General features: G+C 52.9%; 41 protein-coding genes (2 of these 41 cut by a window edge). 20 read left to right on the forward strand and 21 right to left on the reverse strand.

Annotation, left to right across the window (positions count from 1 at the left end; all coding sequences use genetic code 11):
* Window positions 1–653, forward strand: partial view of a PHP domain-containing protein gene (locus QLH52_RS04650; protein WP_319960720.1) — the 3' portion only. Its footprint begins 178 nt before the window's first position; 653 of the gene's 831 nt are visible here — the last part of the coding sequence; its start codon lies off the left edge, out of view; it ends in the stop codon at window positions 651–653.
* Here the strand turns inward: QLH52_RS04650 and QLH52_RS04655 are convergent.
* The 8 genes from QLH52_RS04655 to leuA all read right to left on the reverse strand — a co-directional run bounded on the left by QLH52_RS04655 (window position 650) and on the right by leuA (window position 16269).
* Window positions 650–3490 carry an EAL domain-containing protein gene (locus QLH52_RS04655; protein WP_319960721.1) on the reverse strand — a complete coding sequence of 947 codons (2841 nt, stop codon included), beginning with the start codon at window positions 3488–3490 and terminating at the stop codon, window positions 650–652. The genes QLH52_RS04650 and QLH52_RS04655 overlap by 4 nt on opposite strands.
* Window position 3491: 1 nt before the next feature.
* A complete protein-coding gene (locus QLH52_RS04660) occupies window positions 3492–5636 on the reverse strand; it encodes a two-component system response regulator (RefSeq protein ID WP_319960722.1) in 2145 nt (714 codons plus the stop codon).
* Window positions 5636–8380: a response regulator gene (locus tag QLH52_RS04665; RefSeq protein WP_319960723.1), complete on the reverse strand. Its 2745-nt coding sequence runs from the start codon at window positions 8378–8380 to the stop codon at window positions 5636–5638. The genes QLH52_RS04660 and QLH52_RS04665 overlap by 1 nt, the downstream gene beginning before the upstream one ends.
* Window positions 8381–8412: 32 nt before the next feature.
* Window positions 8413–9042: a YfiR family protein gene (locus tag QLH52_RS04670; protein ID WP_319960724.1), complete on the reverse strand. Its 630-nt coding sequence runs from the start codon at window positions 9040–9042 to the stop codon at window positions 8413–8415.
* A 42-nt stretch (window positions 9043–9084) separates the two neighbouring features.
* Window positions 9085–11154 carry a TonB-dependent receptor plug domain-containing protein gene (locus tag QLH52_RS04675; protein ID WP_319960725.1) on the reverse strand — a complete coding sequence of 690 codons (2070 nt, stop codon included), beginning with the start codon at window positions 11152–11154 and terminating at the stop codon, window positions 9085–9087.
* 15 nt (window positions 11155–11169) lie between these two features.
* Complete coding sequence (locus QLH52_RS04680) at window positions 11170–13137, reverse strand: TonB-dependent receptor plug domain-containing protein (protein ID WP_205450348.1); 1968 nt, start codon at window positions 13135–13137, stop codon at window positions 11170–11172.
* Window positions 13138–13592: 455 nt separating this feature from the next.
* Window positions 13593–13853: a DUF2024 family protein gene (locus QLH52_RS04685; protein ID WP_205450347.1), complete on the reverse strand. Its 261-nt coding sequence runs from the start codon at window positions 13851–13853 to the stop codon at window positions 13593–13595.
* 694 nt (window positions 13854–14547) lie between these two features.
* Window positions 14548–16269: a 2-isopropylmalate synthase gene (leuA, locus tag QLH52_RS04690; RefSeq protein ID WP_319960726.1), complete on the reverse strand. Its 1722-nt coding sequence runs from the start codon at window positions 16267–16269 to the stop codon at window positions 14548–14550.
* Window positions 16270–16429: 160 nt separating this feature from the next.
* Here leuA and QLH52_RS04695 point away from each other — a divergent pair, with 160 nt between their 5' ends.
* Complete coding sequence (locus QLH52_RS04695; RefSeq protein ID WP_319960727.1) at window positions 16430–16903, forward strand: Lrp/AsnC family transcriptional regulator; 474 nt, start codon at window positions 16430–16432, stop codon at window positions 16901–16903.
* A gap of 344 nt (window positions 16904–17247) precedes the next feature.
* Window positions 17248–17679 (forward strand): IS200/IS605 family transposase, encoded by a 432-nt coding sequence (tnpA, locus tag QLH52_RS04700; RefSeq protein ID WP_319960728.1) that lies wholly within the window; start codon window positions 17248–17250, stop codon window positions 17677–17679.
* Window positions 17680–17729: 50 nt separating this feature from the next.
* Here the strand turns inward: tnpA and vapC are convergent, their stop codons facing one another.
* The 4 genes from vapC to uvrA all read right to left on the reverse strand — a co-directional run bounded on the left by vapC (window position 17730) and on the right by uvrA (window position 22124).
* A complete protein-coding gene (gene vapC / locus QLH52_RS04705; RefSeq protein ID WP_319960729.1) occupies window positions 17730–18191 on the reverse strand; it encodes a type II toxin-antitoxin system tRNA(fMet)-specific endonuclease VapC in 462 nt (153 codons plus the stop codon).
* Window positions 18192–18257: 66 nt separating this feature from the next.
* Window positions 18258–18422, reverse strand: a complete 165-nt coding sequence (locus QLH52_RS04710) for an antitoxin (protein WP_319960730.1) — start codon at window positions 18420–18422, stop codon at window positions 18258–18260.
* A gap of 225 nt (window positions 18423–18647) precedes the next feature.
* Window positions 18648–19241 carry a Uma2 family endonuclease gene (locus QLH52_RS04715; protein ID WP_319960731.1) on the reverse strand — a complete coding sequence of 198 codons (594 nt, stop codon included), beginning with the start codon at window positions 19239–19241 and terminating at the stop codon, window positions 18648–18650.
* A gap of 66 nt (window positions 19242–19307) precedes the next feature.
* Window positions 19308–22124 (reverse strand): excinuclease ABC subunit UvrA, encoded by a 2817-nt coding sequence (uvrA, locus tag QLH52_RS04720; protein ID WP_319960732.1) that lies wholly within the window; start codon window positions 22122–22124, stop codon window positions 19308–19310.
* A gap of 162 nt (window positions 22125–22286) precedes the next feature.
* Between uvrA and QLH52_RS04725 the strand changes: the two genes are divergently transcribed.
* The 8 genes from QLH52_RS04725 to QLH52_RS04760 all read left to right on the forward strand — a co-directional run bounded on the left by QLH52_RS04725 (window position 22287) and on the right by QLH52_RS04760 (window position 33306).
* Complete coding sequence (locus QLH52_RS04725) at window positions 22287–23672, forward strand: MFS transporter (RefSeq protein ID WP_240348300.1); 1386 nt, start codon at window positions 22287–22289, stop codon at window positions 23670–23672.
* Between the two features lie 36 nt (window positions 23673–23708).
* Complete coding sequence (locus QLH52_RS04730; RefSeq protein ID WP_033158801.1) at window positions 23709–24170, forward strand: single-stranded DNA-binding protein; 462 nt, start codon at window positions 23709–23711, stop codon at window positions 24168–24170.
* 591 nt (window positions 24171–24761) lie between these two features.
* The gene (locus QLH52_RS04735; protein ID WP_319960844.1) at window positions 24762–28562 is read left to right on the forward strand and encodes a response regulator; all 3801 of its coding nucleotides are present in this window, start codon (window positions 24762–24764) and stop codon (window positions 28560–28562) included.
* A 7-nt stretch (window positions 28563–28569) separates the two neighbouring features.
* The gene (locus QLH52_RS04740; protein ID WP_319960733.1) at window positions 28570–29565 is read left to right on the forward strand and encodes a response regulator; all 996 of its coding nucleotides are present in this window, start codon (window positions 28570–28572) and stop codon (window positions 29563–29565) included.
* A 171-nt stretch (window positions 29566–29736) separates the two neighbouring features.
* Complete coding sequence (locus QLH52_RS04745) at window positions 29737–30900, forward strand: MlaE family ABC transporter permease (RefSeq protein ID WP_319960734.1); 1164 nt, start codon at window positions 29737–29739, stop codon at window positions 30898–30900.
* A gap of 2 nt (window positions 30901–30902) precedes the next feature.
* Window positions 30903–31694, forward strand: coding sequence for an ABC transporter ATP-binding protein (locus tag QLH52_RS04750; RefSeq protein ID WP_033158798.1), 792 nt, complete (start codon window positions 30903–30905; stop codon window positions 31692–31694).
* Window positions 31691–32683 carry an MlaD family protein gene (locus QLH52_RS04755; protein ID WP_101053303.1) on the forward strand — a complete coding sequence of 331 codons (993 nt, stop codon included), beginning with the start codon at window positions 31691–31693 and terminating at the stop codon, window positions 32681–32683. The genes QLH52_RS04750 and QLH52_RS04755 overlap by 4 nt, the downstream gene beginning before the upstream one ends.
* Window positions 32684–32715: 32 nt before the next feature.
* Complete coding sequence (locus QLH52_RS04760) at window positions 32716–33306, forward strand: PqiC family protein (RefSeq protein ID WP_319960735.1); 591 nt, start codon at window positions 32716–32718, stop codon at window positions 33304–33306.
* A gap of 63 nt (window positions 33307–33369) precedes the next feature.
* Here QLH52_RS04760 and QLH52_RS04765 read toward each other — a convergent pair whose 3' ends face one another.
* The 5 genes from QLH52_RS04765 to QLH52_RS04785 all read right to left on the reverse strand — a co-directional run bounded on the left by QLH52_RS04765 (window position 33370) and on the right by QLH52_RS04785 (window position 43986).
* On the reverse strand, window positions 33370–35556 hold the full coding sequence (locus tag QLH52_RS04765; protein WP_319960736.1) for an adenylate/guanylate cyclase domain-containing protein: 2187 nt from the start codon (window positions 35554–35556) through the stop codon (window positions 33370–33372).
* 122 nt (window positions 35557–35678) lie between these two features.
* Window positions 35679–36170: a hypothetical protein gene (locus QLH52_RS04770; RefSeq protein WP_319960737.1), complete on the reverse strand. Its 492-nt coding sequence runs from the start codon at window positions 36168–36170 to the stop codon at window positions 35679–35681.
* Between the two features lie 44 nt (window positions 36171–36214).
* Complete coding sequence (locus QLH52_RS04775; RefSeq protein ID WP_319960738.1) at window positions 36215–39625, reverse strand: TonB-dependent receptor domain-containing protein; 3411 nt, start codon at window positions 39623–39625, stop codon at window positions 36215–36217.
* Window positions 39626–39777: 152 nt separating this feature from the next.
* The gene (locus QLH52_RS04780; protein ID WP_319960739.1) at window positions 39778–40443 is read right to left on the reverse strand and encodes a Crp/Fnr family transcriptional regulator; all 666 of its coding nucleotides are present in this window, start codon (window positions 40441–40443) and stop codon (window positions 39778–39780) included.
* 225 nt (window positions 40444–40668) lie between these two features.
* Complete coding sequence (locus QLH52_RS04785; protein WP_319960740.1) at window positions 40669–43986, reverse strand: bifunctional diguanylate cyclase/phosphodiesterase; 3318 nt, start codon at window positions 43984–43986, stop codon at window positions 40669–40671.
* Between the two features lie 620 nt (window positions 43987–44606).
* Here QLH52_RS04785 and QLH52_RS04790 point away from each other — a divergent pair.
* The 6 genes from QLH52_RS04790 (at window position 44607) to QLH52_RS04815 (ending at window position 49421) form a co-directional block, all read left to right on the forward strand.
* The gene (locus QLH52_RS04790) at window positions 44607–44789 is read left to right on the forward strand and encodes a hypothetical protein (RefSeq protein WP_033158792.1); all 183 of its coding nucleotides are present in this window, start codon (window positions 44607–44609) and stop codon (window positions 44787–44789) included.
* A gap of 42 nt (window positions 44790–44831) precedes the next feature.
* A complete protein-coding gene (locus QLH52_RS04795; RefSeq protein ID WP_033158791.1) occupies window positions 44832–45125 on the forward strand; it encodes a hypothetical protein in 294 nt (97 codons plus the stop codon).
* A 7-nt stretch (window positions 45126–45132) separates the two neighbouring features.
* On the forward strand, window positions 45133–45567 hold the full coding sequence (locus QLH52_RS04800) for a hypothetical protein (RefSeq protein WP_033158790.1): 435 nt from the start codon (window positions 45133–45135) through the stop codon (window positions 45565–45567).
* A 45-nt stretch (window positions 45568–45612) separates the two neighbouring features.
* Window positions 45613–46860: an HlyD family secretion protein gene (locus QLH52_RS04805; RefSeq protein ID WP_319960741.1), complete on the forward strand. Its 1248-nt coding sequence runs from the start codon at window positions 45613–45615 to the stop codon at window positions 46858–46860.
* Window positions 46861–46862: 2 nt separating this feature from the next.
* Window positions 46863–48992 carry a peptidase domain-containing ABC transporter gene (locus tag QLH52_RS04810; protein ID WP_225892856.1) on the forward strand — a complete coding sequence of 710 codons (2130 nt, stop codon included), beginning with the start codon at window positions 46863–46865 and terminating at the stop codon, window positions 48990–48992.
* A gap of 84 nt (window positions 48993–49076) precedes the next feature.
* A complete protein-coding gene (locus QLH52_RS04815) occupies window positions 49077–49421 on the forward strand; it encodes an FUN14 domain-containing protein (protein ID WP_033158788.1) in 345 nt (114 codons plus the stop codon).
* Window positions 49422–49583: 162 nt separating this feature from the next.
* Here QLH52_RS04815 and QLH52_RS04820 read toward each other — a convergent pair whose 3' ends face one another.
* From QLH52_RS04820 to QLH52_RS04835, 4 genes are all read right to left on the reverse strand, one after another.
* Complete coding sequence (locus QLH52_RS04820) at window positions 49584–50249, reverse strand: phage tail protein (RefSeq protein WP_205454198.1); 666 nt, start codon at window positions 50247–50249, stop codon at window positions 49584–49586.
* 27 nt (window positions 50250–50276) lie between these two features.
* Complete coding sequence (locus tag QLH52_RS04825) at window positions 50277–51209, reverse strand: PEP-CTERM sorting domain-containing protein (RefSeq protein WP_319960742.1); 933 nt, start codon at window positions 51207–51209, stop codon at window positions 50277–50279.
* Between the two features lie 636 nt (window positions 51210–51845).
* Window positions 51846–52673 (reverse strand): MOSC domain-containing protein, encoded by an 828-nt coding sequence (locus tag QLH52_RS04830; protein ID WP_101053325.1) that lies wholly within the window; start codon window positions 52671–52673, stop codon window positions 51846–51848.
* A 12-nt stretch (window positions 52674–52685) separates the two neighbouring features.
* The gene (locus tag QLH52_RS04835) at window positions 52686–53075 is read right to left on the reverse strand and encodes a PilZ domain-containing protein (protein WP_101053327.1); all 390 of its coding nucleotides are present in this window, start codon (window positions 53073–53075) and stop codon (window positions 52686–52688) included.
* Between the two features lie 138 nt (window positions 53076–53213).
* On the opposite strand from QLH52_RS04835, the gene QLH52_RS04840 reads away from it, so the two are divergent.
* The 3 genes from QLH52_RS04840 to QLH52_RS04850 all read left to right on the forward strand — a co-directional run.
* Window positions 53214–54437, forward strand: a complete 1224-nt coding sequence (locus QLH52_RS04840; RefSeq protein WP_319960743.1) for an ABC transporter substrate-binding protein — start codon at window positions 53214–53216, stop codon at window positions 54435–54437.
* A gap of 33 nt (window positions 54438–54470) precedes the next feature.
* On the forward strand, window positions 54471–56567 hold the full coding sequence (uvrB, locus tag QLH52_RS04845; RefSeq protein ID WP_319960744.1) for an excinuclease ABC subunit UvrB: 2097 nt from the start codon (window positions 54471–54473) through the stop codon (window positions 56565–56567).
* Window positions 56568–56700: 133 nt separating this feature from the next.
* A protein-coding gene (locus QLH52_RS04850; RefSeq protein WP_101053331.1) for a putative bifunctional diguanylate cyclase/phosphodiesterase crosses the window boundary here: on the forward strand, window positions 56701–57671 show its 5' portion. Its footprint extends 649 nt past the window's final position; only the first 971 of its 1620 coding nucleotides appear in the window; its start codon is at window positions 56701–56703; the stop codon falls past the right edge of the window.

A 57671-nucleotide genomic window follows, 5' to 3' on the forward strand; every position in this document is an offset into this window, starting at 1 on the left:
TGATTCCCGGCATCGAACTGTCGGCCAGTTTTGAAAGCCATTGTCTACACATCGTCGGTTTAAATATCGATCCACAGCATCCGGGTTTACTCGACGGTATTGCCAAGCAACAATTAATTCGCGACCAACGCGCGCAAAAAATTGCCGAAAAACTGGCGAAGAAGGGCATAGCCGATGCCTATCCCACGTTAAGACAAATCGCCGGTAACGGCGAAATCACCCGCCTGCATTTTGCCGATTTTCTGGTTAATCAAGGTGTGGTCGAAACCCAGCAGGACGCATTTGATCGTTATTTGAGCAAGGGCAAGCCGGCTTATGTACCAACGGTTTGGGCCGGTCTGGCCGATTGTGTCGGCTGGATTCGGGCCGCCGGCGGTGTGGCGGTGTTGGCGCATCCCTTGCGTTACAAACTCAGTACCAAATGGATTAACAAAGCATTGGTGGCATTCAAGGCGGCAGGCGGGCAGGGCATCGAAGTGGTGACGGGTCGGGCCAGCGTCGATGATATCCGCTTAAGTTATTTGCATGCCAGCAAACATCAATTGCATGCATCGATGGGCTCGGATTTTCATGCGCCGGGCAACCCATGGCTAGAGCTCGGGCGTTTGGCGGCCTTGCCGGACGGCGCGTCACCGGTTTGGCAGTTATTTTAACCAGGCGTAAACAACTGGGCGAATTCGTCGGCGGGCAAGGGTTGATTCCAATAAAACCCCTGCGCTTTGCGGCAACCGAGTTGATGCAGTTGCTCGGCTTGCTCCTTGGTTTCCACGCCTTCGGCCAAGGTCAGCAGGCCCAGCGTATCGCCCAATTGCAGGATGGCTTTGACGATAGCGGTGTCTTCGGCTTTGCCTGAGGTTAAATCCCGGATAAACGATTGGTCGATTTTTAGTTTGTTCACCGCAAAGCGCTTCAAATAACTCAGTGAGGAATAACCGGTGCCGAAATCGTCGATGGCAAAGCTGACGCCCAAGGCGCGCAACTGGGCAATCGTATTGATGACGGCATTGGTATCGAACATCAGGACCGATTCGGTTAACTCCAGCTCTAAATAATGCGGTTCCAGGCCGGATTCCGCCAATGCGCTTTGCACCGACTCCAATAAGTTGCCGCGTTTGAACTGTAGGGCCGAGATGTTGACGGTAACCAGCAGTTTCATACCGGCGTCATGCCAAAGCTTGTTTTGCTTGCAGGCTTCACGTAACACCCAGTCGCCTATCGGTACGATCATGCCGTTGTCCTCAGCGATAGGAATGAACTTGGCCGGCGGGATCATCGGGCTGTTTTCCGGTTGCCAGCGCAGCAAGGCTTCCGCGCCGATCACCGTGTTGTTGTGTATGGAATATTGCGGCTGATAATGCAAGCGAAGTTCTTTGCGCTTCAAAGCCATGCGCAGGCCGTTCTCGATATTCATCCGCTCGATAGACGCCAGGTTCATATCGTTGGAAAAGAAGCGGAAGGTATTGCGGCCTTCGTTTTTAGCCGAATACATTGCCGTGTCGGCTTTGTTGAGTAAACCGTGAAAATTCAGGCCGTCATTGGGATACAAACTGACGCCTATGCTGAAGGAGGTGCAAAGGGTAACACCTTCGATCACAAAGGGTTGTGTCAGTTGATCGAGAATTTTCAGCACAATTTGCGTGATCGCGTCGATGTCGGGAATGTCGGTGAGGATAATGATGAATTCATCGCCGCCTTGCCGGCAAACCGTATCCACCTCGCGCACGCATTGCACCAGACGCTCCGCGATGCCTTGCAGTAAGCGGTCGCCGACGTCGTGCCCCATTGTGTCGTTAATATTTTTAAAATGATCCAGGTCCAGAAACAGTAAGCCGACCAGCGTGTTGTTACGCACGGCATGGGCCATGGCCTGGTTAAAGCGGTCGCGCAACAAGGTGCGATTGGGCAAATTGGTGAGCGGATCGTGACGTGCCAGATATTCGATTTGGGCTTCGGCGGCCTTGCGCTCGGTAATGTCCGAAAAAATGCCGATGTAATGGCTGATGGCGCCATGGGTGTTATACATCGCGGAAATACCTAGCCACGCGGGATAAGATTCGCCGTTCTTGCGGGTATCCCAAATTTCGCCTTGCCAGTAGCCGTTTTCGCGCAAGGCCTGCCAGATACGTTGATAGTGGTTGAGGTCAAGATGACGCGCATCGAGAATGGAGGGCGTTTGCTGAAGCACTTCTTCGGCTCTGTAACCGGTAATCGTCGTATAGGCCTGATTGCTGGACACGATGCGGGTATCCGGATCGCACAGGAAAATGGCCTCGCCGCTGTTTTCGAACACTTTGGCCAGCAAATTCAGGCGTTCGGCTGCCGTTTTACTGTCGGTGATGTCGGTGTGGGTGCCCAGCATGCGCACTGGCTGATGATTGGCATCACGTTCGGCGATACTGCCTATCGATAATATCCATTTCCAGCTATCGTCCGCGCAACGCTGCCGATATTCCAGGCGATATTCTGCCAGTTCCCCGGCGATGTACTGCCGGTAGGCGTCGGAAACGCGCTGCCGGTCATCGGGATGCAAGCGCATGATCCAGCTGTCGATATTGGCGTCGAAATCGGCTGGGTTGTAGCCGAGCATGCTGGCATATTCGGCGTTGATGATCATGGCCCCGGTTTGCGGATTGATGTCATAAAAACCTTGTTTGGCTGCCTGCATGGACAGCCGCAAGCGTTCCTCGCTATCGGCAAGGGCTTGCTGCGTGCTGCGCATTTCGGTGATGTCGTGCGCCAGACCGTTCACCGCAACCACTCGGCCATGGTCGTCGAACATGGGCGACTCATTGAGGCTGAGTACACGCAGACTGCCATCCTTGCTGCGTACTTCCACTTCGTAGTTCGGTGGTTTGATGCCCGCCAGGCATTGTTCGGTGTAGGTTCTGGCAAGCCGATTGATCGGGTTGTTGGTCGTTATATCGAAGCAGTCGCAATGTAGTTCGTCGGGTTTGTAGCCGAGGATATGCTCCACCGAAGGACCTAGATAAGTAAAAATACGTTCGGTATTGTGAGAATACAGGAAGTATTCGTTACCGATGCTTTCCACCAAATCCCGAAAGCGTTGCTCGCTTTGCTTGAGTAGCGTTTGTTGCTCTATAAGACGTTGTGTAGTGCGGTGCGAGCGCAGCACATAGCTGATGCGATGCGGCAACAGCGGCCATTGGATGGGTTTGCCGATAAAGTCGGTAGCCCCCAGCCGAAAGGCGTCTTCCACCGCTTGCGTATCCTCGATAGCCGTCATCATGACAATCGGCACCGATTTGTCGCTGGCGGCACGCATGCCTTGTAAACAACTGAAACCATCCATCTCCGGCATCATCACGTCCAGCAGCACCAAATCCGGCTCGGCGGCGATAAATTGTTCCAATCCGGTCCGGCCGTTGTCGGTTTCGATCAGTTCGTAGCCGTCGGCTTGCAAGATTTGCCTGACCAGCAGACGGATCATCGGATCGTCGTCGACTAACAGGATGCGCGGCTTGGCGGACATGTCAGACTTTGTCGGCTAACAAGCGTTGCGCATTGAATGCACGGACAAATGCGGCAAATTCATTGGCGGGCATGGGCTTGTTGTACAAAAAGCCTTGCACTACCTCGCAACCACTGTCGAGCAGGAAGTTGGCTTGATCTTCATTCTCCACGCCCTCCGCGACCACTTCCAGCGACAGCGCGTCGGCCAAAGCCAATATTGCCGCGGTAATCGCCATGTCGTCTTCATTGTGCGGAAGATCGCGGACAAAGCAATGATCGACTTTCAATTCCGAGATAGGCAGTTTTTTTAAATAAGACAAGGATGAATAACCTGTGCCGAAATCGTCGATACTGATTTTGACGCCCAGGGCTTGTAATTCCCGCAAGGTCACTAAAGCGTCGTCGATATGGTCGAGTAAGATGGTTTCGGTCAGTTCCAGCTTGAGGTAGCGAGGTTCCAGGCCGATGCCGGTCAATACGTCGCGGACGTGATTGCCAAAGCCGTATTGTCGGAATTGAGTTGCCGATACGTTCACCGCCATGATCAGTCCTTGGCTCAGTCCCGATTGTTGCCAATCCAAAGTTTGCCGGCTGGCATTTTCCAGCACCCAATCGCTGATTTGGGCAATCAAGCCGGAATCTTCGGCAATAGGAATAAATTGCGACGGGCCGATCAAACCCAGTTCCGGGTGCTGCCAGCGAATCAAGGCCTCGCAGCCGACGACTTGCTGGCGGCGGATATTAATTTTGGCTTGATAGTAAAGCTGCAATTCATGGCGTTCTATGGCGCGGCGCAGGCTGTTTTCCATCGCCAGTTTATGAAACGCGGCAACATTCAGCGATTTACTGAAAAACTGATAATTGTTATGGCCGTGTTCGCTAGCATGGTTCATCGCAAACTCGCCGTTTTTGATGAAGCTGTCTTCATCCTGGCCGTCCCCCGGATAGACGGCGATGCCGATATTGATCCCCAGAAACAGTTCGGTGTTCTCCACCGGAAAAGCGTGCTGCATCGCCTGAAAAATCCGCTTAGCCACTTTGACGCTATCGCGCGTGTCCTCGATACGATTCAGCAACACGGTAAATTCGTTACCGCCCAGCCGGGAGACCGTCATGTCCGCCAAATCGTAATCGGCGTTGATGGAAATGTAGTCGCAATCCCGCACTTCGGCCAGCAAGCGTTCGGCGAACAATTTCAACACCTGGTCGCCGATTTTGGGGCCCAGGGTTTCGTTGATGCGTTTGAAACGATCAATACTGATAAATAAAGTGGAAATGACCGTACCGTAGCGCGTGCAATAGGCCATTGCTTGCGCCAGAACTTCCTTGAACAGCGTCCGGTTGGGCAGGCCGGTTAGCGGGTCGTAGTAAGATAAAAGCCTCACCCGTTCTTCTATGTGCCGGCGTTCGGTAATATCTTGCAGCGTACCGTGAATATGGCTTACCTGCCCATCGGCGATCACGGGTTTGCCTTGAATATGAATCACTTGGTTGGCGCCATCGCGACGAGTAATCGATAATTCCAGGCGAAAACTGCGTCGGTTTTTGACGCAAAGATCAATGGCTTGTTGCAGTTTGCCGACTTCCGATGGCTGCATGGATTTGTATAAGTCGCGGCATTTATGTTCGAACGATGAGCGATTCGTGCCGAGGATATTAAAGACTTCTTCCGACCATTGCATGTTGTCGTCGGCAATAGACCAGTACCAACTGCCCAGTTGCGCTATTTTTTGCGCTTGGCGCAGTGCCGCTTCGCTTCGGGCCAGTTCTTCTAACGTGGCGACCGAGCGCAGCAAGTAACGTAAGCGGTGCGGTAAGGTCGGCCAATTGAGCGGTTTGGAGATAAAGTCGGTCGCGCCCAATTGAAAGGCGCGATTGACCGATTCCAGGTCGTCCATGCCGGTCAGCATCACGACGGGCAGCAGGCTGTTGCCGGGCATGTTTTTGATGGCTTGCAGGCAGTCGAAGCCGTTGAGGTCCGGCAACATGACATCCAGCAATACCAGATTGGGCCGTTCGCTGGCTGCCAATGCCAAGCCTTGCTTGCCGCTAGCCGCGCAAATGACATCAAACGCTTCTCTTTGCAGAATTTCTTGCAACATCAGACGCACCATATCGTCGTCGTCTATCGCTAAAATCAGGCTGCGGGCAGGTAATCGTTGCATTATGAGGGTTTGAGTTGCGAAAGCCGCTGGAGAATTTCTTTATATTCTGTTTGCAGGCTTTCGGCAACCCGGCTATCGAATTGCAAAGTGTTGTGCCGCGCTGCATGTTCAAGCGCACGGGCCAGTTCCGACAAGTTTAGTGCGCCGATGTTGGCTGCGGCCGATTTTAGACTATGCGCGGCATGCCGCACTGTTTCCGTATTCCGTTCCAACAGGCCGGAGCGGAGTGTCGCGATATGTTGCTCGGCATTTGTCCTAAACAAGGCCAAGACGTCGTCGACCAGCGCGCTGCCGCCAATTTCCCGCAAGGTATTCAGCGCGGCCGGGTCTAGAGTAGCGGCAATCGATTTGATCTCGGGAGCGGCTGTATTGAGGGCGGTTGTGGGCAGCGGGGCTGCCAACGCCTGGATTTTGTCTTGCAAGGTTTTTTGTAAAAACGGTTTACTGAGGTAATCATCCATGCCGGCCTGCAAACAGCGTTCGCGATCACCTTCCATGGCGTTGGCGGTGAGGGCGATAATGGGGATTCGAGGCAAATTGCGGCTGCTTTCCCGATTGCGGATGTATTGGGTTGCCGTGTAACCGTCCATGACCGGCATCATGCAATCCATCAGGATGAGATCGACCGGCTCACGGTCGATAATATCGAGCACTTCCCGGCCGTTATTCGCCAGCGACAGGGTGTAGCCCAACTGGCGCAACATGGCGCTGCAAACTTTCTGGTTGACCGGATTGTCTTCGGCCAACAGGATTCGAATGGCGCCGGCAGCAGAAGCCGGCGTACTGAACGATTGCGGTTTTTGCGACATCAGCCCGAGCAGCGCATCGTGCAGGGTGCGTCTGTGCAGGGGCTTGTGAAGGTACAGATCGCAGGCGCTGCCGCGAATTTTGGCTAATACGTCCTCATCGTTGCTGGACGTAATAATGACGATGCGGATATTGGCAAATCGCCGGTCTATACGAATCCGTTGGGTTAATTCGACGCCGTTCATGCCCAGCATTTTCATGTCCAGCACGGCAATATCGAAGAACAGGCCCAAGTGTGCCGACTGATCGAGAATTTCCAAGGCGTGAGCGCCATTTTTGGCGACGCGGGTAAACATGCCAAAAACAGTCAAATGATTTTCCAGGATTTTTGCATTGGTGGCGTTATCTTCCACCAATAAGACCTGCTTGCCTTGCAGATCGTTGCCCGGCAAGCTTGCAGGCAGGGCTTGGCTAGCTTGGCGGAGCGGGATATGCAGGGTAAATACCGAGCCGCTGTTCGCACGGCTTTGCACTTGGATATTGCCGCCCATCAATTCGCTTAGTTCCTTGCTGATGGCCAATCCCAGACCGGTGCCGCCGTATTTGCGGGTGGTGGAGCCGTCGGCTTGACTAAAAGATTTGAATAGCCTGGCTTGAGTGTCCGGGCCGATGCCGATGCCGGTGTCGCTAATACAAAACTCCAGGCACATGCCATCAGCGGATGGGCAGAGATCCGATTCGGCCACATTCACTTGCATTTTCACCGAGCCGGCTTCGGTAAATTTGATGGCGTTGGATAACAAGTTGGTGAGTATTTGCCGTAAGCGATAAGGATCGCCTCTGACGTCGCGTGGCACCCGTTTATCGACGGTGCACACCAGTTCGATGTTTTTGCTGCTGGCGCGTTCGAAGAACAAGGCAGCGAGTTGGTCGGTAAGATTGATCAAATTAAAATCGATTTCTTCCAATTCCAGCTTGCCCGCTTCGATTTTGGAAAAGTCCAGAATATCGTTAATCACGGTCAACAGTGAATCGGCGGAGCTGAACACGGTTTCGGCGTATTGGCGTTGCGTGGTGTCGAGGTCGGTGCCCAACAGCAATTCGGTCATGCCCAGCACCCCGTTCATGGGGGTGCGGATTTCGTGGCTCATGGTTGCCAGGAATTGCGACTTGGCGATATTGGCGGCTTGGGCATCGACGACGGCCTGCCGCAGGTCGGCGGTGCGCAGATCGACTTGTTTTTCCAGGTTGCCGCGCTGATTTTCCAGTTCGGCATCGCGTTGTTGTACCCGCTCTATCATCTGGTTGAAGCTTCTTACCAGTTGGCCGATTTCATCTTCGCCTTCACCTTGGGCGCGCACCATGTAGTTGTTGTCCCTGGATACCTGTTTGGCCAGTGAAGACAAACGGATCAGCGGTGCGGCGATCGATTCCGCCAAGCGCCGGCCGAAAAAAACCGCCAGAATAAACGACACCACCATCACCAAAAAAATTTGGCCCAGACTGATAATCACCATACGCCACATGGGCTTTAAGTCGAGCTGCAAGCGTAAGGTGCCGATCACGTCGCCGTTATCGTCGGGTAAGGGGTTTAAAATGACATGGCTCAATATCCGCAAACCCTGGTTGCGTTGTTGTTGTTCCGCATCGCTCAAGGTGGCGGGGAAACTGTCCGGTGCAGCCTTGGCCGGGTAATGGGCGAAAATTTCGCCGTCATTTTTGTAGAGTTGCGCGGAGATGACTTCAGATTTGCCGCGTAAGGTGGCTAGAATCTCGGTGCCGGTTTTGGTGTCGCCAAACAGCAGCGCAGCGTTAGCGTTAAAACCGATCATTTTGCCGAGCGAACGCACCTCCATTGACAGTTCGCGCCGCTCTTGCCAGATATGCGTCATGCTGGTAATTAATAAGGTAAACAGCAGAGCCAATGCCAAAGTGATGGCTTGCAAGCGTTGCAGCTTGTAGGTCATCGGCAGATTGGCCAGTTTGTCGCGAATCATGGGTGGCGTCGAGATGTCATCTGCATGTGGGCTTATTTACCGGCCAAAATGTTTTTAGCCAGTTTCAGCAGCTGGGCGCTGATGCGCGTGTTACCGGCGTTGGCGGTTTCCAAGTTAATTTCGAAGCTGAGCCGGTTGCCGTCCTGGATCAAACCTATGGTGCCGCCCTGGTTGATAAACCCGGCTTTGTCGCTGACGCTGACTACCGGCGAGCCTTTTAATTCGCGGGCGTAATCGCCCGGATTATCGGCGGTATCGATAAAGATCAGATGGCAGGATTTTATATCTTTGGGTGATATATTGCGGGCGATATCCAAGGGCTTGCCGTTCACCGTTTTGCCTTCCAACATCAATAAATGGTCGCCGAAATCGGTATGACTGCTCAGGCACAAGGTATAACGATTCGGTGTGGTTGCCGACTCCGGCCATTCGATAAACTTAAAGAAATTGTATAAAAATGCCACTTTTACCGCTGCTTCGCTGGCCGCTTCGGCGTGGCATAGATGGCCGCTAAACAGCAAAGGCAGCAACAGCATTTTGCTGAGTAGCGCGATAGGCGCGAATCTTGGTTTTTCCGCAGGGCGCCGGCACGACGCATCGCAGCCGTAATTTCGGCACGATCCGCACAATCTTGCATAACGATGGCGCAAGATTCGCTTCATATTCGACACCTGTTTTTTGCTGTATGCATAGTGTCGGGCCGCTTAAAAGTCCCAGCGCAAGGTGCCGTATACCTCGCGTTGCACGGCTGTGGCGGTGGAAAACATATCCGAGCCGTATTCGAAATGACTGCTATTCAGCAAATTTCGGCCCACCAGCGCCAGTTCCACGCCCGCGCCCAAATCCCATCCCAAACGTGCATCCAGGTCCTGATAGGCTCTGGATTGCGCGCCGTTAAGGCCGGTTGCATCCGAATAACGCCAGTTCAGATCCAGCTTGAGTTGCGGGGAGAATTGGTACATAGACCAGAGCATGGCTTTATGGGCCGGGTAGCTGTCTCCGGAGATCAGCGTGGTGTTGGCAGGTGCCAGCGGAGACAGGCGGAAGCGTTCTTCTTCGTGGCTATAAGTGGCGCGCAGTTTCCAATTTTCAGTCGCTTGCCAATCGACACTGATTTCCCCGCCGTAGACTTGTACATGGCCGTAGTTGTTGTAATCCAGCGTCTGCAACATATAGCCGGCGAAGCGTTGGGTATTGGGGGTCAAGCTGGCGTAATCGTCGTAGCTGTAATGATACAAGGCTACATCAGTACTGAGTTGGCGACTCAGTTGGCCGCGCCAGCCCAGTTCGAAGCCGAGCATTTTTTCGGCGGTCAAGTCGGGGTTGCCGGTTAGGTTGCGCAGCACAGGCACAGTATTGCCACGTATCGTGTATGGCTGGGTTTGCAAGCCGTAGGAAATATTTTGCTCGACCCAATTGGGCGTGCGCACCGAGCGGGATACCGAGCCCCAAAACGAATGTTGGTCGTCGGGCGTCCACAGCAAGCGTGCGTTGGGTTGCACTTCGAATTGCGTGACCGGGTTGTGCTCCAGCTTGCTGCCCAAGGTCAAATGCCAACGATCAGGCACCAAGGTAATATCGTCCTGTCCGAACAGGCTGTAGATACGGTCGGTGCGATTGTTGGCGCTCATGGAGATTTGCGCGCTGTCCTCAAAATTATTCAGATTGAAACGCACGCCGCTGCCCCACACCAACATGTGGCTGTCGTTCAGCTTGTAGTTATGCTGAAAATCGACATCGATATTGTCGATTTGATATTCCGAATTCAAGTAAGGCGATTTCCGGCTGTGCCTGTCCCAATACATGCGTAACACGGTATTCGAGTCCGAGCTTTGATGTTGTTCCCAGCGTGCTTGGATGTAATGGCCGGAGAACAATTGGTCCGTCGGTAATTCCCGAGAAAAGGGCGGCGCCAGCACCGGCGTCTGTTGGGATGTTAATGATGGGAAGTGTTGCAGTGCGCCATTGCTCTCGCCGAGGAATGCATCGCCTTGCAAACTGAGTTTGTTGGTAAAGTCGATGGCTTTGTCGTAACGAAAACCGATTTTGCTCATCTCGCCTTCATCGCCGGCCTTAGCGCTGCTGCCCAGGGTTTTTGAGTCGCCGTAGTTAGTGTGGCGGCCGTACACTTTTAGATAGGCGTCGCCGCCCAAATCGGCGCCATAGCGCAGACCGCCGCCGTAGCGTTGGCTGCCGACATGACTGGATAGCAAACCGCCTTGCGTGTCTTTGGCTGATTTAGTGATGATGTTGATGACGCCGTTGACCGCATTGGCGCCCCACAAGCTGGCGCCGGGGCCGCGGATGACCTCAATGCGTTCGATGTCTTCCATCATCACATCTTGTTGATCCCACCATACTCCAGAAAACAGCGGGTTATAGACGCTACGGCCGTCCACTAACACCAACAATTTATTGACAAACTGGCTGCTGAAGCCGCGCATCGATACGGCCCATTTGTTGCCGTCCACTTTAGCCACGTGCATGCCCGGCACCACCCGCAAGGCTTCCGGGATGGTTGTAGCCCCGGTTCGGCGGATTTCTTCGTTGCTCAATACAAACAGGGCGGCGGGAACGTGTTTAATGTCTGTGGGCACCTTCATAACCGAGGTCACATCGAGATTCATCAATTGCTCGACGCTGAGGCCGGTCAAATCCGGTAAATTGTCACGTTCAGGCTCTTGATTGGCGGCGTGTGAGGAGGTTTGTCCCAAACACAAAAGCGCTCCCAGGCCGATAGCCCAAGATTTCCGTCGATGAAACGCCTTTTTCATATGATCGGCCCTTTTTTAAAACGTCAACTGTAGTTTCAAACGAAATTCCCTGCCGTTCATCTGTAACAGGTCGAAGCGGTCGCTGTTGATCAGCATTTCATAATGGCTGTCGAACAGGTTATAAACCCCGAAGGATACATCCAGGCCACGCATCAAGCGATCCGTGCTCAGATTCAGATTGACCAGATTGTAGGCATCGGCTTTGCCGCTCTGAAATGTCTTGCGGTCGCCGATGTAAATATTTTCGATGCCGAGCCGGACAAAATCGTCGAACAAAGGCTCAGCATAGTGTAATTTGAAAATATTTTGCGGCGAACCGTAAGCCCACACTCCTTGTCTGGCTTCGTTGGTAAACAAGCTGTAGGTGTAAGATGCCTTGAACATTCTGCCGCTGTCCCAGCGTTTTTCCGCTTCCCATTCCGCACCGTAGGCGTGGTATTTTCCAACATTGTCCAGCAGCGCCGTATCGGGGTTGGCTTTCAGTAACTCGGTGATGTCGTTGTAAAACAAGGAAACCAGCAGTTTCAGCCCGGCATTGGAATGCCATTCGGCAATCGCTTCGTAGCTTCTGATTTGCTCTTCTCTAAGCTCGGGGCTGACGCCGTAATAGTAGTTGTTGTAATCCAGGTTCCAGGCATGCGGGGCGCGAAATGTCGAGCTGTACAGCAGCTTGAAGGTGGTATTCTCCAAAGGGTTCCATATTAAGCCCAGACGCGGATTGAGTTGCAGGCGCTTGAGCATGTGGGTCTGATCCAGGCGCAGGCCGGCGCTGAAAACCAGATTGTCCAGTAACTGGATGTCGTCTTGCGCGTAAAGTTCGACGCGGTGGCCGCTGAGGTCGCTATCCTGATAAATCTGATAAGGGTCGGTAACATAGCCGAATTGGCGCTGGGTTTGGTCGTATTGATATTCCAAGCCGAAAAGTAGTCTATGTCCGTCGAATACGCTAGTCGTGAGTTGTGCTTCGCCGCCCCACCAGCGGCCGCTGGTTTGGTCGTGATAAACGTAATTACCGGCGTCATTAAATGGGTCCTCGGCCATGTAATCGTAGCCTTGATAAAATCCTTTAGCCATGAACGAGGTTTTCGCACTCAGGGCTTTTTGATATTTCAGATTGGTGAAAAATTGTCTGTCGTAAGTATGCGAGGTGGGATCGTTGAAAACGGCACCGAAAGCCGCGGTCGGCACCCGCTTGTAACGATCAACAAAACCGCCGCTGAGGGTGAATTCTTCGAATTGCATCCGGCCGAACAAGCGGTCCGCGCGTTCGGTATCCATGTTATGCGCGATACCGTTGTTGGTACTTGGGTCGTCGAAAGCCGGGAAATATAAATCTTCCACACCCTGGGTATCGAAATGCGATGCCGACACCAGCACATCGGCGCCATTATCGAATTGCTTGCCGTAGCTGACGCGGCCTTTGTAGGTGTCAAAACTACCCACTTCACCGGCTATTTGCGCCCCGTTCAAGGCTTTGCCTTTTTTTGTGACCACGTTGATCAAGCCCAAAAACGCATTGGCGCCGTAAATGGTGGAGCCGGAACCGGGAATAAATTCGATACGTTCCACCAAGTCCATGTCCAGCATGAATTCCTGGCCGATATTGCCGGAGTCGAAGATGTTTTCGTTCATGCGCTGGCCGTCGATCATGAACAGCACTCGGGAATTGTAGTCGCCGGACTGAATAAAGCCGCGCACGCCGACAAAGCTATAGTTGCGATCATTGCTGGTGAACAAACCGCGCATGCTGTTCAGCGCGTCCGCCAGCGTGCGCCAGCCGAAAGTGCGTATGTCGTTTGCCGTTAAAATCGAAACCGAGCTGGGGGCTTGACTGGCTTTTTGACCCAGCCTGGAAGCGCTGATGATTTCCACATTCAGCAATTGCTCAATGGACAGTTCAGTTAAATCTTCCGATGCCTTGCCGGCCGCTTGCGCGGTAGCCAAAGGCATCAACAGCATACCTAGGGCGATCAGCGCGCGCATTGAAAGTCTTGTCTAGTGGGGAGCGGGGACATGGATAATGATAAGACTCGGCTTAGTGCGCACAAACTGTCGATTAACGCGATATACAAAAACGATTATTTTACAATAGATTATTGTCGTTCAAGCTAGTTAGATTTTAATTCTGGTGTTTTTAGGCAGGGATTGGTTGGAGATGCTGGAAAAGGCCGACGTATCGTTTTGAGATAGTCTGATTGGTTTTGTTTGGGTGAACGCCATCGGTCTCCCGGGGCCGCATGGCAACGAAAACCTATTAGCTGAGGTCAGATCACCCTTTCGGCGCGTGTAATTTCGATGTTGGTAGCCATGTCACTGTTGACGAGGATGCCGGTGAGGTCGTTACTGACGCTTTTCGGAAAACAGGTGTTTCCTCCTACTTACGTTAAGGCCTTGCAAGGCAAGGCCTGGAATTCCTTGGCTTGATAGCAATATTGCTATCAAGCCGGACAACCTTCCATTTTGTATATGAAGTAACCTTGGCGATTGATCGTGTCAATCACATTAGCCGGTGCTTGTTGAGTATGGCAAAACCGACATTCTTTGCTGGAGACTAGCGCATCGCTTTCACCAATTGAAGATAGCCACTGTTTGGCATACTGAATGGCTTGCTCACTGTCCTTGCTGGCGGTAAATACATCAAAGTGCATGACGTGGTTGTCGTGTGCTTTTACATAGGTATCGTAAACGTGGATTTCCATCAAAAACTCCCGGATGAATAAAGTAAAAATTGCTCGATGCCATTAACGAAATGGCCAGATAAAAACGTCCAATGCGGTTTTTCGGTTCGGCGTTGGTCAGGCATTCCCTGAATGTTTGGTGTTCGGAATTCTTTGACAGCGTCATGAGAAAGATGCCGAGATGACGGATTTACATCCGTCATCGGCAGAGATCCGCAAAAACGTTCCCCTTGGGGTGAAAACGCTTCAACGGATTCACTAAAATTCTATAACAATATCGAATCGATATAAAAAGGTTTTTCATTATCCCGATTTCAGCCATGTATTCATACCATCGCGAATGCAGTAACTGTCCATGTTCGCTGATGATATGCCTCAATATCGCCAATAATTACGGAACTGGATGTACCTATACATGCGGCGCGTATGGTCGTCGAATGACTAGCGGCTTTACTGGAACTGAAACCGCAGCGCGACTTGAAACCGACTAATTGACGTTAAGCAGCTGTTCGACAGCTAACGATGTTGGGTTTTTAAAACAGTCCCCAATCCCTGTCCGCCCAAATTAATTCATTCCGGCTCGTCATAAATCTCCGATATTTTACGGGGCGGAGCGTCATAGTGCGCCGCGCTTCGAAACCGGCCGTTTAGTAATCGGGTACGCCGATTAGCAGCTAACGCGAGGAAATTGGCTTTGACGACCTGGAACGACAGATTAGGATGCGGAGTTTGCGGGTATCGGCGCTGGGGACGTGTTCAATTTTGTTAAATTGCATAAGCCCATATCGTCGGCCAAGCGATTGCAGGCGCTGATCAACGCCTTGATCGATGCGCTGACGATATTGGCGTCCATGCCGACGCCATACGCCGTGGTTCCGTTCGCTGTCGCCAGTTCGACGAAGGCGCAGGCCTGGGCATCGCCGCCGCTGCCTATTGAGCGTTCCTCGTAGCTGCGCACCGACACTGAGCCGTCAAGGCAATTTAAAGCCTGGACGGCGGCGGCTATCGGGCCGTTACCGACGCCGGTTAAGGTGCGCGGTTGTCCGTCCCATTCGATGTGCAGCTGTATGCTTTGGCCTTGGGCGTGCTCGAACAATTGATGGCACCGGTAACGCAGCGGCTTTGCCACATCGAGATAAGTCTGCGCGAACAATTGCCACAACGCTTCCGCGCCGATTTCGCCGCCGTGGCGGTCGGCGTGCTGTTGAACCACCCGCGAAAACTCGATCTGCAAACGGCGCGGCAGCACCACGCCGAAATGGCTTTCCAGCAAATGGGCGATGCCGCCCTTGCCGGACTGGCTGTTGATGCGGATCACCGCGTCGTAACCGCGGCCGACGTCGGCTGGATCGAACGGCAGGTACGGCACGTTCCAGACGCTATCGGGTTGCCGGGCGGCAAAGCCTTTCTTGATGGCGTCCTGGTGTGAGCCGGAAAACGCGGTGAACACCAACTCGCCGGCATAGGGTTGGCGCGGCGGCACGCTCAAGCCGGTGCACGCCTCGAAATCGCCCACCACCTTCTGGATGTCTGAAAAATCCAAGCCCGGCGCCACACCCTGGGTGTACAGATTCAAGGCCAGCGTCACCAAGTCCACGTTGCCGGTGCGTTCGCCGTTGCCGAACAAGCAACCCTCGACGCGCTCGGCGCCGGCCATCAACGCCAATTCGGCCGCAGCGACTGCAGTGCCGCGGTCGTTGTGCGGATGCACGCTGAGGATGACGCTGTCGCGGCGGGCGATATGGCGGTGCATCCATTCGATCTGGTCGGCGTAGACGTTCGGCGTCGCCGTTTCCACCGACGACGGCAAATTGAGGATGATCTTGTTGTCCGGCGTCGCGCCCCAGGCGGCGCTGACCGCATCGCAAACCTCGACGGCGAAATCCGGCTCGGTGGCGGTGAAGGTTTCCAAGCTGTATTGCAAGCGCCAGTGGGTTTGCGGCTGGTCGGCGGTTAATTGCTTGACCAATCGCACCGCATCAATGGCCATCGCCAACACCTCGGCTCGGCTCATGCCCAACACCAGTTCGCGAAAAGGCTGGGAGGTGGCGTTGACGATATGGACGATGGCCGAGCGCGCGCCATGCAAGGCTTCGACGGTTCTGCGGAGCAACGGCTCACGGGCGTGGCTGAGCACTTCGATGGTGACGTCGTCGGGTATCAACGCCTCGTCTATCAAACGGCGCACGAAATCGAAATCGGTTTGCGAGGCCGACGGAAACGCCACTTCGATTTCCTTGAAACCGATGCCGCACAAGGTGCGAAACAGACGCAGCTTGCGTTCGGCGTCCATCGGCTCGAACAAGGCTTGGTTGCCGTCGCGCAAGTCGGTGCTCATCCAGATCGGCGCTTGGCTGATCGTGCGATTGGGCCATTGGCGGTCAGCCAATGCCGGTGGCGGGAAAGGGCGGTATTTGTGGGAAGGGTCTGTCAACATGGCTTTTAACTCCTCAAAATGGTAGCCGATAGGGTAGACCAAATCGTCCGCCAGCCGATTGCGTTTATGCGATGTAAAAGGCTGAATGTTGATAGAATATTGCTGTAAATATCGATAATATTTTATTTTATTGTTTTTTTAAATGAATAGCGGGCATTTTATGGAACTGGATCGATACGACCGGCAAATCTTGAACATCCTGCAAACCGACGGCCGCATCAGCAACCAGGAATTGGCCGACCGCATCGGACTGTCGCCGTCGCCGTGCTTGCGGCGGGTACGGGCCTTGGAGGAGGGTGGCCTGATCGTCGGCTACCGGGCGCTGCTGGATGCCAAAGCCTTGGGTTTGACGCTGATGGCCTTGATTCACATCTCGATGGACCAACACACGCCGGAACGTTTCAGCACCTTCGAAGCAGCGGTCGCCGGCATTCCGGAAGTCCTGGAATGCCTGCTGATCACCGGCCAAACCGCCGACTACCAGCTCAAGGTGGTGGTCAAGGACTTAGATGCCTACCAGGAGTTGCTGCTGAAACGCATCACCGGCATTGCCGGTGTCAGCGGGGTGCATACCAGCTTTGTGTTGCGGCGGGTAGTGGATAAGACGGCGTTTTTGGTTGGGGAAGGGCTTTGACTATTCAGAACGGGTAGGCCGCTTCGTATAAACTGCGCCTAAACACGGCGACTGACAGCGGACCAGCCGTCTACACTTCGATAACTTTCAAGCATTTTCCTACCGTTAGGCTTTCGCATGGTACCAACCTCAATCAGCGGCAACAAAAAGTATTCGCCCCGGCCGTTACGCCCGTGGCTGGCAGGGGCGCAAGTAGCAGCCGAAATTATGAATCCGGCCGTATTTAACCAAAAATGAGAAATCCCCCTGCTCTGCCGGGGAGACAGCAGAAGTTTGACATTTAGAGGAGTCCATCAGGAAACTCGAGAGCGTGAGCCGCCAAGCCAACGCAAGAGGAGAACCTGATGGACGAGAACGAAAGCTTAATCCACTCGAAATGGGTGTCCAAATATCACGTTGTGTTTATTCCGAAGTGCCGTTGCCGGACCCTGTATAGGGCGTTGCGCAAGCATTTGGGCGAGGTGTTTCGAAGGTTAGCGAGCCAGAAAGAAAGCCGAATATTGGAAGGGCATTTGATGCCGGATCATGTGCATATGTTGATCTCTATCCCGCCGAAATATGCGGTGTCCCAGGTAATCGGCTATATCAAAGGGAAGAGTGCGATTCACTTGGCCCGTGTTTATGGTGAAAAGAAGCGTAACTTTGTCGGTCAACATTTCTGGGCGCGAGGGTATTTTGTTTCGACGGTGGGCCGGGATGAAACGATGATACGGGAGTATATCCGTCATCAAGAACAGGAAGACCAACGAGTCGAACAAATGAACCTTTGGCAATGAGTCGCCGCCTATTGGCGGCTAAAGTTAAAGGGCCGCGTCAGCGACCCTATTTACCGCTTTGAGCGGTTCACAACATAAAGCCCCCGGCTTTGCCGGGGGATATTTACCTTTACCCAGTTTTCAACCCGCAAGCCCGGCACTCTAAGATATTCCCGTTCGTTGTTGGTTATCAAAATCCAGTCTTGTGATCGCGCATGGGCGGCCAGGCATAAGTCGTTATTGCCGATTGGTTGGCCGATTTTCTGGAGCTCGGCGCGGATCTGTCCGTAATGGTCGCCGGCTGGTTCGGGTAACTCGCAGACTGGAATCAGGCCGGTCAATTCGGCTAGTGTGGCAATCGCGTGCTCGCGTACCTGGCTTTTCTCAGCGCCGACGCGCAATTCGCCCAAGGTGATCACCGACATGGCGAGTTCGCTGGCGGAGTGGCGGGCGAATCGCTCGCGTACGGCTGGCGGCCGATGTTTGGCGATGTAGATGCAGATGTTGGTGTCCAGCAGATAACGCACTGGCATCAAAATGCCTCGCATTCCTGCGGCGGGCTGTCTTCCCGGCCTTCGGCCATAAAGTCTTCTGGAAACCTACTGAGCGCGTCGAATATGGCTGTGGCGTAGGTTGGGGGTTTCTCGTAACACGATTTCGTCGCAGCGGCGGAATATTTCCACACGGTCGGCGTTAAAGCGAAATTCCTTGGGTAAGCGCACAGCTTGGCTGTTGCCGGATTGAAAAATACGGGCGTAGGTCATGGTCTTACTCCGTAAAATGTAAATACTGTCAGTATATACTTGTTTGTCTGGAGGAATCCAGAAACGAGAAGAGTTGCCTACTCTTGGCAGTTATCCAAGCTCCTGCTTAGATACCGAATCCAGTGAGCTAGTGCTTCCCGAATTATTTGAGAAAGCTAGAACTTTCAAGGCTTAGTGACCAAGCAGGAGCTTGGTCACCAGAGAATCTCGGCAGGCGATTAATTTTCAATAATCCTTAGGTAGCCGCGCCACCAACTCGCCCCAACCAATCACGATGTCCGGCAGAATGCCGACTTGGGTTTCACCTTCCAATGGATAAAGTTCGGGCTTACCGTATTCGCCGTTTTGCAGGCGGTAGATGGTCAGCAGGCGGTCGATGGGGTGGACCAACCAATATTCGCGGACGCCGGCGCGCTGATACAGGTCGCGCTTTTTGATCTGGTCGTGGCTGGCGGTAGACGGCGACAAGACTTCCACGATCCAATCCGGTGCGCCGCGCACGCCGCGTTTGTCCAGTTTGTTAGCGTCGCAGACCACCAGCACGTCGGGTTGCACGACGTTGGCTATCAGCTCGTCTGCCTCGTCGCGTTTGGGTAGGCGCACGTCCACCGGCGCGATGAAGGCGCGGCAGGATTTGCCTTGCAGTGCCTGGCGGGCTTGAAAATAGATTTCGCCGGCAACGTCCTGATGCGGCAGGTCAGGTGCAGGGGACATTAAAAATGCATCGCCGTCGATCAATTCGTAGCGCAAGTCGTCCGGCCATTGCAAATAGTCGCCGTAGGTGTGCTGTTGCCGGTCTTTTAAGGCTAAACCCATCATCGTTCTCCTGCTATTTCTCTGTTAGTCAAGCATCCTAATGAGTCCGCCGTTTGTCGGCAAGCGGCGCTACTCGAAAAATCGCTTCAGATAAGTCCCGGTATGTGAGCTCTTATGCTTGGCGATTTGTTTGGGCGTGCCTTCCGCCACCAGCACGCCGCCGCCACTGCCGCCTTCCGGGCCCATGTCCACAATCCAGTCGGCGGTTTTGATCACGTCCAGATTGTGTTCGATGATGATTACGGTGTTGCCGTGGTCGCGTAGGGTGTGCAGTACGGTAAGCAATTGCTTGATGTCGTGGAAGTGCAGGCCGGTGGTGGGTTCGTCCAAAATATACAGCGTGGTGCCGGTGTCGCGTTTGGATAGTTCCTTCGCCAATTTCACCCGTTGCGCCTCGCCGCCGGACAGCGTCACGGCGTTCTGGCCCAGCGTGATGTAACTCAAGCCCACGTCGATCAATGTTTGTAGTTTGCGGGCCAGACTGGGTATCGCGGAGAAGAATTGGGTGGCGTCTTCCACGGTCATTTCCAGCACTTCGTGGATGGTCTTGCCTTTGTAGCGGATTTCCAGGGTTTCGCGGTTGTAGCGCTTGCCGTGGCAGATGTCGCAGGGTACGAAGATGTCCGGCAGAAAGTGCATTTCTACCTTGATCACGCCGTCGCCGGCGCAGGCTTCACAGCGGCCGCCCTTGACGTTAAAACTGAAGCGGCCGGGATTGTAGCCGCGCGAACGGGCTTCCGGCACCGCCGAAAACAGCTCTCTGATCGGCGTGAAAATCCCGGTGTAGGTGGCGGGGTTCGATCTTGGCGTGCGGCCGATCGGGCTTTGGTCGATGTCGACCACCTTATCGAAGTGTTCCAGGCCGTCAATGGCTTCGCACGGCGCGGGGATGCAGCTGGCGCCGTTAATCAGCCGGGCGGCATGGCTATATAAAGTGTCGTTGATCAAGGTCGATTTACCCGAACCCGAGACGCCCGTCACGCAAGTCATCAAACCCACCGGAAAGCTGACATCGACATTTTGCAGATTGTTGCCGCTGGCTTTGCGGATAGTGACTTGCTTGGCCGGATCACGCGGCGTGGTTTTTTTGGGGATGTCTATGCTCAAGCCGCCGGACAAATACTGGCCGGTTAAGGAATTGGGATCGGTCAGAATATGCCCCGGTGTGCCTTGCGACACAATTTGCCCGCCGTGCACGCCGGCACCGGGGCCGATGTCCACCACATGATCGGCAGCGCGGATCGCGTCTTCGTCGTGCTCGACCACTATGACGGTGTTGCCCAAATCGCGCAATCGATACAGCGTGTTCAACAAACGCTCGTTGTCGCGTTGGTGCAGCCCGATTGACGGTTCGTCCAACACGTACATCACGCCGACCAGGCCGGCGCCGATCTGGCTGGCCAGACGGATGCGTTGCGCTTCGCCGCCGGACAACGTGTCGGCGCTACGGTCCAGGGTCAGATAATCCAAACCGACGTTAACCAAAAACTCCAGCCTTTCTTGAATTTCCTTGTTGATTTTGGCGGCGATTTCGCCGCGGTGGCCGGGAATATTCAAGCCCTGAAAAAAGCCCAAGGTTTGTTTAATTGGCAAGCGGGTGACGTGATGCAAAGGTTGCTCATCGACAAACACGTTGCGGGCACCGATATTCAGCCGGGCACCGTCGCATACCGAGCAAGTCTGTTGCGCCAGGTATTTCGACAACTCGTCGCGGACCATTTGCGAGTCGCTCTCGTGGTAGCGCCGTTCCATATTGGGGATGATGCCTTCAAACGAATGGCGGCTGGTTTTCGGTTTACCGTTACCCATCTGGAAGGTAAAGCTGATTTTTTCCTCGCCGCTGCCGTACAGAATCGCCGCCTGAATATCTTTGGAAATATGTGAAAACGGCGCTTCCGGGTCGAAGTGATAATGCTCGGCGAGCGCACAGATGATTTGGTAGTAATAAGCGTTACGCCGGTCCCAGCCGCGCACCGCGCCGCCAGCCAGACTGATCTCCGGATTGTGCACCACGAGCTGCGGATCGAAATGTTGGCGTACGCCTAGACCATCGCAACTGGGGCAGGCGCCTTTCGGGTTGTTGAAGGAAAAGATACGCGGTTCCAACTCGCTCAGACTGTAGCCGCAATGTGGGCAGGCGTAACGCTCTGAAAACAGTAATTGTTGATCGCTTTCCATCGACGCAGCAATCGCCAATCCTTCGGATAAACGTAACGCAGTCTCAAAGGATTCGGCCAAGCGCAGTTGGATGTCTTCGCGGATTTTGAAGCGGTCGACAATGACTTCGATGGTGTGTTTTTTCTTTAAATCCAGGGCAGGGGGCTCGTCCAACTCGTAAACTTCGCCGTCGATGCGGGCGCGTAAAAAGCCCTGGGCTTTCAAATCTTCCAGCAACAGCACATGTTCGCCCTTGCGATCATTGATCACCGGCGCCAACAGCATCCAGCGCTCGCCCTCCGGTTGTGCCAACACCTGGTCAACCATTTGACTGACGGTTTGTGCTTCCAGCGACACTCCATGCTCGGGGCAGCGCGGAATGCCGACCCGCGCGTACAACAGCCGCAAGTAATCGTAAATCTCGGTGATGGTGCCGACCGTGGAACGCGGATTGTGCGAGGTGGATTTTTGCTCGATGGAAATCGCCGGCGACAAGCCTTCGATATGGTCGACGTCGGGTTTTTCCATCATCGACAAAAACTGGCGGGCGTAGGCCGACAGCGATTCCACGTAGCGGCGCTGACCTTCCGCGTAAATGGTGTCGAACGCCAGCGACGATTTGCCTGAACCGGACAAGCCGGTGATGACAATGAGTTTGTCGCGCGGCAAGTCCAGATCGATGTTTTTCAGATTATGGGTGCGGGCGCCGCGTATGCTGATGGTGTCCACTGTTGTGCATTCCTAGGGGTTTTTAACAACTGATTACTATACGGCTAAGGCAGTCATTGGGCAAAGAGGATTGGCTAAATCGGTATTGCCGTGCTGGAGCGCGACGCCTATAAACTGGTACTATAGCCACCTTTAACGACGCAAGGCAAAGGGGAGTTTGGTTTGACACAGGTTCAGGATATTACCAGTCCGATGACGGCCATGGAGAAGCGGGCTACCGTATCGCTGGCCAGTATCTATGCGCTCAGAATGCTGGGTTTGTTTATGCTGCTGCCGGTGTTGTCGCTGTTTACCGAACAAATGCCCGGGTCGACGCCCAAGCTGGTAGGTTTGACGATGGGTATCTATGGCCTGACGCAGGCCATCCTGCAAATACCGTTCGGTTTGTTGTCGGACCGGTTCAGCCGTAAGACCGTGATTGTGATCGGACTGATTCTATTCGTGGCCGGCAGCGTCTGGGCGGCGCTGGCAACCGATATTTACGGCGTGCTGATCGGCCGCGCGCTGCAAGGTTGCGGGGCGATTTCCGCAGCGGTTATGGCCTTGCTGGCCGATTTGACTCAGGAAGTGCATCGTACCAAAGCCATGGCGACCATAGGTGCCAGCATCGGCGTGTCGTTCGGGGTGGCTATCACCCTGGGACCTATCATTGCCCATCATTTCGGCATTGCCGGCATCTTCTGGATGATTGCGGTATTGGCGGCGCTGGCGATTCTGGTGATTCTGTTCGTCGTGCCTAGCCCGGAAAAAATTACCACCCACCGCGATGCCGAGTACATTCCTTCGGAGCTGGGTTCGGTCATCAAGAATGCCGATCTGTTGCGCTTGAACTACGGCATTTTTGCGCTGCATTTGATTTTGATGGCCAGTTTCGTGGTGGTGCCGCTACTGATGCGCGATGCCGGCCTGCAAGGCGGCAGCCATTGGCTGGTATATCTACCGGTGTTGGTGACATCGATGGCGATGATTATCCCCTTCGTGATCATCGCCGAGAAGAAGCGGCAAATGAAGAAAGTGTTTATCGGCGCGATTGCCACCTTGGTGATTGCCAACATCGGCTTTGTGTTGCTGCACGGTGAGTTGATCGGATTGATCGCTTGCTTGTGGATATTCTTCTGCGGTTTCAATCTGTTGGAAGCCACCTTGCCGTCATTGATTTCCAAAACCGCGCCCGGTGATTTAAAAGGCACGGCCATGGGCATCTATTCCAGCGCCCAATTCCTCGGCGCGTTTTTAGGCGGTGGCGCTGGTGGCTGGTTGTACGGCGAATTCGGCGCCGCGGCGGTGTTTATGTTTTCGGCCGGCATCGCCGCCAGCTGGATAGTCATCGCGCTGTTCATGTCGCCGCCGCGCTACTGGGCCAATTTGCTGTTGCCATTGCAGGCGATCAAACCCGAACGCGGAGCGGAATTTTCCAAAGCTTTGTTGGCGATTAACGGCATTGAAGAGGTACGGCTGCATTTTGAAGAAAATGCCGCGTATCTGAAAGTCGATAACCAGCAGCTCGATAAAAATCAATTAGGTATTTTTTTGAAGCAGTGGCAGTAAGCTGCTGTTACTCGCAATTTTTACACGGAGAACACCATGCTGAATAAAGTTATGCTGATCGGCCGCCTCGGCGCCGATCCGGAAGTGCGCTATATGCCGAGCGGCGATGCTATTACCACGATACGGTTGGCCACCGATAGACGCTGGAAAGATAGGCAAACCGGTGAGCGCAAGCAAGAAACCGAATGGCATCGGGTAGTGTTTTTCAGTGGTTTGGCGAAAATCGCCGGCGAATATCTGAAAAAAGGTAGCCAATGTTATGTCGAAGGCCGTATCCGTACGCAAAAATGGCAAGGCCAGGACGGTCAAGATAGGTACACCACCGAAATTGTTGCCGACAATATGCACATGCTGGACAGTAAAAGCGGCGGCACTGCCAGCTACTCGGACAATAATACTCCGCCGGCCAGTAGCTATGACAATCGCTCTTCCGGACCTTCAGGCCCACAAGCTGCGCCGGCTTCCTATGACGATTTCGACGACGATATTCCGTTCTGAGACTTACCTTAGAACAAGCAAAAAGCCCCTACTCAGGGGCTTTTTTATAGCGTGCGAAATCTGTTTGTTCTGCGCCGTCTAAAACGCCACTTTACATATTATCCGCTGTCTATAGATACTCGAGCCCCTCGATATTTGCCGCAATAAACTCATCTGGTAAGCTAGCGTTTTAGAGGGCTACCTAAAGCACGGGGGGCATATGTTTTTCGGTTTGCGCAACATTTTCATAGCGGATGACAAAACGTGCCGGTTGATACTTGCCGAGCAGCGTTGGCAATACACCAGGTCTGACGCTGCGACTGTCTCCGATTCAGTACGTTCGTTAGTTGTTTTTAGACTGGCAGCTACGCACCTGAATTGCCGCGGCATCGGTAATAAAGTGGCGACCGGCATTGTTTTGCATGGATAGCTTTTGCATTTTTATGCGTTGCGCAACGGCTGAATGTTGCAGGGTTTATCGCGGTGATTAAGGACACGCTGATTAAATTCTTCGACCCGCTCAGGGTTAACCAGCAGCGAAATCGGCGTGCTGAGCGTTTTCTGCAGATCCGCTTCCAACGAATTCCCATCCACTTGACTTCGATAGTGTCTGTGGCGATACCAATGGCCGCAGGTTTACTGCAATGGTCGCTATGGTCGGCGCTGTCGCCCCTGACCTGGATATTGTTCTACCCGGCGGTATTTTTAAGTGCCTACTTGGGAGGAGTGCTTAGCGGCCTGCTTGCTACCGCAATGGCCGTTTCAATGGGTATCTATTTTTTTATCCCGCCTGAGGGAAGTTTTAACATTGCGGACGTGCGCTATTACTATTCCACGGCGATTTTTGCCTTGATGGGGCTGTCGTTTAATCTGGCTTTCGAACAATTGCGCCGCTCCAAAGCCGAGTTGCAGCGCATTGCCAGTTTGGAATCGGAGGTTAACCACCGGCGTTTGAACCAAGCACTTCGCGCTGCCAACGCCGGTATCTGGGAGTGGAATTTACAGACCAACGAAAATCAATGGGATGAAGGTTTGTGGCGCCTGTATGGCTTGGAGCCGTTTGCTTGCCAAGCAAGCTACGACGTCTGGCTGTCCACTGTGCATCCGGATGATCGCGCCATCGCGCAAGCGGCAATTCACCAAGCAGTACAGCAAAATATCGAGTTGAACGTGGAATGGCGGCTTGCCGCACTAGTCGACGGCCTGGAGCGTTGGCTGATGTCGCGTGGTCAACCAGAGTTGGATGAGAAAGGTCGGCCTCTACTCTATCGAGGTATTGTCTTAGACATCACCGAACGCCGGCAAATCGAGCAAAGCCTGATAGAAAAAGAACGGCTGCTGGCAGATTCTCAGGCCGTGGCTCATATTGGTTCTTGGGTTCGCTACCTGCCTGGCGGCCAAGCGATGTGGAGCGAAGAAACCTTTCGGGTATTTGGCCTATCACCCGAAACCGATCAAGCCTTATCCATGGAGCAGTTGTTGGATACGGTGCATCCCGATGACCGTGCCGCCAGACGCGCCTGGCATCAGGACTGTTTGGCGGGTAACAGCGGTAACGGTTTGGAATACCGTATTTGTACCCCGCAAGGACAGCAGCGTTGGCTGTTGTCCAAAGCCAAACTGGAAACCACGGCCGATGGTCAACCCTGGCGCTTGATTGGGACCGTGCAAGACATCACCGAAGCCAAGCTCGCGGCCGCGGAAAAACAGCGTTGGATCGATGCTTTCCGCTATTGCGGGCACGGCATAGCCATAGGCAACCCCGAGACCGGCCGCCTGGTAACCTGCAATCCGGCGTTTGCCGAGATGCTGGGTTACGACAACGCCGATCAGTTTGAAGGCCAACTCATTCTGTCCCTGTACGCGCCGGAATACGTCGAATCGGCCGCACAGCGTCTACATGAAGCCGACCAATTCGGCAAAATACGTTACGAATCGGTTTATCGGCGCCAGGATGGTTCTAAGTTTGACGTGGCGGTAGATTTGGTCAGCGTCAAAAATGCCGAGCAAAAGGTGATGTATCGGGTGGCCACGGTACAGGACATCAGCGTGCGGAAAAAACAGGAAATGGAATTGCTGCAATATCGGGATCATTTGCAGAACCTGGTCGAACAACGCACGGAACAGCTCAACCAAGCCTTGCAACGCGCAGAGCATTTGACGCAGGTAAAAAGCAGTTTTGTGGCAAATATGAGCCACGAAATCCGCACGCCGATGAATGCGGTGCTGGGCTTTTGTTATTTGCTGGAACAACACGCGCTGAACGAAGAAGAACGCAGTTTGGTAAGGAAAATTCGTGATGCCGGGCGTTCTTTATTGGCGATTATTAACGATATTCTGGATTTTTCCAAAATCGAGGCCGGACGCCTGGAGATCGAAAACCTGCCGTTCCGGCTCAGCGATATGTTCGATCACCTTGCGGCCTTGATGGCGGCGGCAGCCGACCACAAAAATCTGGAATTGATCATTATCCCGCCGGCCGGTGTCGATGCTCTGGTCGGCGATGGCCTGCGCATTCAACAAGTCTTGATTAATTTACTCGGCAATGCGATTAAATTTACCGAACGCGGCGAAGTCGTGTTGCGCGTGACTGTCGATGATTGGCAAAGCGGCGATACGGTGGCGGTGCGCTTTGCCGTCAGCGATACCGGTATCGGTATTTCCGAACCGCAATTGGACGATGTGTTTGCCGCCTTTACCCAGGCAGATAATACAATCAGCCGCCGCTTTGGCGGCTCGGGCCTTGGCTTGGCAATTTGTCGCCAGCTGGTGAATTTGATGGGGGGCGAGTTGCGGGTAAACAGTGTAGCCGGCCAAGGCAGCGAATTTTGGTTTGTCCTGCGGTTGCAGTGGCATCTTGACTGCAATCCGGCGCAGTCTCTCCCGCATTTGCACCATTTGAAATTGCTGGTGGTCGATGATTGTGAGACTACGCGCGAAGCCGTCAATACCTCGGCGCGAAGTCTTGATTGGCATGCCAACGCCGTCGACTCGGGTGAGGCGGCAATCGTCGAACTGCTCGCCAGTTTGGAACGCGCCGAGCCTTATGACGTGCTGTTGCTGGATTGGCCCATGGCGGATGTCGACGGTACGAGTATAGCCGAAGCTATCCGCGCTTCATTGGCGGCGGTTAACCCAGATCAGCCGCGTATAGCCATTATCTTGATGATCAGCTCATCTTATTCCCGGGAACTGCTGGCGGTTGATGCCGATATGAAGCATGTCGAGGGGATATTGAGCAAACCGGTAACCCCTTCCGCATTGTATAACGCCGTCGCGGCGGTATTGTCGAAACCCCCGCCGCTGCCAGTTTTGCCGGATAAATCGTCCAATTCGGCAGGCACACGTATGCAAGGTCTGCGAATACTGGTGGTGGACGATAGCGACATCAACCGCGAAGTGGCGAGGCGCATTTTGGAGTCGGAGGGCGCGCAAGTCAGCTTGGCCTGCGACGGCCAAGACGCGGTGGATTGGTTGTTTAAAAACCCTGGTGCTGTGGATTTGGTATTGATGGATGTGCAAATGCCGCGCATGGACGGTTATGCCGCCACTCGGCGGATACGCAAAAATCCGGCGTGGTCTGATTTACCCATCCTGGCACTCACGGCCGGCGCCTTTAAAAACTTGCAGGAAGCAGCGCTGGAAGCCGGTATGAACGATTTTATCGCCAAGCCCTTTAACGTACCGCAAATGCTGGCTTTGATCAGGCGTTGGACAGGAAACAATTCGCCGCTCGGAGTGACGGGGCTGGCATCCGGCGATCTGGATGACGGGTTGATTCCCCGCGGCCAATCCGCCCCACTCATTGTGCCGACAACTCCAGACCCAGACGAGTGGCCGGGAATCGATGTTAACGCCGGCCTTAAAATGTGGCATAAGCGCGATCTTTACCAGGCCTATCTGGCACGCTTTGTCGAGCAGTATCGCACAGCCGGACGGGACATTAGTGTCGCGGCCGAGCAAGGTCAACTTGCCGAGCTTGCCACCCTGACGCACAAGTTAAAAGGCGCGGCTTACGGTTTGGCTCTGACCGAGGTAGCCAAACGCAGCGTCGAACTGGAAACGGCCTTGCATCACAGTCAGCCGTTGGCTGCGGCCGCCGCAGCGCTGCAACAGGCGCTTGACGTGGTGATCATCAGCATCGGTAACTTAAGCGCAAACACCCTGTCACCGCTTGAACATAGTGCTCAACGCGAGGCGCCCGATGGTATCAAACCCTTGTTAAGTGAATTATTAACGGCGCTGGATGAAGATAACCCCGGTCATGCCGAGCGCCTATTGCTGAAATTGGCGGGCTTGGTGGATGCCGAGTTATTGGCGCCGCTCGCGACACAAATTCGCGACTATAATTTTCGGCAAGCTGAAAGCTTAGTTCTGGCGTTAATAAGCCAGCTCGATATACCAAAACAGTAAGATACCCATGCCTAATAATCCGATTTTGATCGTGGATGACGAACCCGCGAATTTGGCGATACTCCGTGAAATTCTGGAGCCTACCTATCGTTTGGTGTTTGCGCGTAACGGTGAGGAAACCCTGCTGGCGGTTGCCAAACACCGGCCGAGTTTAATTTTGCTAGATATTCAGATGCCGGATATGAACGGCTACCAAGTTTGTCGGGCTTTGAAAGCCGATCCGGTCACCGAAACCATCCCGGTCATATTCGTCACGGCTTTATCCGACTTGGGCGATGAAGAGCAAGGGTTTGCGGTGGGTTGTGTGGATTACTTGAGTAAGCCTGTTGTACCCAGTCTGGTGCGGGCGCGAGTAAAAACCCATTTATCATTGGTAAGAGCGACGCAGTTGGAAAAAAGCCACCGCGACGCCATCTATATGTTGGGCGAAGCCGGCCACTATAACGACAACGATACAGGGGTACATATTTGGCGGATGGCCGCTTATGCTAAAGCCTTGGCCTTAAACGTCGGTTGGACGTGTGCCGATGCCGAATTGCTGGAGTTTGCCGCGACGATGCATGATACCGGCAAAATCGGCGTGCCCGATGCGGTACTGAGTAAACCGGGTGCGCTGGATGAAGACGAATGGCGCATCATGCGCCGGCATTGCCAGATTGGTTACGATATTCTGTCGAAAAGCGATGCACCGATTTTTAAACTGGCGGCCGAAGTAGCCTTGTCGCATCACGAAAAATGGGACGGCACCGGCTACCCGAATGGGCTGGCTAACCTCAATATTCCCGAATCGGTGCGTATCGTCGGGGTGGCCGACGTGTTCGACGCGCTGACCATGCGCCGGCCTTATAAAGAAGCATGGCCGGTCGATAAGGCGGTCGCGACTATCCGCGAAGGCGCCGGGCAGCATTTCGATCCGGCGATGGTGACCTGTTTTCTGGATATTCAACCGCAAATTTTGCAAATCAAGGCCGACTGGGAAATTCGCGAATTGGCGAAAACTTGATAGTTACTGATAAGCTTTTTGCTGCCGACATGCCGATTTTGAAGATGCAGGGCTATTCAGTCAGAGCAGTTGCTCCCGGCAATTTTTAGGAAAAATACTTCTCAGTCGGCTATTGCCATGCGTCGGTGTTCTGCGCATACTTGTGGCTAAGTTTTATCAGTATCAACAGGGATGAAAACGTCAAAATTCCTACCGCCAGCCATCAATAGTGCTCCAAGCTGCGCCATCAGCGCGATTCGCCAGGCAAAGACTTTGCAAATCTCGCTGTCCGGAGACTGGGTGCTGGATGCGCAATTACCCGCTTTGGAACCCATACTCGCGCAGATTGAAACCCAGGTTATCGAAAAAATTGTCGTGTCTACGGCGGCGCTTGGCCGTTGGGACAGCATGTTGGTGACTGAATTAATTAAGCTAATTGATTACGCCGAGCAAAAACAGGTGGCTGTGGATAAGACCAGCTTGCCGGCATCGATTCAAGGCTTGCTGGCTCTGGTTGCCGCCGTGCCGGAGCGCGTCGATGCACACCGCGAGCAAACCCAGAGGTCGTGGTCGCAGGCTTTGGCGGTCAGCACCGGCAAAGCCATTCAGCATGGCAAGGAGATGTTGATTTTTGTCGGGGAAATGATGATCAGCACCTTCGCCACGCTGCGCGGACAAGCCCACTTTCGCCGCCAGGATTTATGGCTGTATATTCAAGAGTGCGGGCCGTCGGCGTTGCCTATCGTCACCTTGATCAGCTTGTTGGTGGGGTTGATTCTGGCCTTCGTCGGTGCGGTGCAGTTGTCTTTGTTCGGTGCGCAAATTTACATTGCTAACCTGGTTAGTTTGGGTATGACCCGGGAAATGGGCGGTTTGATGACCGCGATTATTATGTCCGGCCGCACCGGCGCCGCGTATGCCGCCCAGATTGGCACGATGCACGTCAACAGCGAAATCGATGCGTTAAAAACCATGAACCTGGACCCGATGGCGTTTCTGGTGTTGCCGCGCATGTTGGCCTTGATCATCATCATGCCGCTTTTATGTCTTTACGCCGATTTGATGGGCATCATCGGCGGCGGCTTCGTCACGGTGAATTTTTTTGACGTGTCATTGACCGAGTATCTGGACCGCACCGCGCATGCCGTGAAGATGAAGGATTTTATTATCGGCTTCGTGAAGTGCTCGGTGTTCGGGATTTTGATTGCGCTATCGGGTTGTATGCGCGGCATGCAATGCGGCCGCAGTGCCTCGGCGGTCGGCGATGCCGGCACCTCGGCGGTGGTCACGGCCATCGTGTTTATCGTCGTTGCCGACTCGGTAATGACCATCATCTGCAACCGGCTGGGGATTTAACGATGGCCGAGGCCTGCATTACAGTAAAAAATCTAACCATGACTTACGGCGATTTCGTGATTCAGCGCGATCTTAATTTTACGATCAATCGCGGCGACGTGTTCATCATCATGGGCGGCAATGGCTGCGGCAAAACCACCTTGTTACGGCATATGATAGGCTTAAAGTCCCCGGCAAAAGGCGATGTATGTTATGGCGATCAAGGCCTCTGGCAAGCCAATCCTAAAGCCCGCCAGCAAATTCTGGCACGCACCGGCGTGTTGTTTCAAAGCGGTGCTTTGCTCAGCTCGATGACCTTAGCCGAAAACGTCGCGCTGCCGATTACCGAAGCCACCCAGTTGCCAGCTAAAAAGGTGCGGGAGATTGTCTCCTATAAACTGGCGCTGGTCGGCTTGGCCGGATTTGAAGATTATTATCCTTCAGAATTAAGCGGCGGCATGCAAAAGCGCGCCGGTCTGGCGCGGGCGATGGCCTTGGATCCGGAAATATTGTTTTTCGACGAACCGTCGGCCGGCTTGGACCCGATTACCGCCAAATTGCTGGACGATTTGATTCTAAGTTTGAGTAGTGCTTTGTCGGCCACCATCGTCGTGGTTACCCACGATCTGGACAGTATTTTCGCGATTGGCAACAACTCGGTATTTCTGGATGCGGAAACCCGTACCAATATCGACGGTGGTTCCCCGCAAAAACTGCTGCACGAATCCAAACACCCCAACGTGATTCGATTTTTAAATCGCGGCGACCAAACCGAGCAAAATAGCAATCATCGACACATGAGGAGTCCGGCGTGAGCAAACAAGCCAATCCACTCGCCATCGGCGCGTTTTTGGTCGGCGCGTTGATCCTGCTGACGGCGGGCGTGATGATTTTTGGCGGCAGCGACTTTTTTAAGGACAAAAAACGCTTCGTGATTTTTTTCGACTCGGCTTTGAACGGTTTGAATGTCGGAGCACCGGTTAAATTGCAGGGTGTGCAGATCGGTAACGTCAACGAAATTTCCTTGGTGATGGATTCTGCAACCGGCCGGATTTTCAAGCCGGTGGTGATCGAAATCGATCCGGCCTTGCTGCAAGATTTGTCGGTACAGCAATCCGGCGGCCACAGTAAAAAACAGCGTATGCAGGACGCGCAACGGCTGATAGACGCGGGCTTGAAGGGCCGGTTAGAGACGCAGAGCTTGCTGACCGGCTTGCTCTATGTCGATCTTAATTTTTATAGCGATAAACCGGTCAATCTGATTAAGCTGGATTACAAAAATCTGCCGGAATTGCCCAGCGTGCCGACTACCGTTGACGAAATCCGCAATACCGCCGATGAAATTCTCAATCGCGCGCGTCAATTGCCGGTCGAGGAGATGATGAAGAATTTGGCGGATACCCTCAGCGAAATGCGTAGTTTGCTGCAATCCGACGACACCAAGCAATCGTTAGCTGCGCTAGCCAAATCCTTGCAGGAAACTCAGCGTTTGATGGCGACGTTAAACAATCAGATCGGACCGTTGATGAGCAACGCCAATGGCGCTTTGAGCGATACCCGCACCACCTTGCAGGACTTTAACAAGGAATTGTTGCCGGTGTTGAAAGCCGCCGAACAAAGTCTGAACGCCGCTACCAAGGTGATGGAAGGCTCGCAAAACGCTTTGACCGCTGTCGAAACCTTGGCCGCGCCGGATGCGCAACTCGGGCAAGCCTTGGTGGAAATGCGCAATGCCGCACGTTCCCTGAAGGATTTGACCGAGTCGCTGGAGCGGCGGCCGGAGTCGTTGATATACGGCAAATAGATTGGGTTGTTAATAGATTTAACCGGATGAATATGAAACACATAATTTATTTGCCAATGCTACTTTCAGCGCTGTTGACCGCTTGCAGTAGTAAGCCGATGCAGTTTTACATGTTGAGCGCCGAAACCGACACGCCGTCTGTTGCTGCCGTGTTACCAGCCGATACGGTATTGGGCTTAGGCCCGATTCATTTGCCGGCGTATTTGGACAGGCCGCAGCTAGTCACTGCGCTGAGCGAGCATCAATATGAATTGGACGACCAACATCGCTGGGCTGAACGTCTGGATGACAATATTGCCCGGGTTTTGCGGCTTTCTTTAGCCAAACAACTGGGCATAGACCAAGTGGTTCGCTATCCCTGGACACCGCGCCAAACTATCGATTACCAAATCAGCTTTGATATTCTTGAGTTACATCAAACCGCCAGCGGCCAAAACCGCTTCTCCGTGCAATGGCAGTTAAAAAAAGCCGAACAAGTCGTGCTTGGCAAACGCTTCGAATGCAGCGAAGCGGCAGGTAAGGGCGCTGAAGCCAGTGTCGCTGCGCAAAGCCGTTGCTTGACGCGCTTTAGTATTGAATTGGCTAATGAAATTGCCGGACTGGGCTCAATGCATGGCCGTTGAAAGCGGCTAAGACCATCTGATCGTTCTAATGGAGCGCCATTTTTTAGATGTCGCTGCTACGGCTTATTTGCCATCCAACACCACGATTCCGTCCCATGCCAAAGGCGGCATTTCACTGTAGTGCAAAGCTTTTTGCAGATAAAAACGGCTGGGTCCGTCGTCGGCGTCGAGGGCGAGTGCCGCTTGGAATAGGCGAGTAGCCTCCGGCCACCGGCCTTCCTGGAATGCGGCCAAGCCGTCGGCAAATAAAGCGTGCATTTGGTTATGCGGGTTATCGCCGCTGATTTTTACCCCGACGACTTCCACTAGATTCAATGGCTCCGCACGGCCGATGACGCGAAACGTACCTACCGGTCGGGTAACGATGCCCTCCAAGTCGGCTGCGATGCTCTGCGATGCTAGAATCCGCGTACCTAAATACTTGTTCACTCCCTGAATCCGCGACGCAATGTTGACTGTATCGCCAATAGCCCGGTAATGACTGGAGCTGCCGGCGTCCAGGCTGCCCAGCGTTAGATCCCCTTCATGCAAGCCGATGCGGGTGGCGAGTGGTTCCTGGCTGGAGGAGAGGTTGAAAGACGCCACTGCCGTGGCCATTTCCAGCGCGGCCAAGCAGGCGGATCGGCGTTGCTGGGTTGCCGGCGCATCGAACCACACCGCCATCATCGCATCGCCGGTCACGTCGGCTATGACGCCGTCGTGGGACACTACCGGATGCCCCAGCACCTGGTAGTAGGTATTCAACAGCGTCCACATTTCCCGGGGTGAATGTTGGGCGGCGATGGCGGTGTAGTCTTCGATGTCGGTGGCTAGACACAAACCGGAAACATCTTTTTCGCTTTTAGCGATGCCGGCGTTAGCGCTTTCGGTCCATTGTCCCGGCGCCGCAGGCAACATGCCGACCCATTGCGGAAACACTCTGCTGACGAATTCAAGTATCCGCCCCCGTTCGCACATTAAGTCGTAACGCGACCAGGCCAAACTGAGCAGCCATGACAATGGCAATTGAATCAATAAGGGCCCGGCGACTGGCAACCACCAGTGGTGCCGAGCGAACAACCAGACAGCCGAGCCGGCGTAAGCCGAGGCAAACACCAGGCTGAGGACGATACCGGGCCAGCCGGCAAAACTGAATAGCAACAAGGCGACAAGCAAACCAAATACGCTGGAAATTATCCAGCCCGGCGCCGGAATCTCGATAAAACTGTCTTCCAGTAAATTGGCGAATTGCGTGGCCATTATCTCCACGCCGGCCATTTTGCCGGTATGCGAATCGGAATAGGGGGTTGGAAAAAAGTCCGATTTGCCCGGCGAAAACTGGCGGTTGGCGCGGCCGACGAATATCACTTTGCCTTGTAAGTCTTCAACCTTGCCTTCGTAAACATCGGCGTAGGATTCCATTCTGAGCGTGCGCGGCGGGCCGTAGTAATTGAGATAGCGGCTGTCGCCTTGGCAAAATAGTTTGTTGATTCGGAGTTCAGGCGAGGTCTGGCTGGATGTAACGCTGCCGTCAACTTTGCAAGCTCGGCGTTGTTGGGTTAACCAGGCAGACAGTGGTTGACCCTGATCGGGTATTGCGCCGGAATGCTGCAAATAATAAAACCAAACCAGTGTCGGCAGGCTGGGCGATTCAGCCAGCCCGTCGGAAAAAGTCCAGACTTCGCGCACGCTACTATTGCTGGCATCGTTGATCAGATAGAACGGCGCGCTATCCAAAACCGCGCCGGCAATGGTCGAGGTCGGCGACACTTTGCGCATCCCGACCAATTGTTCCGGAAGCTGGATGTTGGTGTCTCCTTCTCGGGAAATGGCCGGGCGGCTATTGCTGTCTGAGCATTCCTCGCGGCCATAAAAATCCTCGGCGCCGTGGCGAAATTTTTGCACGCATTCGACCACTAAAACATTGTCGGCGGCACGCATCGTTGCGGCCAGTTCCTGATCTTCCGAAGATTGGGGGCGAATGAATTGCAGGTCGAAGACGATAAAACTTACTGCCTGCTTTTGCAATTGGCGGATCAAGTCGGCGTGAAAGCGTCGCCAGCGTGTCAAGTCTTGGCCTACGCCAAGAGCGGATTCTGACGTTTCATCCATCGCCACGATGACGACATCGTCGGGTGGTATTTGGGGGCCGCGAATTTGGAATAGTAGGTCTAGACCTTGTGAAATTTCGAAGTTAAAAAGCTTGGCGCTAATATTACTGACTAAAAAACCAGAAATAGTAATAACAGCTATTCTTCTAAAATAACCCATATGAACATATTAGCCTTAGTGTAATAAAAAAATTCAAAGATATGATTATTGTTGCAACTGAGGTTAATATTTTTCTGACAAAGGCTCCCGCATGTCCTGGGAGCCTTTATGCATGATTTAATTTAGTCTAAAAGATCAGCGAGTTGTTGATCCGTTATGCATTGTTGATACTGATATCCGTTGGCGTAAATAGTGGTACAGGGATCATCGTAAACAGCTTTGACTGAAACAAAGAATTTTGCGGGAATTTCCTTGCCGTTTTTAAGGATCACACCTTCTATGGGGGCCTGGATTTTAATTGCATTTAAGACTTCATCATTTACTTTGGCGATAGTGGTTTGGCAGTCTGAGCTTTTATTCTGACTACGTTTTGATGCCTCTTCGTGGGCTTTTACATCTTTTTCATTCTCTGTTGGGAGGGTTGTTTTTCCGCAAGGCGGCAGTAGTTTGCTATCCAGAGGGTTAATAACTACAAACTCGTCGGTTTTGGCGTTAACACCTTCAGCGATGACAACGGTTTTTTTGAGTAGCGATAAAATGGGTTGGTCTGTCTTTCCGCAAGAAGTTAAAAAAAGACTTGTCATTAAGCAGATTGCAGTGGTTAGTTTCATCATGGATTTTATCCTGTGTTGGTTTTAGGGGTTGGTTAGGGCTCATATTAATAAACAAAACTCAGTCGTATAAATAGCTGTCGCTCCGGTATGTAAGGGCTTAATTGTGGGCCGCTCGCATCGAAAGCGCTTTGGTACGCAAAATGCCTGTTAAATATGTTTTTAGCTTCGAATGTAATGGTACCCAAACGCTTTGGAAAGCGATAACCAATCGCTGTGTCAAATAACCAAAAATTTTGACTTGAACCGATAATCGAAACGCCTGATATGGGAGTGGTTGATGGGGCGATTTCTGCGACTCTTTGATCGACAAATGTAGCCGATAGCTTAGAAAATAATCCGATTTTATGGAATAGGTTAATCGATAACGGAATTTGATGAGTGCTTACACCCACTGGATTGGTTGAGTCTGCTGAGCTATTAAAAAGTGACCTTTTGCTTTTGTCGAATCGGTATTCACTTTTGAATGTGATCCAATCGTTTGGTGCCCAGTAGGCATAGGCTAAGTGAGATAATTCGTTGCGGCTGAATGCTGCACGGTATTCAGGCGCTGTTAAATCAATCAGTTCTTGATGGCTCTCTCTCCAGCTGACTTCCCCGCCGGCAAAGACCTCTTTGGTAAGTTTAAAATCAATTCCGGATGAGTATTGCCAAGCCGATGCACCATTGTTAGCATCGTAAAATTGATTAAATCCGGCAACTTGAGTGGGTTCTATGGTTTGGTTATTTGTAAGTGGTCTGTTGATTGTTCGAAATGCCGCTGCTCTTAGAGTGACGCTATTGGTTGCGTCCCATACGATGCCGAACTTCGGGTCTAATTGATATTTTTTGGAGGTTGGTTCTTCATAACTATCGTAACTCAGCCCGAAAGTTGCGTTTATGTTGTTTGGCAGCCTGTATTTAAAATAACTGTAAATATTGAAATACTCTGTGGAGAAACTGCTGGAAGTTGAGTTTAAAAATACGATATTGAAAGGTGATCTTATTCTTTTTGCCAATTGGCTGTATACACTGTTATTGTCGGCGTTTATATAGCTGGCTCCTGTTGTTATATTTAAACGTTCGCCGCCAAAATTGTGCTGTAATTCTGTTTGATAGCTTTTTGTGTCTACTATTAAATCATCTAATTCATCGAAGTTTCTGGTCAATGGAAGTCGATTGTTAATGGTTGTTTCTCTAGTAGTATAAAAAGATGAAAATAGTACATCTTGCTGGCTATTTATTCGGTAATGGCTACCAATTCTTGCGGTATCTTGAGCGATGACATTTCTAAGATTGGTTGAGTGCGATCCGTTTAAACGGTAAGGGACATCACCAGTCTCAATGTCTTCGGTTTTTAATTCGAATTGCAAACTAAAATCTGGGGTGAAAGTATATTGAGCGAAAGCATTATAAACATCTTGATGATAGTCGTCGTTAATGCGTATTCCGTCCGTTTGGTAATGGAACTGGCCTAGGCTAAGCGATAATTTATCGTATAAACCAGAGATAATCGTGTTATCTGTCAGCGTGTTACGACTACCGTAGGCACCATTGGCAACTAAATGAGCGCCATTTCGGGTGTACAGGCTGTCATATTCATTCGCGGACAGAGTGCCCGGACCGGTATTATTTAAGATACCGATATTTTCCGCCGTAAGTTGCGGCTGTACCGGGGTGATATTAATTGGTTGTAGTAGTTGAGCTTGTAGTAACTCACTGGCCCTCGCAATTCGATATCGAGGTTGGCCGATATATGCGTCCGACAGAAAGCGGTGGGCCGAAGGATTGGTGGCATCGTGACCCAAGGACTTCCAGGCTTCCTTCAACGCGACTCGGCCGAAGCCCAGGTCGTTATAAATACGTGCCAAGTTGGCGGTGCGGGCGGCGGCGTCTTCGTCCAACAGCAGTTTCGAGCGGTATACGCCGCGGTTTTCGTTCAGTTCTATGGCTTGTTGCATGTCTCGCATTGCTTCGACTGGGCGATTGGAGGCTTGTTTGAGCAATGCATCGTAAAAATACGGCGTCGGGTCTTTCGGGTCGTGTTGCTTTGCCAAGTCGAATTGGTCGCCGGCCAGCATTGGGCGCTTTTCTTCGTAATAGGCTTTGCCCAGATAGCTGCGTAACAAAGAATTGTTCGGGTCCAGAATTGCGGCAATTTCCAGGTCGCGGCGGCCGGCTTCCAAGTCGCCGCTGCGGATTTTTGCCAGGCCTAAGCCCAGGCGCGGTAAAGGCGCGGCAGAGTCCAGCTGGATTGCGGATTCGAAATGCCGCATGGCTTGGGCAGTATCCACGCGAAACAAATGCGAAAAGCCCTGTACGGTTTGCGTTCTTTCCAGATTCGGGTCGAGCATAAAGGCTTTAGTCGCCGATTGTGCGCTTTCTTCGCGCAAGCCCAGCGCCAACTGTAGTTCGGACAGCCGTGCCCAAGTCATCGCATCGTTAGGTGCCAACTGGCTGGCACGCTGCGCCGCTGCCAAGGCTTTTTCCAGTTCGAAGCCGGCTTGTTGGCTGTAGGATAGTGCTGAGTAAGCGGTCGCCGATTGCGGATTTGCCGTTACTGCACGTTCGGCCAGATTCAGCGCGTCTGTTTTGCGATTTTGGGTCAACGCCAGAATGCTCTCTAGCGCTAAAGCCTCTGCATCATTTGGGTTGCCGGAGCGTAGGGCTTGAATATCCTGCATCGCCAGTTGGCTTTGCCCGGCTGTCAGCCTAATTGCTGCACGGATTTTCAAAAATTCTGGCGACTGTTCAGCGGGGGGTGTCCGCTCCAAAGCGCTTAGCGCCAAATCGATCCGGCCTTGCCGATAATTCTGAATCGCGGCACGCAGAGCCGGGGTTATCGGCGCGTCCGGCTCCGCATAGGTTGATAGCGGCGGGTAATACAAGGCCCAATTCACCGCATCGGCGGGCTTAAGATCGATTTGCGCGCGCGGAGCCTGGCCCAACAAGGTTTGCCCCGCTTCGCCGGCTTTCAGGTGAATGTCGCCGTAGGTATTGAAAAAGCGCACTGCACCTTCGTAGACCCACAATTCGGCGCTGGCATCATCGGCACGTAGTGCAAATTCGGTGCCTTCCGGGCCGGCGTTGGCGATGGGTGTGGTGATTTGTAACTGCTTGGGTGTGCGGCTGATGAAATGCACAAAGCCCTTCAGCAAATCGACTAAAGTGGGCTGGCTGGGGGCGATGCCGTTTAAGGTCAAGACGGTGCCTTCGGCCAAACGCAGCGTGATGCCGTTCGGAAGTAACAAAGATGCGCGGCTGTACGCTTCGACTTTAACCCTGCTGCCTTCGCAAAGAGTTTGCTCCAATTGTGCCGGTTGCCATTGGCCTTGCGCGCCGGCGTCGTAATACAAACTGCCTTGCAGCGAAACCAGTTTGGCGGCTTTTTCCACGCTACAGCTTGTCGCGGTCGCATCGGTTTCCGCCAAACACATTGGCGCAAATAAAACCATGAAGCAAATCACAAGGCAGCGCATTTTATCTCCGAAAGATGTTTTTTTCGGATGATAAAGTCTGAAACCCTAACTGATCAAGGTAATAATTAACTTTGCTTGGGATTTTCTTATTTTTGTCAATTGGCCCAAGGTGCAGTTGAGATCATGCGTTGCCGATAATCGCTACAGGCAGCTCACCATGCGGCCGGTGGGGTGGTTTCGATGCGGAGGGTTTTTTCGTCGACGCTGATGTAACCGCCTTTGGTTAGTTCTTTCATCACTTTGTTAATCATTTCCCGAGATGAACCCACCATGGTCGCCAGCTCTTGCTGAGTGGGGCGGTTATGAATCACGTAGACGTCGCCTTCCTTTTCCGCCATGTCTTGCAGCACCTTAATGGTACGTTCGTAAACATTCGACAAGGCCATTTGTTTGACTTTCTCGGTCAGGAATCTAACTTTTTCCGACAATACTTTAAGTAAGGCAATCGCCGCATCGGGGTGTAGTTTCAACCAGTGGATGAAATCGGCTTTGGCGATGACCGCGCACACGGTTTTTTCCTGGGCTTCCACCGCGGCGGAACGCGGTTCGTCGCTAAGCAAGGCCAGTTCGCCGAAATAAGAGCCGGCCTCCTGAATCAATAAGGTGACCTCCTTGTCTTTGTCGTTACTGCCAAACACCCGCACCTTGCCGGACAAAATAATATACAGCGAACTGGTCTGGTCGCCCTCGGCGATGATCATCGCCTTTTTCGGAAATTTAATGACCTTGGCCCTGGATGCCAAAGCTTCCAAAGCCTCCTCGGGCAGATCGGCGAGAAAGGGGATGTGGTTCAGACTGGCGATGACTTCTGCTTGCATGATGAGGCTATAACCGCTTGGTTTAGTAGAGTGCCGCTTTTGATAACGGTCTGGTTTGTATGTGACGCCTAGCTTACTAAGTTTGCGTCATGATAGTGAAGTATTTCACAGATTGTCAGCCAATTAAATCACAGACATACCCCTTTTACGGCGGCAGCGGAAATAGCGCTCGGCGCATTGGCGAACTTCAACTTTGCAAAACCCATCCCGCCGAGCGCCTGCCGTTTATACCCAGCTTTTGCCGGTACGCAGCAAGACCTCGAATGCTGATGCCGGTAATGGCTTGCTGAAGTAATAGCCCTGTATCTCGTCACAGTGGTGTTCGCGCAGAAACTGGCAGTGTTGTTCGGTTTCCACGCCTTCGGCGATCACCTTGAACGCCAGGTTGTGCGCCAGTGCAATCACCGCCAACACAATAGTGGCATCTTCCGGATCGGTGAGCATGTCGCGCACGAAGGATTGATCAATTTTCAGGGTATCTACGCGAAATCGTTTCAGATAGCTGAGGCTGGAATAGCCGGTACCGAAATCGTCGATGGATAGCTTCACGCCGGCGGTCCGGAGCTGGCTAAAAGTGGCGATGACCTTCTCGACATCCTGAGCGATCAAACTTTCGGTCAGTTCCAGTTCGAGTTGAGAGGCCGGTAGACCGGTGTCTTCGAGCGTATTCATCACCCAACTGATCACATCCTGCTGTAGAAACTGGCGTGCGGATATGTTCACCGCCACACAGACCGGCGGCAAACCGGCGTCTGTCCAGGCTTTTGCCTGAGCGCAAGCTGCGCGCAGCACCCAATCGCCAATGGGCACGATAAGTCCGGAGTCCTCGGCGATTGGAATGAACTGGGCAGGAGATACCGCACCCATTTCGGGATGTTGCCAGCGCAATAAGGCTTCGCAGCCGGAAATTTGGCCGTTTTTCAAGTTGACCTTGGGTTGGTAGGCCAACTGAAACTGTCCCAATGCCAACGCTTCCCGCAAGCGCGTTTCTATATTGACACGGCGCAGGGTTTCCTCGCTCATCTCGCGGGTGAAGAATTGACAGGTGTTGCGGCCTAGGTCCTTGGCGCGGTACATCGCCACGTCAGCGTTGTCGATCAGCGCCTCGGCGGTTTCGCCGTCCTGCGGGAATACGCTGACGCCAATGCTCACGGACAAATGGATATTACGCCCCTGAACCAGGAGCGGACAATCAAGATGCCGGACAACTTTTTGGGCGAGGAAATAGGCATCGCTATCTTTATTTAAATCAGTCAGCAAAATTAGAAATTCGTCACCGCCCAGGCGAGACACGGTATCACCGTCCCTGACCAGGCTGCCTAGCCGCTCGGCGGCGACCTTTAACACCGCATCGCCGAATGGATGGCCGTAGCCGTCGTTGACTATCTTGAAGCGATCCAGATCCAGATAGAGCAGTGCCAGCTGATTGCCGGCGCGGCGCGCGTGGGCGATGGCTTGGGCAATGCGGTCCTGGGTCAGGTCGCGGTTGGGCAGGCCGGTGAGGCCGTCGTAGGTGGCCAGATAGCGAATCTGCAGCTCGGCCTGTTTGCGCGCGGTGATGTCCTGAATGGCACCTATCATCCGCACGCCGCGTCCCGTGTCGTCACAGAGCAATTGGCCGCGATCAAACAAGTCGGCATAGCTGCCGTCCTTGCGCCGAAAACGGTATTCCTCGGACCAGGTGTTCTCGCTGCCGGCTACGGTGGCTTGAAGGTGTGCAACCACGCGGTCGCGGTCGTCGGGGTGGATGCGGCGGGCCCAGAAGTCGAATGAAGGCAAAGTCTCGTCAGTGGTGTAGCCGAACACAATTTGAAAGTTCTCGCTCCACCAGATGTTGTTGCTGGCGAAGTCCCAGTCCCACACGACATCTCCGGTCGCACGGGTGGCGGCGTGGAAGCGGGCTAAGCTTTCCCGCAACGCGGCATCCGCGCGTTGTCGTTCCGAGATGTCGTTTAGAAACAGCGTGCGGACTTCCAAACCGTTGCGTGTAAAAGCCGCCACCCGCAATTCCGCGTCGAACACGCCTTGGGTGCCGACAAATTGAAACGCGCCGGAATCGGTGGTGCTGAGAATCTCGGCCCAATCAGCGTGGCCGTCGGGCGCAAGCACAGCATCGGTGATGGCCTTACCCAGAATGAATTCACGCGCCAGGCCAAACAAACGTTCTGCGGCGGCGTTCCATTCTATAACGGTCAATTGGTGATCCAGGCTAAAGATTGCGGTGTGAGTGGAGTCGAAAATTGCGCCTTTTAAGGCCAGAGAAGCGGCTTGCTGTTCCTTGGCTTCCAGCAGTTGTTTAACGGCCACGGCCATGTGGTCGAGGGCTTCCCCCAGAATTTGGGTTTCCCGGAACTCGTTCGTGGCGAAAGTGGCGGCCGCCGGGGGTTCCAGTTCGGTATGACCGATGCCGGCGACCCGGCGCTCCAGCGCCGCCAGCGGTTTGCCGAAGCGCCGGGCCATGCGCATTGAGACCAGCACCAGTCCTGCGGTAATTGCCACGCCCATACCGCCCACCTGATACAACTGGCGACGCAGCATGTCTTCGATAAACGATACTTTTCGCGAAGTAATGACCAACCAAGACATGCCGCCTTTCAGCGGCATGCGGCGGGCGGCAACCCAGCGTTGCTCGCCTTCCAATAGCATGCGGTCTAGGAATAATTCGCCGGTGAAATTCAGCAAAGGGCTCAAATCGGCAGGCAAGGGCAACGGCGCTCGGCCTACTTGCAACTGATCGCCGATTAGGCGGGGAGCGGCTCCCAACTCCAGGACCTGAAACCGGGAGTGATATTCCGTACCTATGGCGCTTAGAAAGCTATTCAATGCCGGGATGTCGAAGTCAGCATCCAGAACGCCGATCAAACGTCCGCCCGCATCTTTCAGCACTTTGCCGTAGCTGAAGCCCCACAAAGGCTCGTTGCCTGTAAATGGCGCCGCCCAGCGGTAAGCCGGAACCCAGGTGTCGCCGCTCGGGCTGCGCAAAGCGGCTGCGTAGAACGCATCGCTGCGGGGATCGTAGTGTTGGTTAAACAGCTGTTGATGGAGCACGAATCCCTGCTCGGTCAATATGAACTTTCGCGCAGGCGGGCCTTCCGTGCGGTCACCCGGAAATAGCCAAAGTAAAATCTCGCCATTTGCAGTTCGTTCCAACGCGCCGTATTCGCCTGAAGCTGCCAAGGAAATGCCCAGATAACTTAATTCCGGGCGTTGTTCGAATGCCGCCAGCGAATATTCCAGTGTCGATTGTAAAGTGGCGCCCGTTACCTCCGGGGCTATCGCGGCACGTTCAGCGGATTCGGCTGTCATCTCCGCCGCGCGAATCAAAATCAGCAGGCGCTCGGTCGCGCGGTCCAGGGTTTCTTTCACCTCCCGCCGGGTGGTTTCTTCGGTGCTGGCGACGCTTTGCCAAGTCATGCCTATTAACAGCGCCAGACCAAGCAACATCACCAAACCCACGATATTGGAAATTAAAACTCGGGTAAATGAAGGAGCAACTGTTTCGGATAACGTTGTCTGTTTCGCGGGTGAAGGCGCGTTATTCATGGTTGTTTGGTCAATGGCTATCGCTGTGAAGTGATCTTGTTAGCGCATCTTGGGCAGTACGCTGCAAAGCTGGAATCGTGTCGAGTTCGGGCAATTGCGTAAGCGGCAGCTCCCGATCAGTTTGGTTCTCGAAAATCGCCAAATTCTATAAATGCCGTCATTTGTATCAAAGACATTGTCATGCAAATCGGCCCAATTTATCGCTGCTGCCCCGTTTGGGCTGCATTCGTCGAAGCCTGAAACGGTTTAAGCCTTCGATAGAGCCTTTACCCCAAAGGCATTTAGGCCAGCGGTATTTTAGGGCCGCGATAATAATTGTAGATGCTGAAGACGATCTTTAAATTTAGCCGGTAAAAAAGTTTCGCAAATTACGCATCCAGCCAAGCTCCGCTTTTAGCGTAGCCGCCATAGCGGCACGAATCCTTGTCGAATGAAAAACTACCGCCATTCGCAGTGGAATTTTTCACAGCTTTCCAGGGTGGCGAACACCTAAAGTATCAATACCCGCTCAAGTTCACAAACCGGTAGATGGGGATGTGGTTCGGTAAGCAATGCTGCCGGTATCGCAGTCGTTGGGCCAGCTATGAGCCGGCCTCATCACTTTTTTAAGGAGAAAGACAATGTCTCAAAAATCCAAATTAGATCAAGCTCTGAAGGTGTTGCAACCTGAGGAAATCAGCCAAGTTTCCGGCGGTTTAGTCGATGTCGGCACTGATTTAAGTCAGTTTCCCCGTAAATTCTGGCCGGTCATCAATCCAGGGTCGTTCGTGATTAAAGCCAATGCTGGCTTGGTTGTGCGCTAAATCACTTCCCTGAAGTCATCTTTTATTTTTTGGAGAGCTGTCATGTCAAACAAAACCACTCGAATTTCTGCCGATGAATTATCCGCCTTTGCCGCGCAAGGTATAGAACGCGCTTTGCAAGCCCGCGAGGCTGCCGGCGTGGAATTGAATCAGGCGCAACTGGATCAAGTTAGCGGCGGCGCCTCGTTAAGCTTGGTGCTGAATAAAGGCATTATCGCCGGCGGCCCCTGGTTCGATCAGTTTAGAGGATTAAATAATGTGATTACCAATCAGGGTGCCGGCGGTTTGGCCGGTGGCTTAGCGGGCGGCCTGCAAGGAGCAACCCAGCTGGGTTGATAAGGCCATGACCTCGGAGAACCCAGTGTTATGTCCCAGCGCGCAGCCGGAATGGGAAGGTGCCCAGGTCATCGGGGTGATGACTGGCACTGCGGATCAGCCGGAAATGGCTTATCTGCAAGCCCCGCAACCGGTGACCGAGCAATTGCTCGAATTGGCGGGCCCGGTCAGTCCGGCGGAAGTGTTCCGCTTTTCCGCGCCGTGCGCCTGCACCGGTTGCGGTCACTACGCGGAAGCGGAGTCCAAATGCCGGCTGGCTGAAAAAGTCGTGCGTTTTACGCCGACGGTCACCGAGCAATTGCCGGTGTGCGCGATTCGTGCCGACTGTCGTTGGTGGCTACAGGAAGGCCGCTCGGCGTGTTTTAGATGTCCGCAAGTGGTGACCAATAACCTCAAGCCGACCGAAGACATGCGGCGGGCAGCCGACTACGGCGTTCTTTGAGGGTTTTGGTCGCAATGTCAAAAAGGGTGAGAAGGAAACGGCGCTATGAAACATGAGTTATTTCGACAACAAGCCTTGGACTTTAAAAAAGACAAGCCCTTAGGGGAGGTTATTCACGTGGAATCCTTGTCGTTTGCCTTTCTCACCGCTTTAGCCGTCAGCAGCGCTTTGCTGCTGGTCGCCTTTGCCTTTTGGGGCGAATACACCCGTAAATCGCATGTGAATGGCTATTTGTCGCCGAGCATGGGATTAATCAAAGTGTATGCGCCGCAGGCCGGCACCTTGATCGAGAAACACGTACGCGAAGGGCAAGCGGTTAAAGCCGGCGATACCTTGTTCGTGTTATCCACCGAAAGTAGTTCACGGGAAACCCCGCAAGCTCAGGCCGCGGCGATTGAACAACTGAAACAACGCCGGGAAAGTCTGGAAACCGAATTGGTTAAACAAGAGCAAATCGACCAGATTCAATACCGCTCCGTGTTGGATAGACTGCATGGCATGCAACGCGAATTGCAACAAGTCAATAATGAAATAGTCACCCAGCAACAGCGTCTGGCCGGTGCCGCCGCGACTTCGCAGCGCTATCAGCAGTTGCTAAGCACAAAATTCGTTTCGGCCGTGCAAGCGCAGCAAAAACAAGATGAATGGTTGGATCACCAAGCCAAGCTGCAAGCCCTGCAACGGGTACAGATGACCTTACAACGCGACATCCGCTCCGCGCAGTTGGAAGCGGACAGTAGCCAAATGAAATTTAAAAACCAGCGCGCGGCCATCGAACGCAATATTTCGAGTTTGGCGCAAAACATCACCGAATCCGAATCGCGCCGCAATATTGTAATCACCGCGCCGCACGACGGCACCGTCACCACCATCCTGGCGGAGCAGGGACAAAATGCCACGACCGCCAATCCCTTGCTGTCCATCCTGCCGCAAGGTGCCAAATTGCAAGCCCAGTTATTGGTACCGTCCAGCGCGGTGGGCTTTGTCGAGCAGCGGCAGACCGTGTCGGTGCGTTATCAAGCCTTTCCCTATCAACGCTTCGGTAGTCATCAAGGCCGTATCGTCGAAATCGCCAAAACCTTGATTACCCCCAAGGAAGCCGATTTGCCGGTGGCTTTGCAAGAGCCGGTGTACCGGGTCACTGTCGAGATCGATAAACAAGCGGTGCAAGCCTATCGCCAGGATATTCCGCTGCAATCCGGCATGCTGCTGGATGCGGATATTTGGTTGGATCATCGCCGCCTGATCGAATGGGTGTTCGATCCTCTTTACAGCATTCTAGGACGGGTTTAATCATGACTATGCAACATATCCTCGACTTTTCCGGCCGCAGGAAGACCCCGCTGATCCTGCAAACCGAAGCAGCCGAATGCGGTCTGGCTTGCCTGGCGATGGTGGCCAATTTTCATGGGCACCGGGTGGATCTGGCCAGTTTAAGACAAAAGTTTTCCCTGTCTTTGAAAGGCTCGACCTTGAATCATCTGATCCAGATCGCCAACCAATTGCATCTGGGTTCGCGGCCGGTACGGGTGGATTTGAACGAACTGAGCAGACTAAGCCTGCCGGCTATTTTGCATTGGGATTTCAATCATTTCGTAGTTTTGACCCAGGTCAAACGCGGCGTGGCGACGATACACGATCCGGCCAAAGGTACCGTGCATTTGCCCTATACCGAGGTCTCCAAACATTTCACCGGTATTGCTTTGGAGTTGCAGCCCACCCAAGCTTTTACCGCCAAAACCGAACGTCAACAAATCAAACTTTCCCGCCTCATCGGCCGATTGAACGGTGCCTCCAGCGCTACCTTGCAAATCATTTTATTGGCGGCAGCCATCGAAGTGTTTGCAATCGTAGCGCCTTTTTTTATGCAACTGGTGGTGGATAACGCGGTGGTGGCCCGGGATACCAATTTATTGACGGTATTGGGATTGGGATTTTTATTGTTGGCCTTGATTCAGATCGGCATTACCGCGCTGCGTTCGTGGGTGGTGCTGGTACTCAGTACGTCGGTGAATTTGCAGATGATGAGCAATCTGTTCGGACACTTATTGCAGCTGCCGATGAATTTCTTCGAGAAGCGGCATCTGGGCGACATCGTCTCGCGCTTCGAATCCTTAAACGTGATTCAACGCACCCTGACCACCAGCTTTCTGGAAGCGATTATTGACGGCGTGATGGCGTTGGTGACACTGGGTATGATGCTGGTGTACAGCTGGAAGCTTGCGGCTATCGTCAGCTTGGCCGCGCTGCTTTACGGAGTATTGCGCTTGTTGTCGTTCGCCCCATTACGCGCAGCCAGCGAAGAGCAAATCCTGCGCGCCGCCAAGCAGCAAACCAATCTGCTGGAAACTGTGCGTGGCATGCAAAGCGTGAAGTTATTTAATCGCCAGTTGCAACGCCGGCACGGGTATCAAAATTTGATGGTCGATCATTTCAACGCCGGCATCCGCGTGCAAAAGCTCAATATCATTTACCGCGCCCTGAACAGCTTGTTGTTTGGGGTGGAAAACATCGCGGTGATCTGGCTAGGCGCCTTGTTTATTCTGGACGGCGGCTTTTCGGTGGGGATGCTGTTTGCGTTTATGTCCTTTAAAGACCAGTTCACTCATCGGGTGGGCAGCTTCATCGAAAAAGGCATCGAATTCAAAATGCTGGGCTTACACACCGAACGGGTCGCCGATATTGCGTTGGCGGAAGCCGAAGATGAGCATGTTAGTGGTGCCCGTCACGAGCAACTGGCGGCATCGATCCAAATCCGCAATCTGGATTTCAGTTATGCGCCGTCCGAGCCGCCGGTGCTGAAGAACCTGAATCTGGATTTTGCCGAAGGCGAGTCGGTGGCGATCATTGGTCCGTCCGGTTACGGCAAAACCACGCTGGCCAAATTAATCTTGGGTTTATTGCAGCCCAGTGCCGGCGAAATCCTGATCGGCGGTGTGCGCCTAAACCGCATCGACAGCCACGATTACCGCAATATGGTGGCGGCGGTGATGCAGGAAGATCAATTGTTTGCCGGCTCTATTGCCGACAACATCTGTTTTTTTGACCCGGAGCCGGATCAAGCCTGGATCGAAACCTGCGCGCAACTGGCGGCGGTGCATCAGGATGTGATGACCATGCCGATGGCTTACAACACACTGATCGGTGATATGGGCACGGTGTTGTCCGGCGGCCAAAAACAACGGGTGCTGCTGGCCCGCGCTTTATACAAACGCCCAAAAATTCTGGTGTTGGACGAAGCCACCAGCCACTTGGATGTGGCCCGCGAAAAACTGGTGAACGGTGCGGTGCAGCAACTGAAATTGACCCGCATCATCATCGCCCATCGCCCGGAGACTATCGCCTCGGTGGATAGGGTGATTGACTTACAAGCCATAGCGGCAGATGCGCTTGCCGGCCCGTGTTATGCGTCGCAGGCGGCTTAGATGTTGCTGCGCAGTAAATGCTCTATGTTGCCGGATTCGTTATAAAATCGTCGAAAATTTTTAAACATTTTACGACTGGATTTTATGAATAACGCCATTGAAACACACGCATCCAACGATATTTTTTCCGAAGCCTTTTTGCTGGGTAATTTAGGCGCACCGTTTATTTTGGGAATGGCGATTGGCTATTTCGCCAAAAAAATGCTGCGCACGGCCTTGTTTGTCGGTGGGGCGATTGTGTCGATATTGTTCGTTGCCGAATATTACGATCTTATCAACATCAACAATATGGCGTTGGAAAATGCGGCTAGCTCAGCCGCAGAGGCTGCCAAGGAATCCGGCAGTTTCTTGCTGGATCGGCTGGCGGTGTTTACCAGCCGGGGTGTTAGCGGTGCAGGCGGTTTTTTTGTGGGATTTAAACTCGGGTAAACCGGTTTTTGCTTACCCGGCTAAGGGTTGATCATGTGGCTCAGTCAGCAGCGTGTTTTGCCTAGCTACATAGTGCCCACTTTTTTGCGTGGGCACTATGTGTCGTGAATATCACTTCAGACTATTTGCGATTAACAGGGCAGATTTATAAGATTCCAGCCGTTAATTTCGGCCAGGAAAAATACCTTGTGTGGCTACACAGTAAGTGATACCCAAAGCAGGTGAACGGTTATCAAAAGGCAGGCTTTGTCCCGCAGGCTGAACGGAAGTGGTTGGCCTACCCGTAAATTTTATGATGTTTGCCTTTAGGGAAGCGTTGGGGGCATCGCTTGAATAGATATTATCTCTCGATGTCGAGGCCGCCAATACATTGCCGGAGGGCGTACTCTTATTGCCGGCTGTACTTACTGCGTCAATCGTAGCGGAAACGTTATCTAAAAAAGTTTGCGCACCATGGGAGTGTAAAGGCATTTGGCTTGGTTGTAGGGTTACAAAGTCTATGCCGATTTCTTGGCCAATCGATATTGGCGATAGCCCCGGACCTTGTCCGACCCCGATTGGCGAACGGCCGCGCAGATCCGGTAGCATAAATGTTGTTTGTCCATCACCGCCATACTGCGTACCCAATAATGAAAACAAGGCTGTGTTTTGCGCAATGCTCAGCGTCTGTCCGGCGGCCTCCAGATAACCGCGCGGGCAAAAGTTAAAGCTAAATGTGCAAATCTCGCCGAGAAAGGGGTCGGAACCGCAAGCCGAGGCTGATACTGGTAAGCCGGTGATAGCGATCATGGCGAGTTTCAAGAGTGGTTTATTGAATGCTTTTGACATGTTGAGTACCTTTAAATTGAGTTGAAATTAATTGAAAGCGTAGTGACGGCGTTTGCTGGTAAGGACTGAGATCAAGCCGATAGCCAGCAACCACAGGGTTTCCGGCTCCGGTACCGTGTTGTTGGTTTGCTTGGTGACCGAATCGACTGTAATCAGGCTGGACGCATTTATCGAAAATCTGCCGGAGTCCGCGCCGCCGAATATGAATAGATCGGGGTTGCTATCGCCAAAGCTGATTAAGTCGCCAGGGTTTAATAGAAACGACAGCAGCAGAGTGCCGACGTCGGATACCAGGCCGCCTTTACCGGTAGCGATATTGGTATTCGGATTACTGGGTATGAATTTTTCGTTACCGCGAACGGGATCCGAAATAATTTTAGAAAACGCCAGTTCCTTGCCATCGGCTTTGTAAAAGCCAATTATGGACTGTGCGAATTCGCCGTCATTGTTCAGCGGCGGTGTGTCGGTGGCTTCGACTTGATGGCTGTATTGGAATTGCAAGTTCACCACAAAACTATCCACGGCAGACTTGTTCTCAATCGAAAAGGTATAGTCGCCGAACAGCGGGCTGATGCTTGAGGGCTCGGCGCCGCCAGTGCCGCTAGCGTTTAAATTGATACCAAAACCATCGCCGATCTGGCTTAAGGTGCCTGACAAGGGGTCAGGACCTGTGACCGTGGACCCCACCAGCGTGGTGGTGGAAGTAGAGCCGGCGATAATGCTGGTCAGCGAGCCTGTCTGGATGGCGTTTATCGGCTCAGCCGGGGAACCGAGGCTATCAAACTCGGCCGAACCGCGGATTACAATATTGCTGTCAAAAGCCGCAGCCGATACCGATCCGGAATGGGCGCCGAGCAGCAATGTGATAGCCAATGCGACATTGCGAATCCGGCAACCGTGGTTTGTAGGTAGCTTCTTAAAATCGCTACCGATGCTCTTTTTAAATTTAATTGATTCCATCTTGATACCTCTATATTTGATTAGATTTGGCGGTAATATATTTATATTAATGACTGGTTGCGTGCAAAATACAGACGTCTAGTAAGTATTTAAATGCAGTTGCTTAAAATAATTTCTCATACTGCTAAATTGCCATATAAATTGAATTAACTGGTTTCTGTTTTATTCAAAAAAATTGTATTACGGGAATTAATAGCCAATTCTTATGCCAGTTATTAATTTTGTGCGGGAAAATAATTTATCTTTATGTTTTTAAAGATAATTTATGGCTGTGCTTGGCAGGAGGGGGCAGCATGCAAAATTGGTGTGGAAGCGTTTTGGCACGATATGTCGCATGAAGTACGAAATATCGTTTCTATGTCGGGGCGGGGTTTGATTTATTGCTTGGCTCGATAGAGCGGGTAATTGAAAGTAGGCTTTTTAGCTTGGAAATACCCATTACTAAATAAGCAGAGGAAGGCTTTGTCAAACTGATGTGAAACTGCAAAAGCCCCGATTAGCCAGGCGAACAGCTTCAACAAACAGGTAAACAAAGCATCTACATGGGAAGCACCCAAATGCGCGGATACCACCATTGATGGCGTGACTCGCGAACCGGCAATCGCCGAACGAGGAGTAATGAAAGTGCGGGATTTTCTAAGTTGGGGATAGCGGAGGCTGCGGTTCGCCGATTTCATGGATCAGCACGGTCTGACCGACTGCCAAGCTGCCGGGTTTATCGTGCAAGGCGTTTTGCCCAAAATAGACTTTGTTTTGCCATTTGCGCAGACGATTCAGCGTCGTCAACGGTTCTTTGCCGGTTTCGGCGGTGAGCGGGTCTATGGTGGGCACCGAGCAGCGCGAGCAGGGTTTGGGCAATCTAAAACCAATATCGTTGATGCTAAGTCGTCGCCAAGTGTCTTCGGCGTAGCTGTCGCAATCGCTGACGACCAGATTTGGCCGAAAGCGAATCATGTCAATTGCCAACGGCATGGCTTGGTTGAGAGCGTTTAATGAATTTTCCGACACAATCAAAAACGGAAAGCCGTCGGAAAACGACGTTTGATCGCTTTCTAAAGCATAGTTAGGATCGACCTGACGAATATCGTCATCACTTTGGTAGACCAGCCGGCACTCGGTTTGTAAAAAATCGCTCAGCCAGGCATCGGCAACAGCGCCACAGGTTTTGGCGACACAAACGTCGTGCCAGACTACCACTTCAATGTCGTCGCCGTCTTCGGATTGCAAAGGCAGTGTTAGGTCCGCTTGATTGGGCGCCGACAAAATTAACTGTTGATCTGCAATGCGGGTTTGAATCAAGGCCATTTTTGGTAAACGGCGTTGGCTGAGGAACTGTCTATCGCCGTCTATCAGCATCCATTTTCGGTCGTACAGCAAGCCTTTGTGGTCGACCGGCCAGTGTTCTACGCGAATGCCGGCCAGCGATTTGACTGGGTATATATAAATTTCACTGAGTATTGGCATATTGTTTTGCGCTTAGCTGAATAGCAGATCGGTTTGGGTGTGCAGTAAATGCTCTGCCAAATGTTTTTCAATGTTGTCGAACTTGATGCCGTAACGGCCGTTTTCCCGGTCGCAATGTACAACAAGCGCGGGTATATCGAAACGCTTGCCGTCGGCGAACAATAAATACAGGAATATCCGCTGATTCTTGCCGAGTTTTTTTTCGCTGAATATCGCCGCGCCGCGGCTACTCACATCCCGCAACACGACCGGAAACAGGCGTGGAAACCAGATACTTTTGACTTTGACGGCAGCACGGATGTCGTTGCGTCGATAGCGAACCGCACTACGCTTGTTAGACCATGAGCTATCAATCGTGACCTCTTGATCGAGAAAATCTAAAGAGAAATCTGGCTCAGACATGGCAAACGCGGCGAATGTAAAGGTGGCTAAGTATTGATGTTAAACCACTAAAATTCAATAGAGCGGGACGATTATTGACAGAGCCCGGCCGAACCGAATCCGTTAAAATAACGCTTTTATGTCGTTCCGTATCGGATTATGAAAAAAATCGCGCTTATTTCAGTTTGTTTTTGTTGGCTTGTCGCGTTGCCAAGCAGCGACGCAATTGCCGCGCCTGCCAAGAAAGCCGTTCCGGCCAAACCGCAGGTCACCAAGCCCGCCGAGCCTGCCAAGCAGATAGTCAAAATCGGCTATTTCAGTCAGGAGCGAGCAGCGCCGGCAGCCTTGTCCAACCTTGATCCGTTTATCCAGAACAAAGGCCAGATCGGTGCCGAACTGGCGATTGCCGACAATAATACTACCGGGCAATTTACCGGCCAGCACTACGAGTTAAAGAAGGTTGTGGTGCCGGTGGGCGGCGATTTGCAGCAGGCCTTCAATCAATTAGGCGAGGATGTTGGTTTGGTGGTGTTGAACGTGCAGCCAGACCAATTAAACAAGCTCGCCGATTTGCCGGCGGCGAAAAACAAATTGCTGTTCGATGCTTCTACCAGCGACGACGAGTTGCGCAACACGGATTGCCGCCATCAGATTTTGCACCTATTACCCAGCCGGGCCATGCGTGCCGATGCGCTGGCGCAATATATGCTCAAAAAACGCTGGCAAAACTGGTTTTTGGTGATAGGCCCCACGCCGGAAGACAAGTTATATGCAGCGGCCATTAAACGCGCGGCCAAGAAGTTTGGCATCAAACTGGTCGCGGAAAAAGCCTGGACCAACGATTACGATGCCCGCCGTACCGCCCAATCCGACGTGCCGGTATTTACCCAAGTGGACGATTACGATGTGTTGGTTGTTGCAGACGAACAGGGCTTGTTTGGCGAATATCTGGATTACCGGACCTGGAAACCGCGTCCCGTGATCGGCACGCAGGGTTTGGTTGCCACCGCCTGGCACAGAACCCACGAACAATGGGGCGCGGTGCAATTGCAAAATCGCTTCAAGGACACCGCCGGCCGCTGGATGGAAGAACAAGATTATGCCGCCTATCTGGCGGTGCGGGCGATAGGCGAGGCCAGCGTCCGCAGCAAGTCCAATCAAACTCAGGCGATTAAGGATTATGTCTTCTCCGAAGCGTTTGCGTTGCAAGGTTACAAGGGCGTGCCCCTGTCGTTCCGCCCTTGGGACGGTCAATTGCGGCAACCGGTATTATTGGCTGCACCGCGATCTTTAGTTAGCGTGGCGCCGGTCGAAGGATTTTTGCATCCGAAGACGGAGCTGGATACCCTAGGATACGACCAGCCGGAAACGGCTTGTAAATAAGCCGGTGTTGAACCAAATTTCAGAGGGTAGGGCATGAGCGATAAACGGCGCATGGAGATTAGCCAGTCGGCGATCACGGGTGTTCTGGGCGTGGAAGAAGCGCGGCCGCAAAAAAAGGGACCGGCGCATAAACCGTTCAAAATTCAAAGCCGCTATCAACCGGCTGGCGACCAGCCCACAGCCATCGCGGCGCTGGTGGAGGGCATCAACGACGGTGAATTGCATCAAACCTTGCTGGGCGTGACTGGCTCGGGCAAGACCTTTACCGTCGCCAATGTGATACAGCAAACCCAGCGGCCGGCGATGATCATGGCGCCGAATAAGACGCTGGCTGCGCAGTTGTACGGCGAAATGAAGGAGTTTTTCCCGGACAACAGTGTCGAGTATTTCGTTTCCTATTACGACTATTACCAGCCCGAGGCCTATATTCCGGCCTCCGATACCTTCATCGATAAGGACGCCTCACTTAACGAGCATATTGAGCAAATGCGCTTGTCGGCCACCAAAGCTTTGCTGGAACGGCGCGATACCATCGTGGTCGCCACGGTATCGGCAATTTACGGCTTGGGCGAGCCGGAATCCTACTTCCAGATGGTGCTGCATTTGGTGCGCGGCGATATGATCAAGCAACGCGACATACTGCGGCGTTTGGCGGAAATGCAATATACCCGCAACGACACCGAACTGCGCCGCGCTACCTATCGAGTACGCGGCGAGGTGATCGACGTGTTTCCAGCCGAGTCGGAAGAACAAGCCCTGCGTATCGAGTTGTTTGACGACGAGATCGAAAGGTTGTCGATGTTCGACCCACTAACCGGTGAAGTCACTCAGCGCCTGGCCCGCTTTACGCTTTATCCGAAAAGTCACTACGTCACACCGCGCGATCAGTTGCTGACCGCTGTGGAAAAAATCAAAATCGAACTGGCCGAACGCCTGGAGCAATTGCGCGACAACCATAAACTGGTGGAAGCGCAACGGCTGGAGCAGCGCACGCTGTTCGACATCGAGATGATTATGGAAGTGGGCTATTGCTCCGGTATCGAAAATTATTCCCGGCATTTGTCCAATCGCGCAGACGGTGAATCGCCGCCGACCATGTTCGATTATTTACCCAAGGATGCCTTGGTGATCATCGACGAAAGCCATGTCACGGTACCGCAGATTGGCGCGATGTATAAAGGCGACCGCTCGCGCAAGGAAACCTTGGTGGAATATGGCTTTAGATTACCTTCAGCCTTGGACAACCGGCCGCTGAGGTTCGAGGAGTTCGAGCAAATCTGCGGTCAGCGTATTTATGTGTCCGCCACGCCCAGTACTTACGAGAAAGAACATTCCGGCGCGGTGGTGGAGCAGGTAGTGCGCCCGACCGGCCTAGTCGATCCCATTGTCGAAGTGCGCCCGGCGACCAGCCAAGTCGATGATCTGTTATCGGAAATCACCAAACGTACTGCGGTGCAGGAACGGGTGTTGGTTACCACCCTGACCAAACGCATGTCGGAGGATTTGACCGATTATTTGATGGAGCACGGTGTCAAGGTGCGATATCTGCATTCAGACATCGAAACGGTGGAGCGGGTGGAGATTATCCGCGACTTACGGTTAGGCGTGTTCGACGTGCTAGTCGGGATCAACTTGTTACGAGAGGGTCTGGATATACCGGAAGTCTCGCTGGTAGCGATTTTGGATGCGGATAAGGAAGGTTTCCTGCGTTCGCTGACCTCGTTAATCCAAACCATAGGCCGTGCCGCGCGCAATGCCAATGGCAAGGTAATCCTTTACGGGGACAAGATTACTCGTTCGATGCAACTGGCTATTGAAGAAACCGAGCGCCGCCGCGATAAGCAGGAAGCGTTTAATAAACAGCACAATATCCAGCCGAAAACCATATTCAAATCGGTTACCGATATTTTGGAGTTATCGATACCCGGTTCCGGCGGTTCCATTTCCAACGCCAGGGCGAAAGTCGCCGAACCGGCCGGTAATTACAAGGCCATGACACCCAAACAGGCTGCGAAGGCGTTAAAACAACTGGAAGAAAAAATGTATCAGCACGCCAAAAATCTGGAATTTGAAGATGCCGCGCGGATCAGGGATCAGATTAAATTGCTGCAAGCCGAGATGGTGGTTTAAGAGGCTTAGGTTTGTAATTAACGTTTTGGCTAACTATATTTAGTGAATTTTGTCGAGGTCCCCAGCTTGCAAAGCTTGGTCGGCAGAAGCTAAACGACGATAGCAAATTCATGAAACAGACGCCGAGAAACAGATGATACCCGCCAAAAACATACTGAACGAAAATGTTCGCGTGCTGAAAAGCGAGGTATCTAAAACCACATATCAAGGCGTGGCTATCGCCATTGCCAGCATTCTCAGTGCGCTGTTGGCGTTGAGTTATTACTACGTCGGCGAAATTTCCTTAAACGGCATCATTAAAGCCCAAACCGAAAATTACGGTCTGTGGATGCTTGAAGCGCTACCGTTCATTTTTGGATTTTGGGGCCAATATTCCAGCTCGGTCATCGCTTATCAAGCCGGGGCGATGATTTTGGACCAGACCCAGGAACTGCGCTCTCGCGCCGAATCATTGGAAAAACAAGTCAGTTATTCCACCACCCACGACTCGGTAACGGACCTACCTAACCGGGTATTGTTCTACGACCGGGTGGAGCAAGCGATGTTAGCCGCCGGCAATCAAAACAAAATGCTGTCTATCTTGTTGGTGGAAGTCGCCAATTTTAAGGAAGTTTACGACACACTGGGTCGTAACAGCAGCGACTTGATTTTGAAACAGATAGCCACGCGCCTGCAAAGCGTGGTGTTGGGTACTGATAGTGTCGCCCGTATCGACGGCAATATTTTCAGCGTGTTGTTGTCGGCGGTGGATAACGAAACTGCCGGCCTGACATTGGCCAAAAATATCCAGGCGGCCCTGGATCCGGCTTTTAAAGTCGAGCGTCTGAGTTTGGTGATTCACAGTAATATCGGCATCGTCAATTTCCCCGAGCATGGCGACGATGTCGATACCTTGGTGCAAAAAGCCGGCGTGGCATTATTCGTAGCCGGCCAATCGCACGAAGGCTACACCACTTACGCGCCGTCTTACGACGATCACAGCCCGCGCCGTTTAACGCTGATGAGCGAGCTGCGCCAGGCTATCGAAAAAGAGCAATTACATGTTTATTACCAACCCAAGGTGTCGGTGCAAACCGGGCAGGTTTACGGTGCGGAGGCTTTAGT

Source organism: Methylomonas defluvii, from assembly GCF_033949435.1.
Taxonomy (GTDB): Bacteria; Pseudomonadota; Gammaproteobacteria; order Methylococcales; family Methylomonadaceae; genus Methylomonas; species Methylomonas defluvii.

Coding starts and splice junctions, on each gene's coding strand:
- QLH52_RS04655 (WP_319960721.1), bottom strand. CDS start 3,490: ATGTCCGCCAAGCCGCGCATCCTGTTAGTCGACGACGATCCGATGATC.
- QLH52_RS04660 (WP_319960722.1), bottom strand. CDS start 5,636: ATGCAACGATTACCTGCCCGCAGCCTGATTTTAGCGATAGACGACGAC.
- QLH52_RS04665 (WP_319960723.1), bottom strand. CDS start 8,380: ATGATTCGCGACAAACTGGCCAATCTGCCGATGACCTACAAGCTGCAA.
- QLH52_RS04670 (WP_319960724.1), bottom strand. CDS start 9,042: ATGAAGCGAATCTTGCGCCATCGTTATGCAAGATTGTGCGGATCGTGC.
- QLH52_RS04675 (WP_319960725.1), bottom strand. CDS start 11,154: ATGAAAAAGGCGTTTCATCGACGGAAATCTTGGGCTATCGGCCTGGGA.
- QLH52_RS04680 (WP_205450348.1), bottom strand. CDS start 13,137: ATGCGCGCGCTGATCGCCCTAGGTATGCTGTTGATGCCTTTGGCTACC.
- QLH52_RS04685 (WP_205450347.1), bottom strand. CDS start 13,853: ATGGAAATCCACGTTTACGATACCTATGTAAAAGCACACGACAACCAC.
- leuA (WP_319960726.1), bottom strand. CDS start 16,269: ATGTTGACAGACCCTTCCCACAAATACCGCCCTTTCCCGCCACCGGCA.
- QLH52_RS04695 (WP_319960727.1), top strand. CDS start 16,430: ATGGAACTGGATCGATACGACCGGCAAATCTTGAACATCCTGCAAACC.
- tnpA (WP_319960728.1), top strand. CDS start 17,248: ATGGACGAGAACGAAAGCTTAATCCACTCGAAATGGGTGTCCAAATAT.
- vapC (WP_319960729.1), bottom strand. CDS start 18,191: ATGCCAGTGCGTTATCTGCTGGACACCAACATCTGCATCTACATCGCC.
- QLH52_RS04710 (WP_319960730.1), bottom strand. CDS start 18,422: ATGACCTACGCCCGTATTTTTCAATCCGGCAACAGCCAAGCTGTGCGC.
- QLH52_RS04715 (WP_319960731.1), bottom strand. CDS start 19,241: ATGATGGGTTTAGCCTTAAAAGACCGGCAACAGCACACCTACGGCGAC.
- QLH52_RS04730 (WP_033158801.1), top strand. CDS start 23,709: ATGCTGAATAAAGTTATGCTGATCGGCCGCCTCGGCGCCGATCCGGAA.
- QLH52_RS04740 (WP_319960733.1), top strand. CDS start 28,570: ATGCCTAATAATCCGATTTTGATCGTGGATGACGAACCCGCGAATTTG.
- QLH52_RS04745 (WP_319960734.1), top strand. CDS start 29,737: ATGAAAACGTCAAAATTCCTACCGCCAGCCATCAATAGTGCTCCAAGC.
- QLH52_RS04750 (WP_033158798.1), top strand. CDS start 30,903: ATGGCCGAGGCCTGCATTACAGTAAAAAATCTAACCATGACTTACGGC.
- QLH52_RS04760 (WP_319960735.1), top strand. CDS start 32,716: ATGAAACACATAATTTATTTGCCAATGCTACTTTCAGCGCTGTTGACC.
- QLH52_RS04765 (WP_319960736.1), bottom strand. CDS start 35,556: ATGGGTTATTTTAGAAGAATAGCTGTTATTACTATTTCTGGTTTTTTA.
- QLH52_RS04770 (WP_319960737.1), bottom strand. CDS start 36,170: ATGATGAAACTAACCACTGCAATCTGCTTAATGACAAGTCTTTTTTTA.
- QLH52_RS04775 (WP_319960738.1), bottom strand. CDS start 39,625: ATGCGCTGCCTTGTGATTTGCTTCATGGTTTTATTTGCGCCAATGTGT.
- QLH52_RS04780 (WP_319960739.1), bottom strand. CDS start 40,443: ATGCAAGCAGAAGTCATCGCCAGTCTGAACCACATCCCCTTTCTCGCC.
- QLH52_RS04785 (WP_319960740.1), bottom strand. CDS start 43,986: ATGAATAACGCGCCTTCACCCGCGAAACAGACAACGTTATCCGAAACA.
- QLH52_RS04790 (WP_033158792.1), top strand. CDS start 44,607: ATGTCTCAAAAATCCAAATTAGATCAAGCTCTGAAGGTGTTGCAACCT.
- QLH52_RS04795 (WP_033158791.1), top strand. CDS start 44,832: ATGTCAAACAAAACCACTCGAATTTCTGCCGATGAATTATCCGCCTTT.
- QLH52_RS04800 (WP_033158790.1), top strand. CDS start 45,133: ATGACCTCGGAGAACCCAGTGTTATGTCCCAGCGCGCAGCCGGAATGG.
- QLH52_RS04805 (WP_319960741.1), top strand. CDS start 45,613: ATGAAACATGAGTTATTTCGACAACAAGCCTTGGACTTTAAAAAAGAC.
- QLH52_RS04810 (WP_225892856.1), top strand. CDS start 46,863: ATGACTATGCAACATATCCTCGACTTTTCCGGCCGCAGGAAGACCCCG.
- QLH52_RS04815 (WP_033158788.1), top strand. CDS start 49,077: ATGAATAACGCCATTGAAACACACGCATCCAACGATATTTTTTCCGAA.
- QLH52_RS04820 (WP_205454198.1), bottom strand. CDS start 50,249: ATGTCAAAAGCATTCAATAAACCACTCTTGAAACTCGCCATGATCGCT.
- QLH52_RS04825 (WP_319960742.1), bottom strand. CDS start 51,209: ATGGAATCAATTAAATTTAAAAAGAGCATCGGTAGCGATTTTAAGAAG.
- QLH52_RS04830 (WP_101053325.1), bottom strand. CDS start 52,673: ATGCCAATACTCAGTGAAATTTATATATACCCAGTCAAATCGCTGGCC.
- QLH52_RS04835 (WP_101053327.1), bottom strand. CDS start 53,075: ATGTCTGAGCCAGATTTCTCTTTAGATTTTCTCGATCAAGAGGTCACG.
- QLH52_RS04840 (WP_319960743.1), top strand. CDS start 53,214: ATGAAAAAAATCGCGCTTATTTCAGTTTGTTTTTGTTGGCTTGTCGCG.
- uvrB (WP_319960744.1), top strand. CDS start 54,471: ATGAGCGATAAACGGCGCATGGAGATTAGCCAGTCGGCGATCACGGGT.